We start from the raw sequence: 57,671 nt of genomic DNA, 5'->3' as shown, positions 1-57,671 counted from the left end.
GCAGAGCCTGCCGAAGCATTACTTAAGTTAGCCAAGCAACACTCCAACGAAAAAGTGAGTTGGTGCAACGCCGCCCTACCCGCGCTGGCAAATTTAGCTACCGTTCACAAGTACAAACACCAACACCAACACTTCGACCTTATTTTGCTTTCCGCCGTATGGATGCACCTACCACTAGATGACAGGCCAACGGCTATAAAGCGCCTCGCCGAATTACTTTCTGCAAAAGGGCGAATGTACATAAGCCTGCGCTTTGGCCCAAGCGACCCAAAGCGGCCTATGTACCCAGTAAGCTATGAGGAACTGCAAGCATTGGCAGCAGAAAGTGGTTTAACGGCGCGCAATTTGAACCCCGTGCCCAGTGAAGATGGGTTGAAGCGAAGTGATGTTGAGTGGGTGACGGTTGAGTTGGTAAATTGAAAAGGCGAGGCTTAATTAATATGAAGCTACCCAATAGGAAATCTAGAGAAATATTTAAAATTTTAGAAAAAAATTCCGAACAGCACCGCGAAGAGGTACCTGGCCTAGCCTCTTACACTTTAACCAAAGAACGTTCTTCACTATTCAACTCAATCAGCTACGAAATGCTAAGTTGGCATATTTCAAGGCACTCCTTCTCTAAACCAAACATTCCAGCAGCGCAAGACTCAGTAACAGCAATAGAACACTTAATTATCGAAATATTAATTCCTGTGACTAGGGCATTAGGCACACCGATAATAACTTATGGATTTACCTCATTTGCACTTAAAAGCTTTATTCAAAAAAACTCACCTAGCGGCACAGCTCCGTCTCTGGATCAGCATTCGGCTTATGAAGTGAACAGTAAAGGCAACCAAATTTGCAGCAGAGGCGGCGCTGCTTGCGACTTCTATATTGAAGGGGTCGCTGCATCAGATATTGTACGTTATATTGTAAATAACCTTAGTTACGACCGTATCTACTTTTACGGTAACGACAGGCCAATTCACGTGAGTTTCCACCTTGAAAGCTTGCAGCACCATTTACAAGTAATGGGAATAAGTGACAGCGGTAGGCGCTACCCTGCATCAAAAGCCTTTGGCGAAGATGCAAAGCATTTAGCAGAGAAATTGTAATGGACGCAACACTATTTAAATCACTTGTTTCAGATTTGGCTGTTGGTAAAAAACTTCCTGATGCGATATATATCCACGAAAGTGGATTAACAGCTCTTCCAGCTAAACTCCAAAACGTTATTTTAGCCATAGGCAAAGCACTTAAGATACCGCGTGAGCAATGGAACTTAGTGAAATTATCCCGAAAGCAGTTTTCATTAAGCTTGCTTCACTACCCTACTTTTACTGAAGACTCTTACCCTGCGCTAAAGCAAAGCGTAACCGTTGACCTAGAAAAGTTAGCACATAAAGTTACTGACTATAGCAATTACGACAACCCGCCTATTTTGCATCGTAAAGAGACTATGGTTTTACCAAACCACCCTAATTATGAAGAATTCAAACAAATAACCGAAGAGGGTGAACAGGCAGGCCTCTACGAAAACTCTCGTCATATTGGATTTAAAGCATCATGGGAAGCACTCATTAATTCCCACGGCTATGAGTTAGTTGATGGCAGGCTATTTCGTAATTCAGCACTTGTGCTGAATGAAGATAAAAAGCAGATTCAACGAGACAAAACCGCAATTGTTAGATACGAATTGTCAGCCCCTATGAAAGTACTGGCAAAGCACGGTCTCTTAGAGGGTCAGTACTCTATTTTTGACTATGGCTGCGGGAGAGGTGACGACCTGCGAGAACTTGAAGCTCACGGTTTAGACGTGCTTGGGTGGGACCCTAACTTTTTGCCCGATGCGGAAAAAGTTAACGCAGACCTCGTTAATATTGGTTTTGTTATAAACGTTATTGAAGAACGCAATGAGCGCATGGAAGCAATTCAGGGTGCATGGGAGCTTACCGACAAGTTATTAGTAGTCTCAGCCATGCTGGCCAATGAAAGTTACCTTGCACGCTTCACGCCTTATAAAGACGGCATAATCACAAGCCGCAAAACCTTTCAAAAATATTACACGCAAAGCGAGCTGAAAATGTTTATTGAGCTTACGCTCGATGAATCAGCCATAGCTGTAGCCCCCGGCATTTATTTTGTTTTTAAAGATAAATACCTGGAACAAGACTTTCTTCAAAACAGACACAAACGACAGCGAACCTGGGAACGTAAATCCAAACCCATTGATATTAAAGAAGCCAATACTCAGCTGTTATTTACTAAGCACGATGAGCTGTTCGAAGATTATTGGAAAGTATGCCTTCTATTAGGCAGGGCACCCGTCAAAGAAGAGTATCAGCGCGCAGATGAACTGATCGAAATAGTAGGCACTCTTAAAAAAGCGTTTAGGCTTTGCCAAGGCTTTTACGGTAGCGACGAGTTAAACATTGCCCGGCAAATGAGAGTAGAAGATTTATTAGTGTATTTTGCGGTAGGATATTTTGGTAAGCGCAAGCCATATAGGTATCAGCCTGAGCAAACGAAGCGAGATATAAAAACATTCTTCGACACAAATAAAAACGCTCAAGAACAAGCAAAAGACTTACTATTCAAAATAGCAGACGTAGAATTGATTGAGGAAGAGTGTATTGAGGCTAACAAAGACTTACCCAAGAGTGTTTTAGCAGAGGAGTTCGGCCACCCGCATTCGCTGACATTCCACAAAAAATATCTTGATCTATTGTCCCCCTTACTTCGGGTTTACGTTAGCTCTGCGCTGCAGTTATATGGAGAGCTAGAAGATATTCAGCTTATTAAAATTCATATAACATCAGGTAAACTAACGCTATTAGGTTATGAAGCCTTCGACAAACAAGATACTCCGTTGTTGAAAGAACGTGTAAAAATCAAAATGGCAGATCAAGATGTGGATTTCTTTGATTATCACCTCAACGAAGAGAGTGGACCTAGATTGGAAAACAAAAATGATTTTATCTGACACAAGAATATATGGAGCAGTATGCAATGATTTACTTTGACTCTGCAGGCTCTTTTCCAGTTCTAGATGAAGCTAGAGATGCGTTTATCAATTCTGTAAGTAAGTATTCAGCTAATCCGTCTTCTGATCATGCAGCTGGAGTTGAAGCATTTGAAGAGATAGAAAAAGTGCGTGAACTTATCGCGGATATGATTGGCGCAAGTCCTAGTGAAATTGTTTTTACTAGTGGAGCAACTGAGTCCAACAATTTAGCGCTTAAAGGGCTTCTTAATTCAAAATTGCTCGAAAATAAAAAACACATAATAACGAGCCAAGCTGAGCATAAGTGTATTCTCAGTATATGCGGTTACCTAGAGACCATTGGCTACTCAGTTACTTATCTTAAACCTAACGCTGATGGAATAATTACTGCAGACGAGGTAATTAAAGCGTTTCGAGCCGATACAGCAATAGTCAGCATAATGCATGTAAATAATGAATTAGGCACAATCAACCCTATCGCTGAAATTGGCGAAGCATGTTTCGAACATAATATTTATTTTCACACTGATGCAGCACAAAGCTTTGCAAAACTAGCCATTGATGTAGACGGCTTAAATGTTGATTTACTCTCGTTATCTGCACATAAGATTGGTGGCATCAAAGGTATAGGGGCTCTCTACATCAGAGAAGCTCGAGAACTCGATATTACACCTGTCATTCACGGTGCTGGACAAGAAATTGGATTAAGGGGCGGAACGGTTGCGACCCCGCTTGTTGCTAGCTTAGGTAAAGCATGTGAAATATTTCCAGAACGGTTTAAATCAGCGCAATTTTCCAAATTGAGAAATAAGTTAACAAGCGAACTAGTTGATAAGGCTATAAAGTACGAAGTTAACGGTGTGAGTGGGCTTCCACAAATAGTGTCACTAACATTACCTGAAATAGATGTTATGACTTTTTTGTTAAGCCACAGAGAGAAATTTGCACTAGCACAGGGTTCTGCTTGCTCATCGAAAGACATTGAAGCTTCGCATGTATTAAAGTCATTAGGCTTTGATAGAGACAAAGCTGAGCGAACAATTAGGCTCAGCTTTGACTTTAGTACATCGGAAAACTCAATTGTGGAGTTAGTGAAAGCGCTCCATTGTTTTGTAAATCAAGACTAAGCTACTTGTAGCAAGTAACACAAGCACCGCCGCCTTCCGCTTGATCATAGATTTCATCCATTACATCTACATCTGAGAAGTAAATAATTTTTTGTAGCGGGTTTCTAGCTCGCTGGCGTTCTTGCTTTTTGACAAAGCGATCGTAACGTTTTTTATGGTTATCCACTATCAACTGCTTTCGCTCTTCGTCTTCAAGAACAGAAAGAGGTGTTCCTTTACCTAACCAATAAAACGTCCCGTCTGGCCTCTCGTCTTCAGCTGCTTTCTCATATTGTTTGGCTTCTTCATAGGCATCAGGGTAAATTTCCATGAGGCGAAGCCATTCGATTTTTTGCTGATAAAAGCAAAAAGTGCAGCCGCTTCTTGAGCGCCAGCCATAATAGCCCGGCTTACCTTGGTCCATTGCACTTACAACCTTAGCAAGGGTTGTAATACTTATATTAGAGCGAAAATATGGATGATTCGGATCGGTTTTAATATGTTCCAAACGCTGCTCGAAATGCTGCTCTAAAAGCTCTTCCGGAAGCGTTTGCTCAACACCATTGCAGCCCAGCTTTAGTTCTCTAAAAGCTTGGACTTCCTCATCGTCACTGTACAAGTCGGCTTGCTGGAGAATAGACAAAATATCCTGCCGATTAAGGCCATCTTCCCTAAAGGGCATTTTAATCGTGATGTATTCTTCTGTAACGTTGTTAGTAAGAAAGCCGTCACGCGCTGGCTCATCAGCCCTTATCCCCACATAGGATACAATCTCTTCGTACCCCTCTTCTTCTATTTTCTTTTTTACCCACTGCTCAAATGGCACTAGCTTCATTTGAATTGTGCACCAGCGCGCTTGCGGGGATGGTAAGTAATTTTTATGCTGCTCTAAGTGGTAGTCGAAATCTTTCTTTTTACGGTTAGACGTAAACACTTCTTCATAGGGATCTATTATCTCTTTGCCTAGATACCCTCTCAGCTTATCGATAAAAATGTTTACCTCAGGTAACTCTTTACCCGTATCCGTGAAGTAATACTGAATATCGAGTTCAGGATAATTATCACGCATATACATCGCTAACGCTGCACTATCTTTGCCACCGGAAAGTCCCAGAACGTGAAGCGTTTTCTTAGAATTCAATTTTTAATATCTCCTTATTTAAACTCTTCAAGCAAGGCAACCAATAGCGCCTTTTTCTTATTACTGTCCAGGCCGTCCAGTGATTTAGTAATGGCGTTTACCTGAACTTTAAAGTCCTTTTTAATTGTTTCAGCGCTCAAGTCTTTAAACTCTGCCCTATGCGCCGATATCTTAAATTTTTCGACTAATTCGGGCAATTCAGCCTGTGCTTTAGTAATGGCAAGATCGTCCCAGTTCTTCTCAGACTTCGATGACAGTAAAGAGATAACGTTCGAAACCCACTTAGTACTATTTTCCGTTTGCTCACTCAAACGTTGAGCAAATGATTTTAACTTGTGGTCTGCTGTGAAATTTATAACGGCCGTACATGTCTCTACTGAAATTCTTTCCTCCCCAAGGGCCTTTTTAATTGAGGATTCAAAGTTAGCGAGCATCTCAGTGTGAGCATTTTTTAGATTGCTCAACAAGTCGGTCATTTGAGTAGCATCAACACTATCTAACTCGGTATTTAATAGTTTTGGAATGGCCTTGAACAGATACTCATGGGGATCTGAGGCTTTCTTGGTGACCTCTAGGAACTTACGCCCTTTTTTAGTCATATTCTTCGTCATCACCGTGTAATTCGACAACTTTGAATAGAATGTAACTAGCCCTTCGGCAATTCTAAGGGGCGTTACTTCATTCGAATAGTTAAACTCTTTGCCAGTTACTGAGTCGAGTGCTTCTGCTAACTTGTTAAGATAGGCGGTTTTTTCTTGGTCAATTTGAATAGCCTGAACAGCAACGTTCTGTGGCTTTTGAATTAGTTTTAGAGCAAATTCTTCATCAGGTTGCGTAATGAAAATTACCTCCCCCGTCGCTTCGTTTTTATCGTAGAAAGCATAGTCTTTTAAATGCGAAAGTACGAAAGCCATCAACCAGATCGACCGGATTCCTTTAGTCATTCCATAAGGAGGCGCAGCCCAAAAATCATCAATATCAGAAAGCCAAACCGGCGATTGAGCCTTTAATACAACATTTTCGTGAGTATCACTAAACAACGTGTTGACTAGCTCATTTCTTACTTCAGCAGGAAATATCCACTCAGAGTCAGCCTCGCTATGAAGTCCAAAGTTTCTGAGGCAAGAAAAATACAACCCTTTTTCAGCAGGGAAGGTGTCTTCAGGAAGACCCAGCAACTCCTCAGCATAGTTTTCAGCCATAGCAAACACTAGCTTTTTAATCGCGGCATTTGCGCTACCCGAGGGTTTATTTCTATTTACTAGCTCATTGACTATCGTTGGCGCTTTACAATAGATATCATCAGCAAAAGTTGAAATTAATGAACTTAAGTTTTCTGCGTTGTATGAGCGGCCGCAATATACCCATTTAGATTTACTAAATATGCCTTCTAACTCACTTTCTAAAGCACGCTCATTAGCCTGAAGTCGGCCGTTAACTTCCTCTTTTGCAATTTTATCATGCACTAATGCTTTATTTGTTTTTAAGATACTTTTGAGCGCCAGCTGCTCTATTGCAAGTGACTTTAAACTTTCCGAAGTGCAAGTTTCACCATATACAATGCGCTTATGAGAACCCACTAAATCGCTAAGCGCATTTAATGCAGCTGGCGATGATGGAATGTAAAAGTATAAAAAGGGCTCGTTATCTTGGGGAATTTCAGGAAGTCCTTTGATAGCACCTACACTACTTTCGTTTATCAGTTTTATGTCAGCCCAACGCATTGTGCCTTTTCTATGATAGTGCGCAGAAGCTAAAATATGCTTGGTAGACTGAACCTCTGAGACCCAATCAACACCATCCTTAATTGCCTCAACGGTAGTTGCAACCAACTCATTTACATCTATATCGCTTCCCTGAAAAATGGTAAGAGCCTGATGCGTATCGCGGTAAATTAGAACCTTCCACTTCTCAAGTTCTTCAATTGCATTTGAGACCTTGGTTTTCGAATAACCTAATTGTTCAAAATAGCTTAAAAGAAAATCGCGAGAAGCAAAAAGTTGATGTTGATATCCAAACATTGTTATTAACGCAACGGTCTTCGTTATTGCTTCGTGAAGTTCGCTACCATCTAAAGATGCCCTATATAAAGCATCTTTTGCTTCTAACCAAATCTTGCCATCTCTACTCGCAGAGATAATATGATCTAGGTTTACTGTTAAGTATTGCCAGAATAGATTAGCGCTATATAAATGAAGTTTGCTAACGCTTTTTGCGTTGTTGTAGAAATTGTTTACGAATTGATTGAAACTCAGCTTTTCATTTGATGCAAGAAACCCAAAAAGGCTTCTCTCGTTTTGCGAAAAAGAACGCTTTGATATTGGACCTAAAAGTAAGCTAACTACGGGGTCTATCGGCAATGCCCTTTCAAGCGAATGTAATATATTTCGCTCTTTACCGAGATGGGTAGCTACTACCTTAACCAAATCCGAATATTTGTTTGTTATTTTCTTACTCACCTCTGGCGCAGCAGTCACTGTTTCGCCAATTAAAATCAGAGATTCATCAATTGAAGGTGAATAGGCAATGTCTCTGTAACGCCCTTGTACCTTACCCCATTCGCGCTGAATGTGGGAGGTCATGGAACGTGCATACTCTGCAAACGACTGATGTAAAAAGCCAACTAGCACAACAGGTGTTTTACTTTTCTCTATAGCGTCAGCTAACTCTTGAAAAAAGTGTAAGTCTTTTTGCTCCCGAGATTGATAGTCGAGTGCTTTGCCCATTTCATCTAGTAGAATTAATACTCCGTCTGTTCGCTTTGCAGCTGAAGCTAAAGCGGTTTTGATTAGCTCAACATACTGATGGTCTGAACAACCAACAACCGCTGGTGCTTCTCCGAGTGCACTTAAGACACTATTAGCTAAACCCTCTGCAGGAGAGCCTAGCCCACAAACATACTTTACAACCTTCCACCCTTTTCTAACATTAAGGTCTTCTGAAAAAGTACTGGACGGCGACACCTCAGCTAGCTTTTGCTTTGCTAACGCTCTATCTTTTTTATTTTCTGAAAGCAAAAGTGACATGTAAAGGGCAAATGTCGACTTCCCCGTGCCATAAGTACCAGTAAGAGTGAAACACCTTTGACTAGTATTTTTTACTTCCTTCCCTAACGTGTCTAACGTACTGAGCGCGGTACCGTGTAAAACAATGTTATTGATGAACTGTTTACTATCAACCGCCCCATCTATCCTTGTTGAGCTTTTATAGTTTTGTTTTATTGATATCACTTGGTGCCTCGGTAGTACTCGTCAAGAATGAAATGAAAGTTTTCGTTTTCTTCAAACGACGCCATCAATCTTATTTGACGCATCCCTTGGGTATCTGTCTCACTAAATAAATTTGGATATTTCTTAACTGCACCATCTAGCAATACACCTAACCCACGCTCAGATAAACGAAATATTTTTCCAGGTGAGCATTGGTCGGAAAGTATCGAATCAAAGCCAGCAGTTACCGCGCCTTTTATTTCAAAGATGAAACGCAGCATTGCATAAGCAAAAATTTCGATAGGCAAATTAGGCCTTTCATCTAATAAGGATGAATAACTCCCCTTTCCAAGGTCTCTTATAAGGCCAAGCTCTATAAGGGGTGATGCAAAATGCTCTTCCCCTCCGCCGGTACTTTTTTTACCAACTGATGAAGATTTACTAGCGTAAGAATGTAAAAAGCAATCTAAGTCTTTTTTTATAGTGCTCGCGTTAACGCTCTTACTACACAAGGTATTAACATCATTAGCAATATCGAAAATTAACTTATCTTTTTCAAATACTTGCATCGAGCAAAGATTAAAAAAGTAGCGATAAGATGTAAGAATATTTTCGTCAAAATTCAAGAGAAAATGAATTAACCAAACACTTCCTATTTTTTCTAAGAAAGGATCGCTAGCGCCTTTCTTATCTTTTATACCAATATCACTTCCAGCTGCCTTCGCTGAGAGAAAAAGATATTTTCCGATATCTGTGAGACTCTGAGTAGCATCGTTCTTCTGAGTTCTTATTACAGAGCAAGCTTCACTCCAGTAGCGGATAGCACTGACCATGTTCTTGCCAACGCCTAGCTCAACGATAGCGTCTTGAACATCTTCACTATTAGAGGTACTTAATTTTGTTTTTTCATTCAAAAGGTTAGCGGATTTATAAAGCCACCCGTATCTAAGAGGGAATGTCTCGTGCCCTGAGAATTTAGGTTCCATAGTTCATTACCTACTGGAGAGTTTATCCAAAAAAAGATTGTAACGATAAGAGTCTTGTAAGCAAATACAATTTATAAAAATATCAGAACACTATTTCTGAAAATTTGAAGCTACAGAAATAAAAGCTCACTTGACTAGTGAGCCCGACAGGGTTTAGATTTACTACTTTAGTATATAACTAACGCTATATAAAGGGATTTTGATTGCCAACTAAAGACTTAAAAGAATTAGAGCTAAAATCAACTTACCGTTCAGGAACTGATGATCTCTTAAATGATTTCTACATCCCAGCATTATCTACTGCCAAATATTATGACCGTGCCGTTGGCTATTTCTCAACGGCATTGATCGCATATGCTTTAAAGGGGATTTCATCGATTATTAAGAATGATGGCCAGATGCGATTAATAGTGGGTTTTCCACTTTCAGAAGATGAATTTGAAGCACTAAAGCATGGGAAATCAAAAGAGCATATCGACAAAAAAGTAACTAATTCCCTCATAGAACTATATGGCGCTGCGGATTTAAAACTTGAAAAAGAAAGGCTAGCACTCTTCTCATTATTAGTGGCTACAGGGAAACTAAAACTAAAATTCGCGTTTAAAAGACAGGGAATGTACCACGAAAAAGTAGGTATTATTACAGATACTAAAGGGAATAAGGTATTGTTCCATGGTTCTGCAAATGAAACGACTAATGCCATCCACCCCGGTTTCAATTTTGAGTCCTTTGCAGTCTATAAAAATTGGAAAAAAGAAATCTATGAAGAATTTGCTCAAAATTTTCAGCAAGGTTTTGAAAAGCTATGGTGTAACGAAGAAAAAGATATCTTTTGTTTAGATATGCCCTCCGAACTATATGAAAAAATATCAAGAGACTACATTGCAAACAGCAGCATAGACTTGTACGACATTGATGAGTGCGCATGGGAAGAAGAGCTATCAGAACTTGCAAAACATAACTATCCTTTCGTACCAACCGAAATACAAGGAAACCCCTTCCGGGTTTATCAGCATCAAAAAGACGCGCTTGCTAATTGGTACAATAATGGTTTACACGGCCTATTCAAGTTAGCTACTGGCGCGGGCAAAACTATCACCGCGATGTATGGAATTGCCAAAATTTTTGAAGCAGCAAAGAAACCAAGAAAAATGTGCGTGATTGTAGCCGTACCTTACGTCGCACTCGCTGAGCAATGGTGTAAAGAACTCAAAATCTTTGGAATGCAGCCTACTCGCTGCTTTGGCTCCACAAACAAATGGCAAAATGAATTATCAAACAAAATTTCTAATCTTCTACTAGGCAACATTGAATTTTTATCGATAGTTGTTGTAAATAAAACACTCAGAGAAAGTAAAGTTTTTAAACAGCATATCGATAGAATTAGTCCAAACGCGATTTTTTTCATAGGCGACGAATGCCACAGGCATGGAACAGAAAGCATGGCACGAGCCCTCCCTCAAGCAGAATATAAAATGGGCCTTTCAGCAACACCATACATAGAAGATGAAGACTATTTAGAGCGCGATACAGAGAAGTCTTACTTGCTCTCTTATTACGGCCCAGTAATTGCCGAATATACACTAGAAGACGCTCTAGATGATAAAGTTTTGACTCCGTATAGATATCATATCGTAGAAGTTTACCTCACTTCGTACGAGCACGCAGAATACTTAAAGTTAACAAAGGAAATTGGTCGGCAAATGAGTATTGATAGCTCATCCAGGAATACGCAACTGGCAAATGCAATCAGAGAAAGAAACAAGGTTGTTCAAAACGCAAGTAATAAAGAGAATGCACTAGAGAAGCAATTAATTGCCAATAAAAATGATGATAAATCTCATACCCTTTTTTACACTGGTGAAGGAAAAGCGAACTCAGAAGATGATGAGCAAGTTATCCAATCAGAACTAGAAAGAATAGCTGCAGTGCTGCGGAGAAATGGATGGAAAGTTTCTAAATTTACTTCCAAAGAGAGTAGTAAAGCTAGATTAGAGATAATGAATAGCTTTGTTGAAAAAAACATTGACGCACTTGTGTCCATGAGAGTGCTAGATGAAGGAATAGATATACCTCAATGTAATACGGCTTATATCATGGCTAGTAGCACTAATAGTAGGCAGTTTATTCAAAGAAGGGGACGGATACTCAGAAAGTATTCTGGAAAAAAAGAAGCAACTATTTACGACTTCGTGGTTTTGCCGGATAGAAATTCAGAAATAGGTAGCACTAAAGATCTAGTTAAAAAAGAATTAAAAAGAGTGATGGACTTTGTAAGGCCATCACTTAATAGGCCTGAATGCCAAAAAGAAGCGGAAAGAATTGCGGGCCAATTTGATATTGATATAAAAGAGGTTTGATTATGGATGATATAATTAGCGAGTTAAAAAGGTTAAAGGAAGAGCATATGCAGGAGAAAAAAGATGACATATATTTCAGAACTATTGAAAAACTGTTAGTTATTGAACGACAGGCGATATATGGAACATTATCTCAAAAAAATAAAAAAATTGAATTAGAGATAGATAAGGAAATGAAAAACTATCGTGAGCTAAAAAATGTTAATTAAAAGAGTAAAAATAAAAAACTTTAGGCAATATTACGGTGAGGTGGAATTAAATTTCGCCACAGAGAAAGAAAAAAATGTAACAGTCATACGCGGTGAAAATGGAGTCGGAAAAACTGCTATACTTAATGCTGTGAAATGGGCATTCTTTGAAACATTTACAAATAACTTTTTAAATAAAAAAGATTTAGTAAATAATACTGCATTAAAGCAAGGTAAATCGCGCTGTAGCGTAGAAATAGAATTTGAAGAAAATGAAAAGCATTATCTTCTCCTAAGGGACTACGATCAAAAGACCCGTAAATCAAAACTAGTTATATACCCATATTCTGGTGATACTCTTGGTTCTTCACTGCCTGACCCTACTATTGTTATTAATACTCTCCTTCCCAAAGAGATGGCCGAATATTTCTTTTTTCAAGGTGAGGGCAGTAACGCAGTTAATGTAGGGAACAATGGTAGTGACCTGGCCAAATCTATCCGAGATATATTGGGCTTTGAGGTAGCGAATCGTCTTATTACTGACCTAAAGAGCCTCAGCAAGAATCTAAGAAGTAAAATCGCGGAGTTAGATACAAGCGGGGAAGCAAAAAAACTTCGCCAGAAATTAGATGACATTGAAGATAGCCTTAGTATTGATATAGAAGCTCTAAGTGGGAAAAATGAACTACTTCCTAAGTTAAAAAAACAACTCCAAGACGTTGAAACTCAGCTCGATCAAATTAATAACCATGACTTACAAAATTTAAAACAAAAAGAACGTTCATTAGAACGAGAAATTATAGAATTGAAGAAAAATATTCGTTCGGCGAATATCAAAAAGGTTTCAAATATAGCTAGGTATGGGTGGGCAGTTTTTGGCTATGACTTCGCCTCTACCTCTCAGGACTTTATTGACGAGTCGGAACTGAAAGGGCGGCTCCCTGAGCCATATAACGAAACATTTATTAAAGATATCCTAGAAGCAAAAGAGTGTATTTGTGGCAACGACCTAGCTAGTCAAAAAGACGCTTATGAAAAAATCGCAGGTATGTTGTCACAAGCTGCAAACCCGGTTTTGCTGCAACGCCTTTCTGGTATAAGAGCTCAAATTCAGGATATTAAAACGCTCCATGAATTAGCGGCCGACAATATTAAAGAAAACATCGAAACACTTCAACAAACGCATGAACGATTAGCGGTTAAGAAAAAAGAATTAGCGGAGATTGTTGAAAAAATCGGACTCATACCAGAGGACAGAATTCAAAAACTTCAAAATAGTAAGAAAAAACTTCTAAACGACGTTAGCATTACTGATAAGTCGATCGGCAAATTAGAAGGTAGTATTGAGACTAATAGCGCGTTGAAAGCTGGGCTTGAAAGAAAGCTAAAAGATGCAACGCCTAACAATGATGCCCTCTCTGCCGTGCAACTTAAAAAGTTATTTGTAGAGGAACTTGCTGAGGTTATTGAAAGCCATCTCGGAAAAACGGAAAAGAATATACGGTTACATGTTTTAACCGAAGTGAATAAGTCGCTAGATAGATTTTCCCGTCACGACTTCAAGATTAAAGTCGAGCCATCTAATTTTTCGTTCCAATTACTTGATAAATATGACAACAAGGTAAGCCAAGGTGATGGCTTAAATTTATTGCTCAATTTGACAATAACATCTTCTCTAATAAATTTTGCTGCAAGCAGAAGAGATGTTAAGGACCCTATTTTGTCGTCTGCTACAGTAGCACCATTGCTTATTGATGCGCCATTCGGCGTTCTTGACAATAAATATCGGAATGTCGTGGTAAGCGAGTTACCGAAGCAAGCGAGACAAGTAATTTTTCTTGTATCGTCAAGCCAGTGGTCAAAGGCTATGGACAAGGAAATTAGATCAAAGGTTGGAAAAGAGTATCTACTGATACTTGAAGAAACAAGTGACAAAAGAGATAAAGAAATAGACTACTTGAGCGTAAAAGGAGAAAAAAGAGCTGTCTCTAGATATAACTGTGATGTCGATAGGACCGTCGTGGAGGATGTAACGTGAAGGGATTAACTAGTGATCTATATAATAAACAGGTCAGAAGAAACAATAAATATAAAAACGTTGTAGATTTATTATGTTACGGTAGCCTGGATGGTAAGAAATCTACAGAGCATAAGGTTTTTGATAATATTAAGGACCTGATAGTTTTTGCCGCAATGGTTGGCAAAAAGCTCGAGAAAACAGAGGCTGTAGACACAAAAAATAGTACTTCAATAGTGCTAGGCACGTTTTCAGGATCGGGCAGTACAAAAAACTCACGGATTGACCAACACAATATAATATTCATGTTTGGCTTGTTAACAAACAAAGACATGAATTACTTAAGAGATGAGAATGTTGCTGAATGCATCCATCTCTTCGAAAATTATTCAAACGGTGGTTTGAGTGTTATAAATGAATGGCTAATTCAATCTACTTGGGATATCGACGTGCTGATAGAAAAAATAAGTGATCATTTACCAAATGACCAAGCCGGAATAGATTTGGCTGACAATCCTTTTTAGTTTTAAAATACTCATTTGGAAAGTCAGCATTACGGCTTTCCAACTCATTTATCTGAGTATCAACTCATGCTTTCAAAATTCATCTAAAATTTTTTTGAGTTTGCTTTAAACGTCTATTTTACGATTCACTAACTGATAATCTGAAATTAAAATAGACTTAATGTTTTGTTTATTGGCTAGTATTGAAGCAAAATCTCTAATCAACATTCGTTCAATAGCTAACCTGTATTTGCTTAGTTCAGGAGGTATTACATTGTACTTATAATAGTTCCATTCCTTTATATCAGGGTGGCCGCTATTGAACCTAGGGATTAATTGATTTGCTTCACCGACGTAAATAAGCTGGTTCTTAGTATCTAATAACATATAAATCACATTACTAGCACCAATTTCCAGTTTATACTCAGAACGCGGCTTCCAATCTTGTTTGTGAATCCGAGCGTATTCGCCTGATAAAAGGCTCGTAGCAACAGCCTTTAACGGTGCTGAGTCTATTAAACGATTAAATAGCTGAGGAAATTGAGGTTCCACGGTAAAGCTGGGTGTAAAAATAAAAAGCCTATTTGCAATGTCGAATTCAATGTCTAAAAACTCCCAAAAACTTATATCTTTTTCAACTTGCCTATGACTGACACCTTCAGTAAGCTCTGCTTCGATAGCTCTCATAAAAGTCATTAAATATATATCTTGTAACTTGCGGCCTAGGCCACGCTCAAAACTGAGACGGTAACGGTAGCCGTCTTGGCTTTTTCGCTTTACTACATTCCCTTCAAAAATGTGCTTTTTAAACTGAATGTGTACTTTACTCATTTCATCACTTTTAGACCTGACAGCGCTGTAGTTTTCTTTTATTTGCCATATTTTTTGCACCCACTGTGGGATTGGTGTGGCAAACTCTTTTAAAAAAGTACCATCTACTTTTTTCCGCCATAGCGGCCATTCAACATCACTTCTCTCGAGCACAAAAATTCCTTTTATACTAAAAAAACTAACTTTGTGACTTTACAATATTATATGCTTTGCGCCGCTTACTACTTTTTTAAATAACCAACCAAAGCATTTATTTAACTGACCATTGAGCCAGCTGTTTTTTATAAATAATAATATTAGTCTTATGAAAATCAGGGGAGATAATGAATGATAACACTAACACCTAATGCTTCACTAACTGAGCTAAAATCGTTGATTCATCAAGAAAACTTAAAAGCAGAAAGAGTCGAAGTAATTTTATCTAACCTGCTCGCCTTGACCGACGAAAACAACGCAGCTTTCAACATTCCTTTTGACGATGTAACTGTCACAATTCAGACTGCCATCAGTCTTTTAAAATGCTAGATTAAAATGGTGAGTGCCGCGACGTTGGTAACATTGACTGAGGAAATGTAACTGGACCTTCTTAACGGCAGCTGCTTTTTCATGAACCGTAGATGTAATCTTATAAAAAACGAAGGCAAAACTGATGATAACACCTAATCTTAATACTTCGCTAGCTGAGCTAAAATCGTTAATCCATCAAGAAAACTTAAAGGAGGAAAGTGTTGAAGTCCTTTTATCTAACTTGCTCGCGTTAAACGATGAGCAAACCGAAGCTTTCAGCATTCCTTTTCACGATGTAATTGTTACAATTCAGACGGCGATAAAACTTTTAAAAAGCTAGGTGCGAGTACCGAGTAACAAAACGTTGAAGGTATATACGGGGAAATGCTAATGAAGTCCTTAAGCGCATTGCACCATTGTTACGTTGCCGATTACGAAGTTCTAATAGCTTATCTATGAGTTACTGACTTTAGCACTACTTAGCTTCTATGGAAGAGAAATTTTGTTGTTCGATTGAGGAGCTTCCATTTTTTTAAAGAAATCACTAACTATAATTCGTAGCTCCGCGTTCATAGCATCAACTTTCTGAGTGTCTTTACGACAATAGTTCAAGACGCTTGAAAATATCCCTAATGGAAGATACTTTTTTTTAGTTCTATCGACAGACGTTATAAACGTACTGAACACTTGTTTTATTTTCGCCTCTTGCAACAATATCGTGTGGTAGTCTCGATGAGCCATGTCATATTTTTTTTTAATAGATGGAATTTGTTGTTCAATCGCTTTTCTTTTGCGCTCCAGTTTAAGTGCACTGCGATACGTGAAATAGCCAGCCAATAAGGCCATTGGAGCCATTACAATCAAGGCCAAAATTACAGTTCCGCCCACCATTCCTGAACCACCAGCAACAATTGCTCCACCGCCAAACCAGGCTAATGTTGCATTGAAAGCAGCCACCCCTGATAAACCGCCAATTGCAGTGCCTGTAGAAGCAGTACCTAACGCAGCCACAACAACCCAGCCAGCACCAGCCAAAGTGCCACCGCCTACTGCGCCAACGCTACCTAATGAAACCGTTTTTAAAGCAAACAATTTGTATTCGGTTAGTCCCCTTAAACCTTCTAGTTTTTGTTTCTTATCCACTTCGAGTTTTAAAAGCGCTACGTTCTCACCTTTCACTATGCCCTGAAAACAAAAGTTAAGCCTAGATGATACGGCCTCCAGTTGAGCTTTGAACCTTTTTATAATTAGGTTACGCTTCTTAATAAACGTGTTCGTTTCTCCTATGAGGCTTTGATACCGCTTCTCGACTTCCTTCAGTTTTGAACGCTCCAAGTCGTAATGGGCGTAATTAAAAAACGTGAGGCACTCCAACAGCAGTCTCCCTGTCACTTTAAACAGAATCCAAATGATTTTTAACATCGACCTACTCCTTTAGGTAATCGTCTTTTCGAAGAAATCGGTAAATTGCGAAGACTTGCAATTTAAAATGATCAGGTTCGTTTTAGCCCGCGTAATTCCCGTATAAACAACTTCTGGGGTATCTTGCGGTTGAATTATTAAAAAAACAGTTTCGGCCTCCAAGCCTTTAAAGCTGTGAATGGTAGAGATTTTTATAAGGCCCGAATTTTGAAAGAAGAAGGTTTTCTTTCTTCTTCTCAGTTTCTCAATGGATTTATTGTTGTATCTATTCTGTTGTTTTAGCGATTCTATTTCCTCTTCGGTCTCAAACATGATTTTTGTTTTTTCACGAGTCAATATCTCATTGTTTATTTTGAAAAGGGGATCAACTTGAGAAGCTACGATAGCAACATCATTTGGATGAAATTTTTCTTGTCGTATTAACGAGTTAATAACCTTTGCTATTTCTTTCGAATCAAACTGATCAGGAATAGTTTTAGTGATTAAAACTTCAGAATTAAAATCCAAACCACTTTGCTCCATAGAGCATTCAAAAATTTCTGAATCTTTGTATTTATCAACTAGAAACGTCGTTTGAAACTTTGAAAAGAGTCTTACTAAAGGCGTATTAATATCTGAACGATAAGACTTTTTTAGTTTTTCCCATGTTCCAAAGCCATTTACTAAAGATGACTCTCGCTTACTATCGTCTCTTTCATAGATATTCTGCGACTGATCGCCAAACAAGACCATTTCACCCTCTACTTCAAGAAAGTTATTACGAATAACTTTTATCCAATCAGGTTCGTAGTCTTGCACTTCATCGAGCAAAATAGTCTCGTACTTTGTTACATCAACGTCTTCAAATAATGTTGAACTTTTGAAGACCTTGCTTATTTTCTCCTCTTCAGTTCCTTTAAAACGTTTCATCTCTTCAGAAAAACTAATATTGTGTTCATTCATTTGTGATTTTATAAAGGCATGGTAATGAATAATTTCTATTTCTTGAGCAACTTTTTTACCGTATAACCTGCTTATTGCATCCCTTATATAATGTCTGATAGTGATATTGTAGGTTAGTATTAGCACCTGCTCGCCATGTCTTGATAATGCATTGATGGCTCGTTGCGCTAGTATGGTAGTTTTTCCGCACCCAGCAACCCCCTTAACTTTGCTCAGCGCAGCTTTGCTATATGTCAGCGGCAGCTGTTTCTTATCAAAGTTAATTTTCTCAGCTTGGCTTTTAATAAACTCTGGTGGCATAAGCCGCCGTTTTAAATCATCATAAATGTCATCGGTAAATAGGATATGGCTAGATATCTTTTTAAGTTTATTTACAAGCTTGTCTATCATGTCGAAGCCAATCGACATGTTGAGATCTCGATTCAATCGCTTTTGTTGCTTTGACCAATGGTCAACCCGCTTTTCATATTCAAAGGTCGTAAGTTCGGAACGAGCATGGTTAGTTTGATTTATTTGGCCTGACGCTACGCTGATAGCTTCGTGATAAAAGCCGCTAAGGCTTTCACGATTCGCTTTGTGAAAATAAACGTAGACCCCGATAAGGTTGTAAAAGTTACTATTGATTACTTCGCGTAAACCTAAAAGTGGAATATGTAAGTCATACATATTTTTTTTATAGGTGAATACTTGCTGATGCGGGGAACTTTTTACTGTGCTTTCTATTCTCCATGTATTGTTTGCGTCTACACTAAAATTAGATAAATTCCAATCTTTAACCTCTACAATGAATGCGCCAGCGCCCTTTTTTAAGATGACTATGTCTGGTCTGTCACCATCTAAAAAGGAGTTAAAGAATATCTCGTAATTATCATCTAATTTTTCTTCCAGCGCTTTAAGAAGATGCATTTCACCTTCTTCTGGCTTTACCCGAAGACAGTTAATTACCTGCCATTCTGGATATAATACAGCCATACTACGTCCCTTTTTAATTATTTCCCTAACACTGATTGCTAACTTAACGCAATCATTCCCTACCGCTCTAATCTCGATTCCTTTCAACTTATCGCTGATACTTATTGCTTCTACTAAAGAAAAACACCAATAATACCCTCATAATAAATATCACTGAACGGAGGTTGAGCTAGTTGCCTAACACTCTTCCTAAATTCAGATAATAAGTGCACCACTATTGGTTAAATGATGAGAAAAGATCAAATTCCTGATGACGGTACTCTGTATCCACAAAAAAAACAAATTTAATTACAATGAGTTATAAGAATTTATTCGAAGAATAACGAAAACTTCTCTGATATTTTCGAAGCAGTAGATAATGGTAAATGGGCAGAGTTTGTAAAACTTATGGGGTGCGTATTTTGTAAGCGCAGAGACCAAGCTATTCGCCCTCTTTACAAAGAAAAGCTTGATACCGAAACAGGGGAACTTAAACAAAGTTACTTTGACGAAGTAGTTTCGATCTCGCTTCGAGGAATAAAGCTAGGTGAAAAAGAAGTGATTACTAGAGTTCACGAATGGCGCTTAGAAAATCGTGGCACTAGAGCCGCATAGCGGCTCAGATGCTTTTACTTGGAGTTCTGTAAATAAGTGTACTACTAGTGTCTTTTTAATTCAGATATCCTTTCTTTACTTATTCTTGAGAGGCTAAGAGTATAATCAACTCCTGAAAACATTACCTTCATAAGCGTCCATAATTGACTGTAAGTCAATATAGTGACGAACATGAACGAGAACTGGCGTAAATACTTAGCAGTAGCGCTCTCAAGCTGAAAATCTTTCATAACGTAATAGCAAAATGTGAAAAACAAACTAGCTACTATTATCATTGCTGAATAAGTCATAGGCTCAATAAATTCTCTTGATTTTTTAACGGCTGCGGCCGCATCTTCGACACTTTTTGCATTTTTGGCTTGAGATTCTAGCTCAACCTTCAAAAGTGACAACCAAGCTCCCATTACAGCGAAAACTAGAGCTGCTACTGTGACCAGCATTTTATAGATTTCAAGCTGATTAGATGCCGATACACTATCTCCGTATTTAAAGGCGAAACCGCCAGAAAATAATAGGCCGATTAAGGATATAAGTTTAAGCATTTTTAAGCAGGCCTCTTGGCATCTGACTTAGGCTTCTCTTCATCTACTTTGATATGAGCATCTAAATCTATTTTAGATTGAAGGTTATTTAAAAGATGGAATAAGTCGGGCTGTTGGTTCTTAACTTTCCATAAAGGCTCGTATTGGAAATCTTCCTTTTTATTAGCTCCATCAAGCCAGACAATATGATTTGAATCGCCTTTAAAAACAAACCCTACATTATAAGCCTCTGAGAAATCGCTTTCTTCGTACTTCCTTATCAATCCTTTCACTTCATTAGAGTTAATTGTTACAGGCATCTGTACACGCATTGTTCGTTCTTTGGAAGGCGGCAGATCATTAAAAAAGGTTCGAATTTTCTCAACAACAGAAGCATCATCGTCTACGAGACTATTATAGACGCTTACGTCTTTCACCAGCTTCCTAATTGAATCAGCTCTTTCAGTTATTTCTTCATGTTTAGTCGGAGCATGTCTGGGCGAAATCATGAACCGAGGATATAGGCTGGTATTTGGGACTCTAGAGTCAGCTCCTTTCACTGGTTTCGGAAACTCGCTCAACCCCTGAATTACATCTTTACCCTCTGTTCTTTGAACCGTGTGAGGTGTGTAGTGAGTAAGAAAACCTTTCATATATTCGGTAAACTGAGAAATGCCGAGGGTAGGTATATCAAACCGCAACGCAATAATTACATGATGTTTAGGACAAACCCAGAAGTATGAGGGGTAACCTGGGATGTCTTTTTGACTTATTCTTCTGTTGGAAACCTCTACAGCACCTGAGTTTTTAGAGCCATTAACAACACCCACGCCATACTTGGAAGAGGGAAGCTTGTTCCACAGTGATATTAAAAACTGTCCGTTTGACTCGGCAACGTCGAGGCAAAAAGCTTCTAGAAAGTTTTTATTTCCAGAGTATGTGGATGTTTCTATGAGTGGTTTCTTAGAGTCAATAGCCCACTTTTTAAGCTCAGCAAACAATTTTGACGGCCCGAGCATCTTAAGCTCATGACCTTTCCTTGTGTATATTCCACACGTCTTAATATTGTAAAAATTTAACTGCAGTTTAGTCATCGAGCTTCCATTTCTCAAAAAGTAAGCTCAGTATAATGCAATGAGCATCGCATATTAAGCTAAATATCTGCTACACATTTGCTACTTATTTTGAAAAGAGAATTTTTACAGAAGAGAGGCTAGGCTACAGCCCTTTAAAAATGGCGCACCCGATAGGATTCGAACCTATGACCTTTGCCTCCGGAGGGCCGCATTCTATCCAGCTGAGCTAGGGCTGAATACTTTTTTCACTTCGTTCCGAGAAAGCACACAAGAACTTTTCAGTGATATCTCACCCTATCCTTTGCCTCACATAACACATCAGCCTTTTCGTGGCCGTATTGCTTTTTACATCTAGGCTAACGCTTTGTTTACTGTATGCATCGGGCTGCTCTTTATACAGGAAGAGGCAAACCGCCAAAAAGTTGAAATCGATATCGTTATTTATTAGGGAATTTAGCAGAGCTAGTTGCTCCAGTAATATTTGCTCACTAGGCGATAATCCATTGGTTCGCTTACTTTTCATTATTTCAAAATCTTCTGCAAGCATGGCTTCTGTATACCCGGCAGATGAAAGCGCGTGGCCTAAAATCTGCTTAGCCATTGAGTCGATGCTCTCTGTATTGCGCTCACTGCCTGTTGATTTTTGAGCCACATTATTTTCGCTGCATGCCATCATAAATAGCACCGCAGGGTCGACTGCATTGAGTCGAGTAGCAATATCTTTAATAGACTGATAAAAGCGTGGATTGGATATGTTGTCGATGAAGGCGTTAATAATTGCGTGGTATACCACGTTGGCTCTCCAATTATTCTGTTGTTCACTGTAACCAGATAATATTGGATGGTACGGATTTTCACCGCTAGCGTGTAATTAAAATCTAGCAATATGCAATTGACTGGCGTTATTGGTTTTCAAACTCAAAATAGTAAACATAAACCAAGTTACTGCCAACTATGGCAAAGTGGAGTGTTCAGTGTGCAGCAAAGCGTTGTGCAGTTTTAAGGCTGCTAAACAAGTGGCTCAAACAATAGTTCACTATAGTGAACTATTTTACTCATAATTACACTTTTAGTTTACTTTCTTCTCTTTTTCCGCGTTAAAGTTCACTTAACCAAACAAAAATGATATTTTTCAAGCTAAAGTTCGCCATACATAACTTAGCACTGGTGGAATGCATGAAAAGTAATATCACAGAAATTAAGCTGCGTGTTAACGCACTCTTAAAAGAGCTTGAACGTCTAGAAGCTAGCGAGCTTGAAAACAGAGAGATGTTTCCGCTTTCTGAGTTAAAACAGCGCGTAACCCGTTATGTAAAAGACAACGATATTACTATCGACACATTTTGCGAACTTGCGATGATAAGCAAAACCACGCTATATGCTGCATTTAACTCGCCAGGTTCAACTAAGCGCGCCACTATAGAAGCTATTATCTCTGTTTTTGGAAACTACCGGTTATACGTAGGCCGTGTAGATGCAAATTAACCGTGTAGCTACCGTTTTTGTTAATGCAAATAAGGCGGGAACGCTTGCAGAGTATCGCGACGTGAATAACTTAGCTGCTCGCGAGTCTTATGTTTTTACCTATGCAGAAGAGTATCTAACCTATGGTGCTCCCATTGGCCATCACTTTCCACTAACAAAAACACGATACGAGTTTGATGCACTCCCCCCTTTCTTTTCTAATGTGCTTTCTGAGGGTTGGTTAAGAGCGCATCAGGCTGCAAAGGCAAGACTCGATAAAAGTGATGAGTTTGGTTTATTGTGCGCCAATGGAGAAGAGCTTATAGGCGCGGTTTCGGTAGTGGCTGGAGAGGTTGATACATTGCCAACAGACCGTTTTATTCAGCTTCCCATACCTAAATCACGCACTTTGAAAGACAAAGGTGTTGTTATTGTTGGCACGTCGAGAACGTTTAATGACTACGCAGTAGATCATGCGAACGGCCAATCCATTTCAGGTGTGCAGCGAAAGCTTATGATGAAGTTGCAAGGCAATCAACTTGTGCCTACTTCTCGTGGGGGTCAGTACATTGTTAAGCCCGCGCCAGAAGGGGTACCGTATTGCCCTGAAAATGAGTTTTTTATTATGAGCTTGGCCAACAAGGTGGGGTTTAATACCGCGGAATGTGGCCTTGTGCCTTTTGAAGACGGAGAGCTTGCTTACGTAACAAAGCGTTTCGACATTCTTAATGAAGATGAGCGCTACTTAATTGAAGACGGTGCATCCTTATGCTTAGTGCATCCCAAACATAAAGACAGCGAAGCATTAAGTTATGAAACCGTGTTAAAACGGTTAAGCCAAGTAGCAGGGAATAGCAAAGCGGTAACACTAACATTGTTCTTACACGTTGTGTTTTCTTACATTGTGGGTAACAACGACTTACATCTAAAAAACTTCTCTTTGATGCGCAAACCTCGCGGGCAAAGCACGACTATGGACATGTTAACGCCAGTGTATGACGTACTTAGTCTGGCGCCCTACCCTCAATTTGATCGCGCTTGCTTTATGTCTATTGGCGTTCTCGCAATAGAAGAAGGAGATGATGGATATTTTAGTGATGCATACAACTCGTTTGGTTACTATACCAAGCACGATTTTGTGCAGTTAGGTGTAAATATAGGGCTACCTAAAGCACTTGTTGAAAAACAGCTTAAACAACTCACCGGCAAAGTGTTAAAAGCGCTGGAAAGCGATGATAAAACACCCATGCCCAATGACGTATATCAACAAATAGTAACTCGTATTAGTGAACGATGTAATGTGTTAGGGCGAAGTCTCGACAAATAGCCGATGTTATAGCAACACCTTAACTATCCCTAAACCCAACACATTCAAACAATCGAGGCTGTTATCAAAAAAGGTCTGATATTTTTCTTACTGTTTGCCGCAATTGCACTGGCTGGCGCTATTTGGTTTTTTCAAGCCCAGCACAGTGAACCTAAGCCAAGTTATACCGAGCCATGGCGTAGTAGCGTGTGGAACAATGCCTTGTGCAGCTTTTTTGCAGTAAGCAGCGATAAGCGGAGCGTGGCATTACTGAACGAGGGGCTATCGAAGGCCTTAGGTAATGAAGAGGTAAGCACTGTAGTTGAGCCCTGCCCTGCACTCTCACCATTGTCTGATAACTTGCCTACTAACTTACCTGATAAGTTATCTGAGCGGGAAACTCGCTTATTCGAAATGCTACAGGCGGTAACGGTATTACCTAGCCCGCCATTAAACACAATGAGTACCGAGGTACTAACGCTTACCTCTTTTATTGAGCAATACGGCCAACTTGATAGTGCCGATATGCACATTTATGAGTTAGATTTAGCTAACCAGCTTTTCGCCTACGAACTGCGCTTTGAAGACGCTCGCGCATACGTAATGTACAACTTCTCTTTTGATACCCACCCATTGCCGTTACCCCTTGGCTTTATGGCGTCAACCAAAGTTACGCTGTATAGAACCGACAACCCAACATTCGAGCGCTTTGTTACTAGCGGCCCGTTAAGTATTACCTATCACTCTGCTGTTGTTGTTATAGTCGACTGAGTTTAAGCATCTACCTTATATAGTCTGATATACTGTTAAACACGAAGTGTAATTGTTTAAGTGTTACTAATTCGTTGGAGCAGGTATGTGGTGTAAAGCGACAATGTTTTTCTTTTTAGCTTTAGTGAGCTTTGGGCTTGCTAGTGAAACACACATAAATGCTGAGCCTGCGCATTCAACTAAAACAAATAACGCGCAGTGGCTTGAAACCCAACCCGTTTTACGCTTTGCAATAAATCATTTCCCTCCCTATTCCATATTGTCAGAAGGTAAGCCACCAGCGGGTATAAACGTTATTGCCATGAAGCTTATTGCCGAGCGGCTGAATATGCGTTTGAAATTTGTTGAATGCCCATTTGCACGCTGTATTGTGTTGCTTGAAATGGGTGCAGTGGATGTCTTTATTGGGTTAACCTATAGCGACGCTAGAGCAGAGTTTTTGCACTTTATCGAACCCTCTGTGGCAGATGGCAGCGTTCAAACCTTTTACGCTAGAAAAGGGTCAGAAACGTCCATTAATTCATTTGCCGACCTGAACGGGCAAATTATTGGTCTTACTCGCTTTAGTTTGTACTTTCCAGAATTTGATGACGCCACCAGTTTTACAAAAGTGCCTGCCAACTCTCACCTGCAGCTTATCAATTTGTTACTCAATGAACGTATAGATGCTTTCATTGGCTCTGAACAACGGCTTAACTATTTGCTGCAAGAACAAGGCTTAACAGACACAATTTTACAGCAAAACTACACAGTAAGAGACGACAGAAAGGTGTACCTCGCACTGTCTAAGCGCTCTGAACACTCAGGGTTGGAAGAATCATTCAGTAAAGCGCTGCGCTTGATTAAAAGCAAAGGCGTTTTTGAAACGCCTTATACAGCTAACCATAGCGAGTAAATGAAGAGGATTGTTTTACCCGCCTCCGCTTAAACCTAAATACTACTCCGCAATTTCAATACTAAACTCTGGCATTGCCTGAATCACTTTTTTCACTGTGCAGCTGTTGGCAGACGCTAAAAGTGGCTTTTTATATTTCTCTGGGAAATCGTCAGGCAACGTTACTTTAATGGCAAATGCCTTTTTAAATTTATCTTCATCACTGCTGCTGTGGTCTTGGCTAATACTAATTCCGTCTGCGCTGATGTCTCTTGCGTCACAAAATTTGCGAATAAAAAACGCTGCACATAACGGCATGCTCGCTAAGAAGTAATCGAACGGCTCGGGATAAGACTCATCACCTCCGGCTGATACGCTTTGGTCACTAATTATTTGATGCTTGCCAAAACTGGCCTGTAGTTTCTGCCCTTCCAAAAGTGCGATATCTATTTTCATTGCTGTGCCCTTATATTCACTTAACTTAATAAACGTTTTGCTTATCCTGAAAGGAGTTGTATGCGGCGTCAAGGTTATATTGTGCGCTTTGACGTTAACAATAGTGAAGCACCGTTTCTAAACGGCATTTATCAACACAGTGCCGCGCAAATTAATGAACAACGTATCGCATTAACGGGGAGTTAAACAAAAAAACAAATTCAACTTTTTGCATTATCTACCTTCGTTTCATTACCCACCTTCGTTTCATTACCAAAATACAGCTTTGCGAGCTTACGCTTACTTCTACTAATGGGCAGTTTTGCGCCATAAGGCATTTCACACCACGCTTCGCTGCCTGAAATATGCACCCTAATAACGTGATCTTTATGCACCCAGTGAGAACGATGAATTAATATACCTTCATCGTCTAACACCTGTGCTATTTGGTTTAGCGCGCCGAGTATGAGTGTATTCCCTTTTGTAGTTTTCACGTTTACATAATGAAGTTCGGAGCTTATGGAAATTATATCTCGGCCAAGCACTTTCGGAAGCCTTTCGTAAAATTCAGCCTTTAGCTTTTTCCGCTTTTCTAGTTCTAGTTCTTTTTCGGTTTTAGGCCGGCTATGTCGTTCAGGCGTATTATCTTTCTCGTTAGGGAGCTTGTAAGTAACCTTTAGAAGTAACGGAATGTTTATTAAAAACCATAGCGTAATGATGCCCGGTGTCACTTCAAGAAATTCTGATACTACCCGAAAGAAAGGGCCTTTCTGATCGAGCATATCAACCCAACTGTCCGGCTCATCTTCTAAGCCCGGAAACCAATAATCGATTGATGCAAAAATAGGAGAAACCAGCACGGCCCCTAAAAGCCCAGATATGAGTAGTAATAAGTACAGTGGAAATTGCTTGGGTGGCATCTTAGTGGTTACGTAGCTAGCAAACATTAACCCCAGTAAAGCAGCCGAAATTTGCAGAAACCAGAAAAGCAGTCGTTGGAAAAAGTTTAGGCCGTAAGAAGACTCCGGCTCCATTAACGTAAACAACAGGGTGAGGCCAAATGCTGTAAGAGCAAAACCACTCTTTATCGGTGCCCTGCCTAAAACTGTATCGCTAACTAACACTTACTGCACTCCTAGGTTCGTATCACATGTATTTATACAGTGAACACACAACGAATTACCCTTTTTTTGTATTAACGGTTAGTTTTTTTCACAAGTTGCTAGTGGGTGTAGTCTAATAATCATTGGCCATTCATACATAAAATCAACAGCTTCTACATTTTCGATATGCACCCCTGAACGGTCGTCTATACTCATGCCCATGTTAAACCAAATATCGGTGTTACTAACGTAGTCTGTTATTTAGCGTATCGACTTATTCAAAAACACTGATTAACTGTGGCGCGAAACTCAATAGCAAACTCGGCTGTTTGATGTGTTACGCAACTGAGAACTTACAATTAAAAATAACAATGTGGAGTTACTGTTACATGAAAAAGGCTATCTCATTTGTATTGTGTATTTACTGCCTCACTTTTCAATTGGCTTCGGCACAAGAGAATAATGCTGCACTGGTTCCTTTGCCATCGCTAGACGACTTTACTAAGGGGGAAGACGGTTGGAGCTTCGGCCTAGGCTTCGGTATTGAATACGAAACTGCATACGAAGGCTCGGATGAGTTTGGGTTAGAACTTCAACCTGCAGGAGCCGTGCAGTGGCGCAGCGGTGATAATATTTTTTATTTTGCCGGAGAGGCATTTGGCTGGCGAGGACTTCAAGGTGAAAAATGGCTGTTAGAAGCCTTATTAGGTTTTGAGGAGGGCCGCGAAGAAGGTGATTCTGACGATGGAAATCTCGATGGCTTAGGTGAACAAGATGAAGGGTTTGAATTGGTACTTCAAGCACGACGGTCATTTACTGACGACTGGCGTTACTGGTTGGTTAGCCGGGTAGTAACAGGCGGAGATGGAAATTTAGGGTTATTTGGCATAGGCCGCCGCTTTGGCGACCAAACTGACGGTACCGGCCATGAAATTAACTTAGTCGCAGTGTTCCACGATAGTGAATATGCCAATAGAGGTTTCGGCATAAACGCCGAGCAAGCGCAAGCCTCCGGGTTAGCGGCGACAACACTTAGCGGCGGCCTGCGTTCCATTGGCGTTGACTATAGTTTTCGACACTATATCAATGACAATTGGCAGCTTTATGGCGAGGCGCTTTTCGAATATTACAGTAGTGACGTGCAAGATAGCCCTATCGCGCGAAGCGATTACGAAACTGAAGTGGGCATAGGCTTGATTTATATTTTCTAATTAAAGAATCGCTTCATTAATTCACCATTAACGGTTAATAAACTTGTTATTCATTAATATCTATAATCACTGTTACTAAAGAATATTAATATCAACATTGGTGCATGTAGATGGCGAAGAAAGTGACTTCCTCAAAAATGCCTCAGGCACAGTTTATAAATGATGCGCATGTGCTGGGGCAACTCATTAAAGCGAAGCGCACGGCGATGGGTATGAAACTCGCTGATTGCGCTGCACTATGTAATGTGGGTATTAATACCTTATCTCGAATTGAAAATGGCAATGAAAATTGCACTCTAGCTGCCACATTTGCGGTGCTACAAGAATTAGGTATCAAGCTTACCTCGCCGTCACTTTCACCGAATTCAATTGAAAAGCGAAGCAACTCTAATGTAAGTAGTGACGAGTGGGTATAACAGCAATGCCAGCGGATAATGTCAACAAGCCCTCGGCATACGCCTTGCTCATTTATTTAGCAGAACAACGAATTGGCACGTTAGCTTTGGATAAAAACACCAACCTGCTCACACTAGAATATGAGTCGGATTGGCAGCAAATGGGCTTCCCACTCTCTCCGGCTCTATCATTGGACAACGCTCACTCTCGTGAAGTTGCCTACAACTATATCGACAACGCCCTGCCAGAAGGGGAAGCGCGAAAGCTTTTAGCCGATCATCTAGGTGTCTCTGAAAGAAATGTCTATTCTCAAGTCAGAGCCGTTGGCAATGATCTGGCGGGGGCCGTTACATTTAAGGCGAGTGAAGATAAGTCAGAGGTTTCACCAGAGGCAAATGAACCACAATTTAGGGTGATCGAACCTGGTGAGCTAAATAAGTGGCTTGCCAGTAAGGAAGACATAGGTCTGTTGACGTGGGACGACAAACCAAGACTGAGTGTGGCCGGAGTGCAAGACAAGCTCAATGTACTCATCAATGAGGAAGGGCAAATCGGGTTTGGGGATGGAACCTTGTATTCAACGCATATTCTCAAGTTTGAGAAGCACAATTGTCCCAACCTCGTGCTCAATGAATACTTCTGTATGAAGCTGTCACAGGCAGTGGAACTGCCTACCGCTAAAGTAGCGTTCACGCGTTTTGAGCAATATCCAGCACTGATTGTGGAGCGCTTTGATCGTAAGTATGCGCCTGAACAGTTCAAAGTTTTTCGCAGACATGTGATTGATGGCTGCCAAGCACTTAATCTTCCACGGGACTACAAATACGAACGAAACTTAGGGGATGGCAAAGGTGTACAACATATTCGGGATGGCGCAAGCTTATCTCGACTCTTTGACTTGGCAAGAAATATGGCGTCGCCTGTTGAGAGTCTTCAATGGCTTATCAACTGGCAGCTATTTAATTTGATGATCAGCAATTACGACAGTCATGGAAAAAACGTCTCCCTGTTTTTTGATAAGCGCAATAATCGATTCACGCCAGCTTATGATTTAGTGAATGTGGCCATGCTCCCGCAGTTTAAGCATGTACTGGCTATGGCGATGGGCGATGAATTTGCCCCCGACAGCATAAATGCCTATCAAATGGCTGATTTCGCTGAAACCTGCGGGTTGAATAAAAAGCTCTTGTCTCGCCAGTTAAGTAATTTAGCTGATAAAGTCATAACCATTCTTACGCAGCAGTCATTTATCGAAAAAATAACTCAAGAACCTCATTTTACCGAAGAAGACCGACATTACATGGCTGAGGTGCAAGCGCATATCTTGGCACGAACACAGCACCTAAAGTCGCAAGCGCCAGTTATACCGAATATAGAAGTATGAGGGTATTTGCTAGTTTGCTGATATTTGACTTGTTAGTTTTTGCGCTTCTCTTTCACCCTCAACAAATAGAACTTATCCAGCGCCTCTTTTACGGTAAGGTTTTCATCGGCTCGTAGGTATTTTTTTACCTCGCGAATAACCAAGTTTCTGTTTTGATTGTGCTGTGCTGCAAACGCTTCGCAGGGCTTTTCAATGGCGTCTAATAATCTGCGTGCTTCTAGTGAGCGATGAAACGCCTCTATCGCGCTATCGAAATTCTCGCCGTTCTCAAAGTACAACTCGCTTAAACGGCTTTTTTTGATTTGATAGGTATGGCTTGCGTATTCCAATGCCTGTTTGAAGTTTTCAAAGGTTTCGTCGAATACCTTGTAGCGCTTATCTCGCGCTTTGCCCACTCTGGTAATGCTGCCGTCTACTTCATAGTCGAAGCCATTAAAGCGAAGTCGTGATACGGTTTCTTTGCCTAAATTTATGCCTGCACTTAAGCTAATTTGAAATGCGGTGTCCATTTCCTCCAACTCTTCTGGGCTCCACATGTTGTACACCCTTACCGCTTTTTCGTACTTTTTTGCCAATAGCTTTTTAAGCACATCGAAGCGTTCGCCTAGCGTACCAGTATTGTGCTTTTTCAATAAATCGACGCATTCGTTGCACGCAGGCACGGCAATAAACTCAGCATCTCTGCTGCCATCGCGCCAATCGTGAATAAACGAGATAGGAGGAATGTAATCGGGCGTTGAGGCCTCGCAACCACAGTAGAAGCACTTGTTGAAGTCGACAGAATGCACCGCCACTAGGGGCTCGTAATACTTTTTGTAATCCATTGCGCCCTCGTTTTGGTGTGTTTGAGTTAGTTGTCATTTAAAGCCAGCTGCTTGTTGTAAAGCGTACTCTCTGCATTTTTATCTGCAACCTGGCTAGCAATAGAATAAACTATATTATAGTTTGCCTACTCCTGTATTATTGAACAGAGAGTGTTCTTGTAAAGCACTAGTTCAGGCATAGGTGCGCATTCTTATATGCGAAACAACGCATATACATAACGTAATTATATAAATTCGAGATGCATCAACTTATTTTTGGTACAGCAGGAAAGGAGAGATAATTGGAAAACTGGATCACTACCCCTTTTGAGCCTCTGAGCGGCTTAACAGGAGGCATTCTTATTGGGCTATCAGTGGTATTGCTATTGCTCACTCTTGGTCGCATTGCCGGCATATCAGGAATTGCTGCTGGCGCGCTAACTCAAAGGGGATCTGAACAATATTGGCGGTTAGCATTTTTAATTGGAATGTTGTTAGCTGCGATAATTTATAAGGTGTTTTTAGGCGGCTTTGAAGTACAGACTCAGTTGGGTTCTGGCTGGATGATAATAGCGGGGCTGCTAGTAGGGTTTGGAACCCGCCTTGGCAGCGGATGCACCTCTGGTCACGGTGTAACGGGTCTTTCTCGGTTATCGCCACGCTCAATAGTGGCCACACTCACCTTTATGGCTGCGGCTGTTGTTACCACAAACATTATAAGACACGTCTTATAAACGGAGGAATTCATTCATGAAAGTCATTATAGCCTCATTATTTAGCGGCCTTTTGTTCGGTTTCGGACTTATTATTTCGGGCATGAGCAACCCTGCTCGCGTACTTAACTTTCTTGATTTTAGCTCGAATTGGGACGCCACCTTGGCCTTTGTAATGGGCGGCGCCATAGCAGTGGCAGCGCCTTGTATTTATTGGGTACGCAAAAGAAGCAAACCATTGTTTGCTGATAAGTTCGACATTCCCACAAGTACCACTATCGATACTAAGTTGGTTTTAGGGTCTGCATGTTTTGGTATTGGTTGGGGTATAAGCGGTTTTTGTCCAGGCCCCGTTGTTGTCGCTGCCGCCTCACTTCAATCAGACGTGCTACTATTTATCGTCGCAATGGTTGTAGGCATGCTAGCGCAACATTGGTTGAAACCAACAACGGCATAAGCAAAGCAAAAGATGAATAGATAACTCTTTAAAAAGGTACTCACCATGTTAAAAATAAAAAACGTAAACCTGATGGCTTGTTGTTTAGTCGCTCTCTTTAGCTTTCACTCTGCTGTTAATGCTCAGATGTCCACATTTAAAGAGGGAACAGCCATATCAGGGTTTGGAAAAAGCGCGCCGGTTCCCTCTCACTCTTTGCCTGAAAACAGTAGGTTTACTGTTGCATTTGACGTTGCTAGCACCGGCGGTGAAGGCGTGGTAAACCGAAAGTTTGATAGCCTAGCGCGCTTTATTAACATGCATGTTGCTGCGGGTGTGAAAAAAGAAAACATACACCTTGCGCTTGTTGTGCACGGAAATGCAGTTTTTGATTTATTAAATGATGTGTCTTATCAAGAAAAGTACGACACACCAAACCCTAATAAACCGCTACTAAAAGCACTTTTAGAGAACAATGTGCGCGTCATTTTATGTGGTCAGAGCGCCGCTTCAAAAGCTTTAGAAAGCGGTCATCTGATTGAGGGTGTAGAGATTCAATTATCAGCCATGACTGCTCATGCTTTGCTGCAGCAAGAGGGCTATACGGTAAATCCGTTTTAGATTCAAAAGAGTCATGGGGCGCTGCTTAAAAACTGATACCGCAATTGCCAGACGCTGGGAATGTAAGGGGCTATCGATTTTTGCTGAACACCTAAGCTCAATAGCTTCTGATTAACTTATAGTTGAGTAATCAAATTTATGATGGAAATTCCTCAAAAATAGCCACAAATAAAAGGCGTTTCACTTTATAGTTAATAAGGTATTTAGGTGCAGATTGGCGCTGACGCATGATGTCTATTAGGTGAATACAAGCCGTTGGTCATGCCACCAATCGCTATATCTAAATCGCTGTGACTAGCTCGCGATAAAGGAACAATATGAAGGAACTGCCGGCAACGTATTGGTTAACCGAACTGCTAGATGTAAAGGTGTTAGATGTTGATGCATCAGAAAATGATGAGTTTTTAGGGCATAGATTAGCGTCGTCTACGGGCCGAGTATTTGGCGGCCAAGTATTAGCTCAGGCATTAATGGCTGCATCGAAAACCGTGTCCGCCGACAAGCTTGTGCACTCTTGCCATAACTACTTTATCCGTCCGGGTGACTGCGATCACGATATAACGTACAAAGTACATCGCGACCTAGACGGCCGCAATTTTAGCAACCGCAGAGTAGTTGCCCTGCAAAACAACAAGCCAATTTTTAATTTAATCGCCTCGTTTCAAGGTGAAAGCGATGGATATCAACATCAAATTGACATGCCAGCTGATATTCCTCCACCCGATAATCTGCTTAACGAAAATGCATTGGCTGAAAAACATAAAGTCTCATTACCAGAGCATGTGTATTCCATGCTTAACCGGTATCGCTCTATTGAGGTGAGGCCCATCAACGAAGAAGCCCACTTTCTAAGAAGCGATAAAAAACTGAGTCAGGCTACCTGGTTTAAAGCAAAAGAAACGCTGCCAAATACGGCCTCGCTGCATCGGGCGATTTTGGCTTACGCTACCGACTTAACATTACTAAGTACAAGTGGCCGTCCACACGGCATGTTGTGGATGGATGAGAATGTAGCCACTGCCAGCATAGACCATACCGTATGGTTCCACGCCAATGACATTAAAACCGACCAGTGGTTACTCTATTTAATGGATACGCCTTGGTCGGGCAATGGTCGTGGTCTTAACCGAGGAAGCATTTTCACACAATCTGGAGAGCTGGTGGCGTCGGTCGCACAAGAAGGGTTAATTCGTATTAAGTAATGTTTTATAAGGACAAAATATGTATCAAGATTTAGAGGGCAAAGTAGCATTAGTCACCGGCGGTAGCTTTGGTATTGGCCGCACCACTATTTTAGAATACGCCAAAAATAAGGCCAAAGTGGCTATTGCTGATATAGACGAAGCAGGAGCGCAAGCGGTAGCTGAAGAGGTGCATTCTCTTGGTGGCGAGGCAATAGTTATTAAAACAGACGTTTCTAAGTCTGCAGATGTCAAAGCCATGGTTGATGTGGTAGTAGCGCATTATGGCTGTTTAGACATTGCCTTTAACAATGCAGGTATCGACTTAGATCACACCTACCTAGCAGACGCCGAAGAAGATATGTTCGATAAGCTAATGGCGGTCAACGTCAAAGGCGTATGGCTTTGTTTGAAATACGAAATTGCACAAATGATGAAGCAAGGTGGCGGCGTAATTGTGAATACCGCCTCTATAGGCGGAGTGGTATCGGCGCCTAAAATGGGAATATATGGCGCTACAAAGCACGCTGTAGTTGGTTTAACGAAAACCGCCGCCGTAGAGTATGGCAGAAAAGGCATTCGCGTGAACTCTGTATGCCCCGGTGTTATTAATACTGACATGACAACACGAGCTTTTGAAAAAGATCCTAAAACTGCTCAGCTAGCAACACGTGCGCACCCCATTGGCCGTCTAGGCGAAGCGCAGGATATCGCCAACGGCGTAATGTACTTAAGCTCTAATCAATCGTCGTTTTTGTTGGGTCATCAGTTGATGATAGAAGGTGGTTTTACTGCGCTTTAGCAGCAGTGAGAGTTAGTTCTCTCGCCTGTATACCACCTGCCCATTAACGACCGTCATCACATTTTCAGCGGTTAATATATCTTGCTCGGGTACAGTCATAATGTCGCGATTAAATATTGTAAAATCGGCGTATTTACCCACCTCTATTGAGCCGCGCAGATGCTCTTGAAATGCGCCGTAGGCAGGCCAAATAGTCAGCATTTTAAGGGCGGTCTCTCTTGATACCGCCTGTTCTGGGTGCCAACCTTCGCCCGAGGTACCATCCAGTCGCTTTCGGGCAACGGCTGCGTAAAACTCTATACGCGGGTCGCCTACTTCTACCGGTGCGTCTGAGCCTGCTACCACTTTTAAGCCTTTATCAACTAACGACTTCCATGGATAAGCATAGGCAAGCCGTGCTTGGCCTAATCTAGCCCCAGCAAAGTTTAAATCGCCACTGCCGTGACTAGGCTGCATTGAGGGAATAACGTTTAAATCTACAAACCGCTGCTGATCGCGTGGCGTTATTACTTGAGCGTGCTCCATACGCCAGCGCAAATCTTGCTGTGCCCACTCTTCTTTAGGCACTGTGTTATACGCCTCTTCGTACCAATTTAGCAGCGAGCGTACCGCTCTATCGCCAATAACGTGGGTTTGTACTTGCGCGCCATGTTGCAGTGCTTTGTGCAATATGGGCACTAGGGCCTCTTGAGTAATGCGGTTCATAAACCCGTTGTGCGGTGCATCAGAATAGTTTTCTAATAGTGCAGCACCTCGCGAGCCCAGTGTGCCGTCGATAAATACCTTGATGCCTCTTACATCAAACATATCATCGGCGGTTTTTTCACGCCCCCTTGTGAATAGCTGCTCGGCCTGTAACACGGGAATTGACGCGTACACTCTATGCAACATGTCGCCTTGTTGATGAATTTGCTGCATTAAATCGACTAAGCGATACGGCATGCCGGCGTCTTGGGTTTGTGTCCAGCCCATAGCCACATTGGCCTGTAACCCTCTTAATAAGTTGTCTTTTAAATAGGCATCGGTGTCTTTAGGAATAATATCGCGAAATACATTCATGGCGTTGGCAAGCACGTAGCCCGTTAGCTCGCCTGACTCGTCGCGCTCAAATTTGCCGCCTTCAGGGTCTGGCGTGTGGCGAGTTACGCCAGCTAATTCCAACGCTTTGCTGTTTACCAGCGCAGACACACCGTCGGCCCGAGGCATAAATAATGGCTTATTTGCGGTAAAACCATCTACATCATGACGACTTAAAAAACGCTGTTCATCGGTCCATTCGCGCTCTATCCACCCGCGACCTAATACCCAATTATTGTCAGGTACGCTGCTTGCCCAATTTTCTATTTCTTTTACGGTTTGTTTTAGCGTGGGCAACCCGAATAAGCTTAAGGTTTTGGTACGTTTACCCACGCCTTCTAAATGTTGGTGACTGTCGGTAAAGCCTGCAAATACCGTTTTACCTGCCATATCGATAACATTAGCGTTGCCGCACATATACTTTTTGGCCGCTTCGTTTGAGCCTACGAACACTATTTTATTAGCTAAGCTCGCTACCGCTTGCGCCTTCCACTGTGAATCATTTGCTGTATAGATAGTAGTATTATGCAGCACTAAATCGGCTTTTTCGCATGCAGATGTTGAAGTGAGAGTAGCTGTAGCGGGTGAAGTAACCGTTGCGTAAGAAGGAGTTTCAGCAACGCTTGATTGCGCCACGGCCAACCCCGCTGTAAACAATAAAATAGATAGTGTAGACATTCCTTTCTCTCTGTTTTTCAGCGCCTTAAAGCTTCACTCATTCGCAGTGAAACAATGGAATTTATACTAGTGCTCCCGTCTCAAAGAAGATAGCTGTGCAAGCAATATAATAGGTGTTAAAAAATCACTCACAGCAGAAACCTCATTTTCAACAATAATCAGCAATAAAATGTATAACACCATTGTTTGGTAAGACTAACAATAGTTTCTTGCTTACCTCGCTAACTTAGCTAACACACAGGAACTAGCACAAGCAGCATTATCTATAGATATAAAAACGCTACTGTTGAATTACGCTCTTTTTTTGAGTGTTGTGCTATGTTTTGTAAGAGGAATGTGTGGGAGTTTTTTATGTACGGCATGGTAAACAAATTCATATCTACCACGGTAATAAACCGCTACAGCGAGTAGGACTGGAAAGACATTAATCAGTCTCTTGAAGACTATGAATAGTCGTTCATTGAAATGCAGCCTTACAGCGATGACGTAACCTTTAACGTGGTGGGTGCCTGTGTAACTCATTTAAATGTTGATGCAGCAACGTTTTTACGTCAGATGGATGAGGATTGGGTGAAAGAGACCTCTCAAGGTAGTTACCGCTCTATGTATGCCCTTGTGTCTGGCGGTGCATTTGAATTTCTATCTAATTTGAACAACATGCATCAAGTGATTTCTGCACAGCTCAAAGAGCTAGTGCCACCATCGTTTCTCTGCACTAAAAATGATGACGACAGTATTACTATTCATTATTACTCTACACGGGACGGATTAGAGCCGTTTGTAGAGGGGCTGCTGTTAGGTGTTTGCAACTACTTTAACGAGCCCGCCGCTCGTTTATAGCGCCTCGTTGATAAGTACGTTGTAGCAAATGTTAGCGCTAGCCCCTAAGAAGTGCTCATAGAGATACGGGGCCAACGCCGACGCTTTAGTATTTACGCATCGTGTCTACAAAAACCTAAATTACAGAGTAGCCACACAAACGCTATGATTGCTCTACCCCAGACATTGCTATATCTACCGCGCTTTTTCCCATGGTTTGATTGCCAACATATTGTGGGTCGAATGCAGTGCGAGTAAAAATACGACGAACTAAAGGCTCGAAATGCGACAGTGGCTTGGTGGGATAATCTGGGTCAAAAGACGCCTGATCCCATTTCTCACAAAAATCGACGCACGACTGATACCACGGGTGGTCTTTTAAATAGTCACGTTCATTTCTGTCGCCACCTAAATGATGGGCGTAATAGAAATTTTGAAACAAGCCGTGCTGATTAATGACCCACGTCACTTCAGGGCGCACGTAAGGACGTAAAATAGATGCCGCAAACTGAGAGTGATTGTGCGGCGCTAAATCATCGCCTAAATCGTGAATAAGGGCAGCAAGGATCATCTCATCATCTGCCCCGTCTTCTTCTGCTCGTGTAGCCGATTGCAGCGAGTGCTCTAATCGCGACACCTGATAGCCAGAGAGCGTATGCTCTAATTGCGCTAGCGCCTTTAAAATTCTATCTGGCAGCCCTTTGGCAAAGTCATCTTCGTGCTTATCAAGAAATTGGAACTCTTCTTTTGTGCCGTCTTTCATTTGTTTGAATGCTACGGTTTCCATACTGCTCCCCTTATTGACCACTCATTTTTTGCTTTAACAACTTATAACGCCCTTTCGGTGCATCGTAGTCGATATAAGCGCCGTGCAGGTGACGCAAACCTTTGTTTGGATCGAAACCTGTTCTGCCGTGTAACACGCGGGTATTGTGAAACATCTGCAGCTGACCTGGCTGCAAACAGAATTTCCATTCAAACTCTGGCGAACTCAGCAGCTGACCTAAGCGCTTACGGGCATTGTGAAACGTAATAAGGTCGTCATCGCTCAACAACGGTAAGTTGTCTAAACGCGGGCTGTAGGCAATGCCGGTTACTTTTCCGGTCGCATCAGATTCAATAATGGTGCGCCGTTCAACCAAATCGACTTCACTATCGAAATGACGAAAACGCACCGGCACTTCGCTAAGCATTTTGTAGCCCTCTGGCTGCTCTTTCTTTAGCTGCTCTAATACAGATAAACTGTCCACCAGCGTTGATAAGCCCTCACCCGCCTGGTTTTGTAAGCAATGCAGTAGTTGAATTCCTGGCATTGGGTCGCGATATGGGTTGTCGGTGTGCGGCCCAAGTGGCACCGAGCGATACGCTAAGTCACTTGAATTAGGGCGCGAATAAACTTCAAAAGATTTACCAAAATTGGTTTCTCTAACGTGGCCAAAAATTTCGGCAACCTCAATGGTGGCCTCAAGATTCTGCGGCACGTTATCAACAATGATCACGCCATAGGTGAGAAACTGTTCAATACCTGCAATAAGCCCTTTATCTGAATGCAGCGAATGATAGTCCACATGGAAAACCGACTTATCGATATCGCTTTTCCAAGGGCGAGGGGCTGGAGCGCCATCAAGATGATCGAAATCGGCGTTAAACTCGCTGAGGTCGTACTCGCCACTGTACCCATCGCTGAAAGTTAAGCTGGCGCACAGCTCACTTCTCTTTTCCACCCGTGTGAGTGCTAAATTTGTATCTAGCTGATGCGGATCGAACAGGCGATGTTTGGTTGTCTTATCCACGTTTTCCGTATCCTGACAACGCTCTCTTAGCCACAGCGCGGGTAATGAAATTTCTTTGCCATCAATAAAGGCCAGTACGCGAGCTTGTTGTTCATCTATGCGGTAATTGAGTGTTTGCACCTGTTGCACTTTTGATTTTTCCTCTGTGAAATGTCAGGCTGCGAGTATCAAGCAAAACTACCTAGCAACACAGTAGCTACGACTTATAGGAAACATGCAAATTCATTATGAAACAGCGCAACGAACCACCAACATTAAATAGCCTTATTGCGTTTGATGCTACAGTAAAGCACGGCTCGATGACCCTTGCTGCTGAAGAATTAGGCATAAGCCAGCCCCTAGTGTCGCAGCGAATACGGGCATTGGAAGAGGTACTTGGCGGTGTGTTAGTTAATAGGGAACACAAGCCTACCTCTCCCACCATGGCCGGCATGAAATACTATAATGAAATAGAAAAGGCCCTTGCCACAATTCAGCGGGCCACCGATAGCGCAAAAACTGACTTTAATGATTTCAGAACCAAAATTTCTATTAGCGCCTATTTTGGGTTTGCGTTTCATTGGTTAATGCCACGGCTGCAGCGTTTGCAGCAAGCCTTTCCCGATTACCTATTTGAAATTCAGCCAACAAATAGCTTATCTGATCTTCTCGCTTCCCAAGCAGACATTGTTTTTCACTATTCAAGCTTGGCGGGTAAGTATGAATACGAACATATGATGATTGAGGAAGAGGTGTTTCCAGTGTGCTCGCCTGAGCTTGCCGACAAGCTGGGCCTAAAAGCTGGGCAAAACCTGACTGATTTGAGCAATATACCCTTGCTTCACAAGGATGTTGATGACCCTCGCTGGCCTAATTGGAAAAGCTGGTCGAAGGGCGTAAAACTAAAGCCTTCCACCAACCCTATTGTGTTTCGTTATAACAATTTTCCATTAATTGTTGAGGCCGCTGTGGCTGGGCAAGGTTTATGCCTTGGCTGGAAAGGCTTAATCACCTCGTTTATTGAAGAAGGAAAGCTCATTCCACTTGGCCCAAGCTTAACGTCGCCAGGCCGTGGCTATACCATTTGCTCTAACTATCACTCTACCTTCGCTATTGGTAACGTTATTAAATGGCTGGTGAACGATGCTTAGGAGGTAAGAAATGCAACGTCTTTTTTTAGACCCAACTCTTAAAAAGGCGATAACGCTTAAGTCAACATACCTACAAGAACATGTTTAACTTACAGGTATTAGCACTTCAGCTAATTCCGCTGGACTATTTATATTGGCAAATTCTTTTTCATCGCCTCTGTATTTTGCGGCGCTAGCATTAACAGCATCTATAACATTGCGCACCGACGGTGAAGGCTTTTGCATGACTAGTTCACTCAGTATTATTGCGTTGCTGAACGTTATTGGTACCACCAACGGTAAGTAATATTGCTCATAAAAATAAGCACGTTGATGTTGTTGTGATAGTTTGATGAGCGTAGTTACGGTGTTGGGCTGTAAAAAAGGCATATCGACGGGAATGAATAAAGCATACCCCTTTATAGCTTGGGTTTGCGCTAAATAGTCCTCGCTTTCAAGACAATGCGAATATGAGTGCGTTACTAACTCACAAATAGCGCGACCAGGCCCTAAACCTTGAGTATTTTCATGAACATCAGCAAAACGACCACCCACTACAACATGGTGGTGTACTTGCGTATGGCTCATTAGATCGTGGGCCGTTTGCAGCATGCTACGTCCGGCAACGGTGACCGTTGCCTTGTCTTTACCCATTCTCGAAGAACGCCCACCAGCCAGTATAAAGCCAGTGCATTGCTGCGCCTGCGATATAGCTAAATTTTTGTCATCCGTTACTACCGGCATAGCGAATACGTAATCCTCAAAACTTAGTTGAAACCCACACCCATACTCGGTCGGTATCTACGCTAAAGTCATCTGCTGAATAGTTTGCGTACTTCACGCCTAAGTTAAATCTTTCGGCAACTTTAGTAGTGTATAAAAGGTTGATTTCGCTGCCTAAATCATCAATAGCTAACGATGCCTCATCGGCATCGAACTGATGATAAATTGCCGTCCATTTACCGCCTGCGAATTTAGCTGAAATAGTTGCCGACAAGTCTTTTAACCCTTGTGCAGGTGTGCCTAAAAATTGATCTGACCAACCGTTGAATTTATGTAAAGTCGCTAAGGGAGTCGCAAACCCATAGTTACCATTATCAGAGCCTAGTACTTCGTAGCCCAGCTTTGCGGTTACACCTGACACTACCGCGCCGGCTTCTAATAATAGATAGTTGGCATCGAAGTCGTTAGTCGCATTTTCAGAGCTTTGCTTAGCAACTTCTGCGGTATACAACCATTTAGCAGAGTCAGTTGAATAAGAGCCGGCATAGCGGATCCCGTAGGTATCTAACGCGTTGTCGGTATCATTGTCTATTTCGAGTAAATACGCATAGGCCGTTAATTTACCTATATTGTTGCTATAACTTACATTTAGAAAATGATCCTTTGAATCAAAATCTGCGGCTTCTGCAAAAATACGATTGCGCTGATTAACATAAGCATAAAAGGCGTTGATGTTATCGCTCACTTTATAATTTACCGATATGCCATCAAAGGTTTGACGGTCTTGACGCCATGCAACGCTACCAATAAAGCGGTGAGTGTCTAGTGCGATAACTTGCCGCCCTGCCTTTATCTTTATATTGTCGCTTCTGTATTGAATATAGGCTTGATCAAGCTCAGTAGTTTCGGGGTCTGCAATCACAGAATATTCACCAACATTATAACCTGTTGGCCCCACGGTATAGTCACCTTGGCCCAGCACTATTCTGCTGTCTTCCATTTCTACTTTAAATGAAAAGCCATTGTACTCACCCGATTCAATACCGGCAAAAGTACGCAGCGTTAGTGCATTAGCATCGCTTAGCGCATTATCTTGAGAGGCGCCCTCATAACGTAAGTAAAAGTCTGCGCTTGCTTTGATGTCTGATAGCGCCTCGTACCAATCGGCCGCTTGAGCAATCGGCGCTAACGCCATTGCGATGCCAATTGAGAGTATCGCCCGTGTACTTATTTTTGCTGCCATTTTCATAGTGAGTTCCTAAATTTTGTGTGAGAAAACCTGACTCGGTCTCAGAGAGTCGAGCTAACCTATTGTTTTTATTGTTTGTTGTATTTAAGTGCTATGCAGCGTCGCTATCTTTTGACGCGTTCTTTTGCTTTGTTTTTTTATAGTTTGAAACTGGCTCAACTTTTTTTTGCTTTTCGTACAAAAAGGTAAGCACCTCATGCCGGTAATGATTGTATTCTGGGTTATCCGCCAGTACTAAACGGTCTCGAGGGCGAGGTAGATTGACCTCAAGAACTTCACCAATAGTAGCCGATGGCCCATTTGTCATCATTACGATGCGGTCTGACAGTAACACCGCCTCATCCACATCATGTGTGATCATAATAACCGTGTTACCAAGTTCGGCATGAATATCCATTAATGAGTCTTGTAAGTGCGCGCGGGTGAGTGCATCTAACGCGCCAAAAGGCTCGTCCATCAGCAATACTTTTGGTTCCATGGCTAGGGCTCGAGCAATGCCTACCCGTTGCTTCATACCGCCCGAAATCTCTGACGGTAGCTTATCAAGTGCATGGGTCATATGAACGAGTTCAAGGTTATGCAAAATCCAATCGCGAGTATCCTTTTTCGATTTACCCTTCTGCGTTTGTTTAACCGCGAGTTCCACGTTTTTATACACAGATAGCCACGGCAGTAGCGAATGATTTTGAAACACGACAGCGCGTTCTGGACCGGGCTCTTTTACCTCGCAGCCATCTAAAATAACACCACCATTCGTAGCTTGATGTAGGCCTGCAACAATATTTAATACTGTCGACTTACCGCAGCCTGAATGACCAATTAGCGAAATAAATTCCCCCTTCTTTATTTTCAGATTTACGTCGGTAAGGGCGGTAAAAGGCCCTTTGGGCGTGGGAAAATCAATACCTACTTGTGATAGCTCTAAATGTCTGTTTTGCATAGTTTATTCCTCTTATAAGCGTTGCTTAATTATCGCAACACCGAGTTTTTATCCCAGCTTGCGAAGCGCTGAACGGCTAACATCAAACGATCGAGCATGAAGCCAATAATACCGATGGTAATAACTGCCACCATAATTCTGGCTAACGACTCAGAGCTACCATTTTGAAATTCATCCCATACAAACTTACCCAATCCAGGGTTTTGAGCCAGCATTTCAGCAGCGATAAGCACCATCCAACCGATGCCTAGGGACAAACGTAGACCTGTGAATATCATGGGAATAGAAGCCGGCAACACAATTTTTTGTACATGTTTTAAAGGTGTTAATCGCAATACTTTACTCACGTTAACTAGGTCTGAATCGATATTGGATACACCTACCGCCGTATTGACCAACGTTGGCCATAAGCAACACAAAGACACGGTGACTGCCGAGGTGATAAACGATTTTGAAAACATGGGGTCGTTGCTAACATAAAGGGCACTAACTACCATCGTTACCAACGGCAGCCAGGCCAAGGGAGAAACAGGTTTAAATATTTGAATGAGCGGATTCATCGCAGCATAAGCAGACTTACTGAGTCCGCACAAAATACCTGCCGGCACTGCTATTACGCTAGCAATAAAAAAGCCCACCATGACCGTGTACAAGCTAGTCCAAATTTGGTCAAAAAAGGTTGGAGCACCGGTAAACTCGCGAATTTTAGGCACGTAGCTTTCGTCTTGCGCCAAACGCTTGGCATTTCGTACCTCTTGACGTTCATAGAAGGCTTCGGCTTTCTCTCGCTGCGTGTTGTGCTCGCTAACAAGCACAATACTCTGTTCCCATACCTGTGCAGGCCCTGGAAATTGCCCTAACGACGTATCAATAGATTTTGAAACACCATTCCAAACGGCTAAAAATAACAGTATACCGACCAATGGCATGAGCAATTTAGGTAGCATTGAAACAAGTTGAGTTATCTTGCTTTTGCCGTCTAGCTGGCCAATTTGGCTTATTGCCTGTACCGATTTACTCATGGTTATGCCTCTTTGTGTATAGGTCAACACGGTTAAAGTACCGTGTCACCTTTAAGTCCAATTGAAAATTGCTCGAGATATCCATTTGGCTTCGTTCCATCAAACGTCACATTATCGATAAATTCAGTTTGCGGCGGTTTAAAACCAGTCTCAGAGGCAAAGTCGGGAAAGTCTGACGCTTTTGCTAAGCCATCCTTGATAAGCGCTTTTGCAGCCCTGGTGTAGATATCAGGTCGGTAGACATTTTTGGCCGTCTCTAAATACCAGTTATCAGATTTAGGCTCAGAAATTTGGCCCCAGCGACGCATTTGTGTGAGATACCAGATAGCATCGCTATAGTAGGGATACGTAGCGTTATGACGGAAAAATACGTTGAAGTCGGGTATGTCTCGCTTATCGCCTTTTTCATATTCGAAAGTGCCGGTCATACTGTTGGCGATAACTTCTTCGTCGGCACCTACATAGCTACTTTTCGCAAGCATTTTTACGGCTTCCGGCCTGTTGGCGTTATTATTGGCATCAAGCCACATAGCAGCACGGATCATCGCCTTTACCACGCGAATGTGAGTGTTTGGGTTTTCTTCTGCCCACTGACTGCTTACACCGAATACTTTTTCTGGGTTGTTTTTCCAGATTTCATAGTCGGTGATCACCGGCACACCGATGTCTTTAAATACCGCCTGCTGATTCCATGGTTCGCCCACGCAGTACCCATTAATTGTGCCAGCTTCCATTGTGGCAGGCATCTGAGGTGGTGGTGTTACAGATAGAAGTGCTTGGGCATCGATTTGACCTGAGGTATCTCCTTTATGCGGTGCGTAATAACCGGGATGAATTCCTCCTGCCGCTAACCAATAACGAAGTTCGTAATTGTGCGTAGAAACCGGAAACACCATACCCATTTTAAAAGGTTTGCCCGCTTCTTTATAACTGTCTACAACGGGTTTTAGGTAATCAGCTTTAATAGGGTGAACCGGCTTTCCATCTTCATGAGGAATCGCCTTTTTCATATCAGCCCACACATCGTTCGACACAGTAATGCCGTTGCCGTTTAAGTCCATGCTAAAAGCAGTAACAATATGAGACTGCGTACCATAACCAATAGTGGCGCCTAGTGGTTGCCCGGCTAACATATGCGCGCCATCAAGCTGACCATCTATTACTCTGTCTAACAGGACCTTCCAGTTTGCTTGCGCTTCCAATGTGACATACAGCCCTTCGTCTTCGAAGTATCCTTTCTCGTAAGCTACTGCCAGTGGTGCCATATCAGTCAACTTAATAAATCCGAATTTAAGCTCTTCTTTTTCTGGCCATCCAAGTTCTTGCGCGTTCACAGTAGTAACCGATGCCAACAGCGATACTGAAAATAATGCAGCTACTAAAGAGAGTGCACCGGCTGGTTTTCTGCGTTTTCTATTTACAATAATTGATAACATTTACTTTCCTTTAGCCAAAAAAAAACCCACCCGCTATGGATAACCGTGTTATCAATAGCGGGTAGGCTTCGTTGCCGAATGTTTCGTTACTAAGATGAAGTAACAAAACACTAAATTTTGTTTAAAAGCTCGCCCTAATAAAAAACAAGCATTATGGCGGAGCTTTCTGTGTGTGCGAAAAGTGAATTAAACACTTTTAATACTACCACCTACTTTGTACTATTCACGTTTAGTGCCAAAAATATAAAGATATATTTTTCAAACACTTAGATTGTGCACCTCTTTTTACACTCATTGGTTTGACTGAATTTAGTGCATTTGCTGCACAATAATCATCCGTTGCTTTTCTTTTCTCTAAGTCAGTTCATTCAACTTCCAGCTATAAATATCTCTACTGACTTATTGTGCTCTCGTTCATTAATTCTGCCGACACCGGTTGTCGCGCGGTTACCACCTCACCAATAATCACCAGTGCAGGACCGGCTACTACCGCATCAAGAACTCGTTGGTAAATCGTTGTTATTGTCCCCGTTACCACCTGCTGTTCAGGGCAACATGCATTTTCTATTACCGCAACAGGTAATCCACTATCAATACCTTCGTCGATAAGCTTTTCAGAAAGTTGCTGTAACCGTTTAAGCCCCATGTAAATAACAGTTGTTTCATGTTTTGCACTGTTAGCAATAGCAGTCCAATCGGCCTGCTTTTCTGGGTTTTGAAATTGCGCGGTCATAAATTTTACCGACTGGGCAAATCGTCTATCGGTAAGGGGAATACCCGTATAGGCAGAAGCGCCAGAGGCCGCCGTAATGCCCGGCACAATGGCAAACTTTATGCCTGCACTGTGAAGCGCCATTGTTTCTTCACTAGTACGCGCAAAAATGGCAGGGTCGCCTCCTTTTAGTCGTACCACTCGCTTGCCTTCAAGGCCTAGTTCAACCAAGCGCTGACAAATCATAGTTTGTGGCATGCTGTGTTTACCGCACCGCTTACCCACAAACTCTTTACTTATATGACGTGGTATACAGTCTAATACTGACTGGCTAACCAACCAATCAAACAGTACCACATCAGCGGTTTGTAAAAGGCGGTGTGCTTTAAGGGTTAAAAGCTCGGCGTCACCGGGTCCGGCACCAACGATAAACACCTCGCCCCTGTGTTTTCTATTGCTGTGTATAGCAGAAGGCGTAGTAGTATCAATGCCCGTATCGCGATTGATAAACGCGCTTTGAATACGAAATAAGGCGCTATGCAAAGCACCAGAGAAGGCATGTAATCGAGCGTTCATAATAGGGTTTCCTCTGTCACCGGCGTATTGGCCGATGTGTCATCATTGTTCGGTTTAGGTAATGTACTGGCTTTGTGATTAGCAGAAAGTAATGAAGCCAACTCCGTTTTACATGAACCGCAGTTAGTTCCACATTTAAGTGCAGTACCTAACCCGCTTACACTGTTAGTGCCCTGTTCAATCGCTGTAGTAATGGTTTTTTCGCGCACGCTGAAGCAACTGCACACAATCTTACCTAGCATAAAAGCTTCGTCGGGTTGCTGATGCAATAGGCTGTTTATTTGTGCCTGCGTTAGCGCATCGTCACTATTGAACATACTTTCTAGCCAATCGGTAGGTATAGACAATGAAGATGCATTGAGCATGATACTCAACACCACTTTTCCTTTCTGTGTGGCGACTAATGAACATTGATTTGCACATTGAAAGGTATACCACTGGGTATTGTGTGGTAACAGCGGTACAACATTATTTAACAGCTGCATTGGGGGAACTATGTCGGCGATTTGGGTGCACGATATACTGCCCGAGGTAGTATCAAGCCAGTAATAGCATGACGTTTTTATAACATCGATGAGCGCGCTTTCGCCAAACAAAACTCCCAATGTGGCGGCATCAAAAGGGGTAGCGCTGACCGCGCCGTGTTTCAACTCAGGCTGGCCCGATAGCGCATCGTTTGCCCCGTTAAGAAGCGCACCCACTTTGCAATGCGATCCCCATGTAGCCGACCAATGAAAAGGGGCAAACAGCTCGCCCTTTCGCTGCCTATCGTCAAGTTTAGCAGGCAATATAACCTTGATATCACCACTGCAAGCCGCATGGAGCGCTACTAGCGAACCATCGCTAATACCTTTTCGTTTTGCGTCATCTGGATGAATGCTAAGCCAGGGTCGATCGATATGTTTAAGCAAACGCGACGCGTTGCCAGTGCGCGTCATGGTATGCCACTGATCGCGCACTCGCCCTGTATTAAGAATATAAGGGTACTGCGTGCAGGTTTTTTGTTCAGGCTTTTGAGGCGTTATAGCTATAAAACGGGCTTTACCGTCTTTGGTGTAATACTCACCATTTGCAAATAATCGTTCACGGCCTATGCGATGTGCAGATTCAAGAGGCCATTGTTGGGGCCGTAATGCGTCATACTCAGCTATCGTTAGCGTAGCTAGTGGACCTAAATCAAGCGCACGAGCGCCATTGTTATTTGCAGAGGTTAGCGCGCAGTGCTCATTAAATATTTGCTGAGGATGATGATAATTAAAGGCATCTTCAAACCCCATAGCGCGCGCCACCATGCTGATGATTTGCCAGTCGTGTTTTGCCTCGCCAATAGGGGCTAGCAAACCGCGCTGCCTGGAGATGCGTCGCTCAGAATTAGTTACGGTGCCGTTTTTCTCTGACCACCCCGTGGCGGGCAATACAATATCAGCAAAGCGCAGCGTATCATTTTTAGCCGCAGTCTCAGACACAATCACTAATTCGCAATGGGTCAGCGCCTTTTCTACTAAAGCTCTGTTTGGCATGCTTGCAACGGGGTTAGTTGCCATTATCCACAAGCATTTAAGCTTGCCATCGGCAGCAGCCTGAAACATATCGACGGCTTTTAAACCCGGTTTGGTAATTAAATTTGGCGCCTGCCAAAACGTACTTACTGTTTGGTGATGCTCAGGGTCTTCAATATCCATATGCGCCGCTAGCATAGTCGATAAACCACCTACTTCTCGCCCGCCCATAGCGTTGGGTTGGCCGGTAATTGAAAACGGACCACACCCCTCTCGGCCTATTTTCCCACTGGCTAAGTGGCAGTTTATAATAGCGTTTCCTTTATCAACACCAGTGGTAGACTGATTAATTCCCATCGAAAAGAAGCTAATGACGCGCGGTAATTCAACAAACCAATTGTACAGAGTATTTAAATAATCTTGTGGCACATCGCAAGCTTCAGATACGGCTTCCAGAGACCAGGATGACGCTGCTTTTAGTGCATCATCAAACCCATTTGTAGATGCCTCAATAAATGGGTTATCTAAGGCGTTATTGTCTGCTAAGAAATTAAGCAAACCGCAAAATAAGGCACTGTCTGAGCCTGGTCGAAGGGCTATATGTAAGTCTGCTAGCGTGTTGCTGTCGGTGCGACGAGGGTCGATAATTACCACCTTCATTGCAGGGTTTCTAAGTTTAGCGCGCTCAATACGCTGATAAAGCACGGGGTGAGTCCACGCCGCATTACTGCCTATCAAAATCAGTAAGTCAGTGTGCTCTAAATCGTCGTAGTTACAGGGCACAATATCTTCGCCAAAGGCGCGCTTATAGGCCACTACCGCCGATGACATACACAATCTCGAATTCGTATCGATATTAGCCGTGCCAATAAAGCCTTTCATCAACTTATTGGCCACGTAGTAATCTTCTGTCAGTAACTGACCCGAACCATATAATCCAATAGCATCAGGCCCATGCTGCTCAATAATTTGTGTTAAACGCCCAGCAATCTCCTTGGTTGCCGTGTCCCAAGTCGCTACTTGACCAAAAACAAGAGGTTGAGTTAAGCGCTTATGCTTATCAAGGGTTTCTAATAAGTGGGTGCCTTTAATACACAGTCGACCGTAATTTGCAGGGTGTTCAGGACTTCCCGTAAGTTGGCTTAATTGCCCTTGCATGCCACCACGCTGAATAACATCGACGCCACAACCAACGCCACAGTACGGACAGGTAGTTTGCAGCAACCTGTCGTCTTGACAAGCGTGGTTGGGTGGCGTTGGTGTAGGTGTTGTAGTCATAATCAATCTGATTGGCTAATGTGCTATAACGATGCGACTAAAACACGGTTTTGCTCTACCCGTATTTCATATGATTGTATGCCGACATCGTCCCGTTCTAGGCATTTCCCCGTGGCAAGTACGTAATGCTCTTTGTAAAGCGGTGATGCCACTACAATGTTGCCTTGTAAAGTGCCCACAATACCGCGATACAAAACATTAGCTTGCCCAACCGGATCCCAATTACTAACACCGAAATACTGAGTATTGCCTTCTATGTGAATTTTAAAAAGAGCGATTTGCTTGCCCTCAAGCAACACACACACACCACTATTTGTGACAAGATCGTCGGTATGACACACATCGTTCCACGTTGTTACTACCTCAGCCTGAGCCTGCATAAATTTCTCCTAAATGATATCTACTGGAATGGCTTGTTGACCTGCGTATTTTTCGGCGCTGGTGGCAGGACGAATTTGATCTCTTTCGGTAACAAACTGAATGTTTGAGTCGGTTTCGTCGCTGTTTACAAACTGGCGGAACCGTTTAAGCGCCTCAGGCGATTCAATGGTGGTTTTCCATTCGCACTGATAGCTGTCGGTAATATGTTGCATTTGAGCCTCAAGGTCGTCACAAATACCAAGCGAATCGTCGATAACCACCGACTTGAGGTAGTCCAACCCACCTTCAAGGTTCTCCATCCACACCGAGGTGCGCTGAAGCCGATCGGCAGTTTTTGTGTAAAACATCAGCACGCGGTCGATGTATTTCACCAGTGTTGCGTCATCTAAATCGGTGGCGAATAGGTCGGCATGGCGTGGCTTCATGCCACCATTACCGCAGACGTAAAGGTTCCAACCGTTTTCCGTTGCAATAATGCCAATGTCTTTCCCTTGAGCCTCTGCGCATTCACGTGTGCATCCCGATACTCCAAATTTAATTTTATGCGGTGCACGTAGGCCCTTATAGCGGTTTTCTAAATCGATAGCTTGGCCAACTGAGTCTTGCACACCAAACCTACACCACGTGCTGCCCACACAAGATTTAACTGTACGTAACGACTTCGCATAGGCATGTCCGGTCTCAAAACCACCGGCCACTAATTTTTGCCAAATTGCAGGGAGTTGCTCTACGCGTGCGCCAAATAAGTCAACGCGCTGACCGCCTGTAATTTTGGTGTAAAGGTTGTATTCTTTTGCAACTTCGCCCAATAAAATGAGCTTATCTGGAGTAATTTCACCACCAGCTACCCGCGGCACAACAGAGTAAGTGCCGTCTTTTTGCATGTTGCCCAAATAAGTATCGTTAGTGTCTTGAAGTGGCTGGTGCGCCTGACGAAGAATATAATCGTTCCATACCGACGCAAATATCGATGCTGCGGCCGGTTTACAAATTTCGCAGCCCAACCCTTTACCATGCTTCTCAAGCAGCTCGTCAAACGTCTCAATATTTTCTACTTGAATAAGGTGATAGAGCTCTTGGCGAGTGTGATTGAAATGTTCGCAAATGGCTTTAGATACTTCTACGCCCCGTTTCTCTAGTTCGGCATCGACAACGTTTTTCAGTAATGCCGAACATCCTCCGCAGCCCGTACTCGCTTTTGTGCACGACTTTATATCGCCTAAAGAGCAACTGCCGCTTTCGATAGCCTCGACAATATCGCCTTTAGATACGTTGTGACATGAACAAATAGTGGCGCTATCGCCAAGGGCATCGGCCCCTAACAAGGGCTTTTCCCCTGAGGAAGGTAATATCAGTGCCTCTGGCGCGTCGGGCAGCGCAATGTTGTTTAGGGCATATTGCAACAAGGTATCGTAATCGCTGGTATCGCCGATGAGCACCGCACCTATTACTTGGGTTTTGGTTTCATCTACAACAAGCTTTTTGTACACGCCTGCAGGTTGGTCGTGGTAGGTGTATACCAACGCCCCTGGAGTTTTGCCGTGAGCATCGCCAATAGACCCCACTTCAACACCCATTAGCTTGAGCTTGGTGCTCATATCCGCACCTGCAAATTCGCCCTCACTGTTGGTAAGACTTGCAACGGCGGCGCGAGCCATGGCGTACCCTGGCGCTACTAAGCCGTAAATACGATTTTCCCACAATGCGCATTCACCAATCGCGTACACGTTAGGATCGGAGGTTATACATTGATTATCGATAACGATACCGCCGCGTTCACCTACTACTAAATCAAATTCGCGGGCTAGCTGATCACTAGGTCGTATACCTGCAGAAAATAACACCATATCGGTTTCAAGGTGTGAACCATCAGAAAATTTCATTCGGTAGCGGCACTGCTCGCCAGCCTCGATAACTTCCGTGGCTTTTTGTGTATGTACTTGTACGCCGAGCGCTTCAATTTTATCTTTAAGCAGTGCCCCTCCCATTGCATCAAGCTGCACCGCCATTAACTGTGGTGCAAATTCAACCACATGTGTTTCTAGACCTGCTGATTTAAGCGCGTTTGCTGCTTCAAGCCCAAGTAAACCACCGCCCACAACAACGCCTATTTTACTTTGTGCTGCAGAGGCACTGATAGATTCAAGATCTTCAATGGTGCGATACACCAAACAATGTTCCTGCTCGTTGCCGGGAATAGGGGGCACAAAAGGGTAAGAACCTGTCGCCAGCACGAGTTTATCGTAGGGGTATGAAGTACCGTCTTTAGTTGTCACGACTTGATGGGTACGATCAATATTAGTTACCCACGCACCGGTAACTGCATTTACACCCCACTGCTGATACGTTTTTTCGTCGGTAAGCGCTAAATCGGCTGCAGTTTTACCCGTAAAGTACGACGATAGATAAACGCGGTCGTAAGCTAAGCGGCCCTCTCCACTTAACACGGTAATATGATAGTCAGCTTTGCTGTTAATAAGTTGCTCAACAAAGTGATGGCCAACCATACCGTTGCCAATTATCACTATGCGTTGTTGCTGCTGTGAGGAAAGCGTCATCTCGTTCACCTTTATTTAAAGCAAAAAAAAGCCCGCAACCATTCCTGGTTGCGGGCTTCATTGCCTGATTAAGTACAGTATTAATTGTGTTGTTACTCGATGATACCTAGGTACCTAGTCGAGACTATGAAAATAATAATACAAGTATAGTGCCAATGCTTTTCATCACTATATTACAAAGACTTAGCAGTATAGCTTTGACGTAAACCAGTGGTATCGCACCATAACCAAGCAAAAAAGATAATTTATGGTGCATTAGCGTAGTACTGAATAACTCACTGACTTTACGTAGCTGGAGCCGCTCGCTAAGTATAATGAACAACGAACATAACGATGAGCAATACCAGCAATACGCCAGACACGGTTTGCCATGCACGCACTGGATGTTGCTCCATCAGGGGCAAACTTTTACGGTAAGACGGATTAGGGTGATTTAAGTCGTACAGAAATTCAGACAAGCTCGGATAGCGTTTCGACGCTTTAGGGTGACAAGCCCGTTTCAGCGCTTCGTCAACCCACATAGGGACAGCAACGTTTCGTTGTAGCAAGCTGATATAGCGCAATTTAAGTAACCCTGCGTAATTGCTCTTCTTGGCAACGTTACTGTTAAAGGGGTACTCGCCACTTAATAAAAAATATAAAACCACTGCTAGAGAAAATTGATCTGCGCTTTCATCAGGCCACAGCCCTACAAAGTATTCCGGAGCGGTGAACAATAGATCGCCAGGAACGGCATGCTGCACATCACTTTGCGAAACATGATAACCCGCTATGCTCGCGGCACCAAAGTCTACCAGTGTAATTTTACCGTTTTCATCAACCATGATGTTATCCGGTTTAATATCTTGATGAAGCACGTCTTGCCGATGCAGTGCCGTTAGCGCGCTAACGATTTGCGCACTCCAGTCTCGAACCTCAGAAAGAGAGACACTACCAACGTCGTCTCGATATTGGCGTAAACTTATTCCAGGTGTGTACGCCATGGCAATATAAAAGTAATGTCGTAAAAAAGGGGACGTGTAATTTTTAAGGACATTGTCATGTTGTACCCGCGCACCAATCCACTCTTCTTTCACCATTTCATCTAAAAAGCTTTCGTTATCGTGCATCGACTTTGCAGGAATTTTTAACACTGCCTGATGATTGTGGAGGTTATGCTTAGCAAGAAAAACCAGGCTGCGTTCACTGGTATATAACTGCCGCTGTATTGTCCAATCGTCTATGGCATCGTTTGATTTGGGTGTATCTAAAAAAGGAAGGAAGCCATTTGAGGCATAATGTACTTTCTCTTCCTTAGCAATGGATAGTACCTCAAGCAGCACTACAGTGACGTTATCATCACAATCTGCATTCAGTGCTGCTTGCGCTATATGCTGTGCGCTCAAGTCGATACTAGGCGTATTATGCTGATGTATTGAGTACCATGTTTTTGGTGACAAGGTATCCGCTATGCCATCTGTCATTAATACAAATATATCGCTAGGCGCAAGCGTTCGGATAGCCATATCAATGCTTAAGTTAGGCCGAATACCGAGGGCATTGCTTAAATAAGTATTGTTACTCTCGCCGGCTTCTCGATGTTGGCGGGTGCAGAGCGTTACTTCACCGCGGTGTACGTGATAGATGCTGCTATCACCACAATGCAGTAACACCGCAGACTGTCCTTTCAAAATAACTGCGCTAAAGGTACAGACATAGCCTTTATCAAGATTTTCAAAATAAGGGCTTTGTTGGTTTTTTATGTAAAGCTCGGTGTTTATGGTACGCAGTACATGTTGTGCCGCCCTCGACAAAGACCACACACTGCTTGTTCGTGAAAATTCACGAGCGAACGTTTCAACGGCGAAGTTACTTGCATACTGACTAACCTGACTACTACTTATTCCATCAGACACAACAGCGATAGCATCGAAATTTGCCGATGGCGAAAAATCAGGCACCACCACACAATGGTGGTCCTGATTAATCGGTTTTGTGCCTTTATTCGAAAAGGCACCATGACGAAAGGTGATCACGGCTTATACTTTGTCATTCACTTTTGCTGCAAGCACCGTTTTGTTGCTAGCACCTGTAGCAATAACGCGTTTAGGGGCAGTACGCACATGGGTAGAATAAATAGTCAAACCAGTAAACGCTAAGCCTCCCACTAAATTACCCAGCGCGGTAGGAATTTCATTCCAAATAAAGTAATCCATAACAGAGAACTCGCCGCCCATAATTAAGCCGAACGGAAACAAGAACATGTTGACCACTGAATGCTCAAACCCCATAAAGAAGAACAGCATGATAGGCATCCACATAGCCAACACTTTACCGCTTACGTGAGTAGATATCATCGCACCAACAACACCAAGCGATACCATCCAGTTACACAACATGCCGCGAATAAAAATAGAAAACCAGCCAGCAACGCCATGCTCTGCATATCCTAGCGTTCTCGCCTCTCCGATACCCGCCACCTTTGCCGCTATAGCTCCGCCATCAATGTTGTAACCCATGGTGAAAACAAACGACATCATAAATGCCACGCTCAGCGCACCTGCAAAATTCCCTAAAAACACTAAGCCCCAATTGCGGAGAATTTGCGGCCATGTCACGCCAGGTCGTTTTGCCAACCAGGCTAGTGGAGTAAGCACAAAAACACCGGTAAGTAGGTCAAACCCCATGAGGTACAGCATACAAAAACCAACAGGAAAGAGTATTGCACCAATTAAAAACACCCCTGTTTGAACCGCGATGGTTATTGCAAAAACCGCGGCCAACGCCAAAATGGCCCCCGCCATAAAAGCGCGAATTAATGTGTCGCGAGTAGACATATATATTTTGGATTCGCCAGCATCAACCATCTTGGTTGCAAATTCAGAAGGAAGTAAATACGCCATGTTTGATCACCTTTTCTATTGATATTAATTCCTTAGAAACATTCTTTACCTAAATTTCAGGCACAAAAAAGCGCCCGCTCTTATTTCCTAAAAAAATAAGTTGCGGACGCCTTTATCCGAATATTGTTCTTAAACAATCTGCATTGTTCATAAAAAGTAAAACAATATTGATGCCAATATTGAGGCGCAAAACTTTAAATGAAATTCTCTTCTATAACAAATAATTACTTAATGGTAAGAATAACCGTGTTCGATATACCCCCCATCGTTTGCACCTGTCTCGAGAAAAAGTGCACTAATTTGGAGCATGATGTAGTGCAATCCGTTTGCGTGCTTTTGTGATCAGTCCATTATTTTTAAGCAAGATAGTAAATAGTGGCGCCCAGCTGCTTACATCGGGTATATCGATGTGAATCCCTTGCAGTTTGATTGAAGGGAACAACATTTGCTTATCCTATGTATCTCTTTTCTGGATACTTCACGATGGGCCATCATAGCGATATCACAAAGCGGTTTTTTTTATTAGCCAAGCATCAAGAAATACAGGCACTGCGACACTTATCATCAAATTGCAAAATAGTGAAAGCGGTAACGGAGATGATTCATCAACTGCAGCGCGAGCGCGGTATGAGCAATGTATTTCTATGTTCTCGAGGCGAACGTTTTGCCACTCAAAGGGCACAACAAGAAACCGCAAGTGAGATGAGTGAGAAAACACTTCGTAGCTTGCTTAACGCTTTATACCTATCTAATTCTGATAATGGACTTACCATGCGATTGGTTACTACCATTACATTTGCGTTGCAAGGTATGGACAACCTTAAGGATTTGCGCAGCAAAGTGGCTCTGCAACAACTAACACCAACCGAATCGACCAATGCATTTTGCCGCCTAATTGCCGCGTTGATTGATGTGATTTTTGAAGCCGCCGACGTTGCAAACGATCCTGCTATTACTCGACTTTTAGTAGCGCTATTTAATTTTATTCAAGGTAAAGAGTATGCGGGACAAGAGCGCGCTTGTGGCGCAATTGGGTTCTCTTCGAGCCACTTCCAGCAATCTTTGTGCGATCGAATTACAGCACTGACAGACTCACAAAATCACTTGTTTGAGACGTTTAGTAAATTTGCCGATGACACAGAACTCTCTATGTGGCAGCAACAATTAGAAAGTGACCACGCCCAGCACCTGAGTCGACTACGCAAAATGATTTGCGAGCTTGGCGAGACAGACACTTGCACCGCTGAGCTCAGCGAAATTTGGTATGACATAGCCACTTTGCGAATTGACGCGATGCAAGACATAGAGGAACACATTACCGATAGGCTGATAGAAAAAGCGACACTTAGAATTGCTCAAGCCGAGGAGGAACTGCGCAACAACGAACTGTTGATTGCTTCTTTAAACAGTAGCCCTCCAACTGGCGATACACCTATTTCGATGATTTACGATAAAACCGTTAAAGGACTTTCAATGGAAGGCACTCATAGTGAGATGGGGATTACCTCAACATCACTTTCTGCACACAAATCGTTTTACGACTTAATTCGTCAACAAGCGCAACATATTCAGGATATTGCTAACGAGCTAAATGGGGCCAAACAAGCCCTTAATGAGCAAAAAGCGATTGATAGAGTAAAGTTGCTATTGATGCAGCAGGGAAAGCTAAGCGAGAGCCAGGCTTACAAAAAGTTGCAATCTGCGGCAATGGAACAAAATATACGGATAGCTGAGCTAGCACAACGCATGCTCGAAAGCCTAATTTAATTAGCACTTACAGCAATCGAACCTATGGCATTTACGTAACCTAAGGAACCCAGCGGTAAGCCAGCTTTGTTTCAGCCGATAACAATAAGAAGATATAACAGCGAGGAAGTAAAAAAATGAATTGAGTCCAACGGACCCAATTCATCAAGTGGGAGGGCAAACTTTTAATTTGATTTTATTTAATCGCGAATTCAAGTTCGAAGTGCACCACTCACTAAATTAGGCCGCTCCGCGTAATTGATTAAATACAACTTCAGGTTGTTTGTAACCAAGGCACTTCCTTGGTCTCAAATTCAGAGCACGTTGTGCTT

The 57,671-nt window shown here is 42.3% G+C and carries 53 protein-coding genes and 2 pseudogenes (1 of these 55 running past the window's edge); 27 read left to right on the top strand and 28 right to left on the bottom strand.

Annotation, left to right across the window (positions count from 1 at the left end):
• The 4 genes in view from GTQ48_RS09775 to GTQ48_RS09760 are tightly spaced (at most 26 nt apart) and all read left to right on the top strand, a layout consistent with a single transcriptional unit that may run on beyond the window.
• Nucleotides 1–420: the 3' portion of a class I SAM-dependent methyltransferase gene (locus GTQ48_RS09775; protein ID WP_163106523.1), read on the top strand. It extends 198 nt beyond the left edge of the window; the window shows 420 of its 618 coding nt (coding positions 199–618); its start codon lies off the left edge, out of view; it ends in the stop codon at nucleotides 418–420.
• Nucleotides 421–440: 20 nt separating this feature from the next.
• On the top strand, nucleotides 441–1,097 hold the full coding sequence (locus GTQ48_RS09770; RefSeq protein WP_163106522.1) for a hypothetical protein: 657 nt from the start codon (nucleotides 441–443) through the stop codon (nucleotides 1,095–1,097).
• Entirely contained in the window at nucleotides 1,097–2,965 is a 1,869-nt protein-coding gene (locus GTQ48_RS09765; RefSeq protein ID WP_163106521.1) for a DNA phosphorothioation-associated putative methyltransferase, read from the top strand. Before GTQ48_RS09770 ends, GTQ48_RS09765 begins: the two co-directional genes overlap by 1 nt.
• Before the next feature lie 26 nt (nucleotides 2,966–2,991).
• Nucleotides 2,992–4,113, top strand: coding sequence for a cysteine desulfurase family protein (locus GTQ48_RS09760; RefSeq protein WP_163106520.1), 1,122 nt, complete (start codon nucleotides 2,992–2,994; stop codon nucleotides 4,111–4,113).
• A 1-nt stretch (nucleotide 4,114) separates the two neighbouring features.
• Here the strand turns inward: GTQ48_RS09760 and GTQ48_RS17535 are convergent, their stop codons facing one another.
• Genes GTQ48_RS17535 through GTQ48_RS09745 form a run of 3 tightly spaced genes read right to left on the bottom strand, consistent with a single transcriptional unit; the run spans nucleotide 4,115 to nucleotide 9,428 of the window.
• Complete coding sequence (locus GTQ48_RS17535) at nucleotides 4,115–5,233, bottom strand: phosphoadenosine phosphosulfate reductase domain-containing protein (RefSeq protein ID WP_203565181.1); 1,119 nt, start codon at nucleotides 5,231–5,233, stop codon at nucleotides 4,115–4,117.
• Between the two features lie 14 nt (nucleotides 5,234–5,247).
• A complete protein-coding gene (locus tag GTQ48_RS09750; protein WP_163106519.1) occupies nucleotides 5,248–8,463 on the bottom strand; it encodes an AAA family ATPase in 3,216 nt (1,071 codons plus the stop codon).
• Nucleotides 8,460–9,428, bottom strand: coding sequence for a DUF4007 family protein (locus GTQ48_RS09745; RefSeq protein WP_163106518.1), 969 nt, complete (start codon nucleotides 9,426–9,428; stop codon nucleotides 8,460–8,462). The genes GTQ48_RS09750 and GTQ48_RS09745 overlap by 4 nt, the downstream gene beginning before the upstream one ends.
• Nucleotides 9,429–9,631: 203 nt before the next feature.
• On the opposite strand from GTQ48_RS09745, the gene GTQ48_RS09740 reads away from it, so the two are divergent.
• The 4 genes from GTQ48_RS09740 to GTQ48_RS09725 are packed head-to-tail and all read left to right on the top strand — an operon-like array spanning nucleotide 9,632 to nucleotide 14,517.
• Nucleotides 9,632–11,788: a DEAD/DEAH box helicase family protein gene (locus GTQ48_RS09740; protein WP_163106517.1), complete on the top strand. Its 2,157-nt coding sequence runs from the start codon at nucleotides 9,632–9,634 to the stop codon at nucleotides 11,786–11,788.
• A gap of 2 nt (nucleotides 11,789–11,790) precedes the next feature.
• Nucleotides 11,791–11,997: a hypothetical protein gene (locus GTQ48_RS09735; protein WP_163106516.1), complete on the top strand. Its 207-nt coding sequence runs from the start codon at nucleotides 11,791–11,793 to the stop codon at nucleotides 11,995–11,997.
• Entirely contained in the window at nucleotides 11,987–14,014 is a 2,028-nt protein-coding gene (locus tag GTQ48_RS09730) for an AAA family ATPase (RefSeq protein WP_163106515.1), read from the top strand. Before GTQ48_RS09735 ends, GTQ48_RS09730 begins: the two co-directional genes overlap by 11 nt.
• Nucleotides 14,011–14,517, top strand: a complete 507-nt coding sequence (locus GTQ48_RS09725) for a hypothetical protein (RefSeq protein ID WP_163106514.1) — start codon at nucleotides 14,011–14,013, stop codon at nucleotides 14,515–14,517. Before GTQ48_RS09730 ends, GTQ48_RS09725 begins: the two co-directional genes overlap by 4 nt.
• A 105-nt stretch (nucleotides 14,518–14,622) precedes the next feature.
• On the opposite strand, the gene GTQ48_RS09720 is transcribed toward GTQ48_RS09725, so the two are convergent.
• Nucleotides 14,623–15,480, bottom strand: coding sequence for a hypothetical protein (locus tag GTQ48_RS09720; RefSeq protein ID WP_163106513.1), 858 nt, complete (start codon nucleotides 15,478–15,480; stop codon nucleotides 14,623–14,625).
• A gap of 174 nt (nucleotides 15,481–15,654) precedes the next feature.
• Between GTQ48_RS09720 and GTQ48_RS09715 the strand changes: the two genes are divergently transcribed.
• Complete coding sequence (locus GTQ48_RS09715) at nucleotides 15,655–15,852, top strand: hypothetical protein (protein WP_163106512.1); 198 nt, start codon at nucleotides 15,655–15,657, stop codon at nucleotides 15,850–15,852.
• A gap of 124 nt (nucleotides 15,853–15,976) precedes the next feature.
• On the top strand, nucleotides 15,977–16,174 hold the full coding sequence (locus GTQ48_RS09710; protein ID WP_163106511.1) for a hypothetical protein: 198 nt from the start codon (nucleotides 15,977–15,979) through the stop codon (nucleotides 16,172–16,174).
• Between the two features lie 146 nt (nucleotides 16,175–16,320).
• Here the strand turns inward: GTQ48_RS09710 and GTQ48_RS09705 are convergent, their stop codons facing one another.
• Together GTQ48_RS09705 and GTQ48_RS09700 are read right to left on the bottom strand one after the other, a co-directional pair.
• Nucleotides 16,321–17,256 (bottom strand): hypothetical protein, encoded by a 936-nt coding sequence (locus GTQ48_RS09705; RefSeq protein ID WP_163106479.1) that lies wholly within the window; start codon nucleotides 17,254–17,256, stop codon nucleotides 16,321–16,323.
• 12 nt (nucleotides 17,257–17,268) lie between these two features.
• Entirely contained in the window at nucleotides 17,269–19,170 is a 1,902-nt protein-coding gene (locus GTQ48_RS09700; RefSeq protein WP_163106510.1) for a nuclease-related domain-containing DEAD/DEAH box helicase, read from the bottom strand.
• 387 nt (nucleotides 19,171–19,557) lie between these two features.
• Between GTQ48_RS09700 and GTQ48_RS09695 the strand changes: the two genes are divergently transcribed.
• Nucleotides 19,558–19,764, top strand: a complete 207-nt coding sequence (locus GTQ48_RS09695) for a hypothetical protein (protein WP_163106509.1) — start codon at nucleotides 19,558–19,560, stop codon at nucleotides 19,762–19,764.
• A 44-nt stretch (nucleotides 19,765–19,808) separates the two neighbouring features.
• Here the strand turns inward: GTQ48_RS09695 and GTQ48_RS09690 are convergent, their stop codons facing one another.
• The 3 genes from GTQ48_RS09690 to GTQ48_RS09680 all read right to left on the bottom strand — a co-directional run bounded on the left by GTQ48_RS09690 (nucleotide 19,809) and on the right by GTQ48_RS09680 (nucleotide 22,154).
• Nucleotides 19,809–20,306 (bottom strand): hypothetical protein, encoded by a 498-nt coding sequence (locus tag GTQ48_RS09690; RefSeq protein WP_163106508.1) that lies wholly within the window; start codon nucleotides 20,304–20,306, stop codon nucleotides 19,809–19,811.
• A gap of 2 nt (nucleotides 20,307–20,308) precedes the next feature.
• Entirely contained in the window at nucleotides 20,309–21,379 is a 1,071-nt protein-coding gene (locus GTQ48_RS09685) for a hypothetical protein (protein WP_163106507.1), read from the bottom strand.
• A gap of 271 nt (nucleotides 21,380–21,650) precedes the next feature.
• A complete protein-coding gene (locus tag GTQ48_RS09680; protein ID WP_163106506.1) occupies nucleotides 21,651–22,154 on the bottom strand; it encodes a hypothetical protein in 504 nt (167 codons plus the stop codon).
• 383 nt (nucleotides 22,155–22,537) lie between these two features.
• Between GTQ48_RS09680 and GTQ48_RS09675 the strand changes: the two genes are divergently transcribed.
• From GTQ48_RS09675 to GTQ48_RS09660, 4 genes are all read left to right on the top strand, one after another.
• Nucleotides 22,538–22,846 carry a hypothetical protein gene (locus tag GTQ48_RS09675; protein ID WP_163106505.1) on the top strand — a complete coding sequence of 103 codons (309 nt, stop codon included), beginning with the start codon at nucleotides 22,538–22,540 and terminating at the stop codon, nucleotides 22,844–22,846.
• Nucleotides 22,836–24,152: a type II toxin-antitoxin system HipA family toxin gene (locus tag GTQ48_RS09670; RefSeq protein WP_163106504.1), complete on the top strand. Its 1,317-nt coding sequence runs from the start codon at nucleotides 22,836–22,838 to the stop codon at nucleotides 24,150–24,152. Before GTQ48_RS09675 ends, GTQ48_RS09670 begins: the two co-directional genes overlap by 11 nt.
• A 186-nt stretch (nucleotides 24,153–24,338) precedes the next feature.
• The gene (locus tag GTQ48_RS09665; RefSeq protein WP_163106503.1) at nucleotides 24,339–24,902 is read left to right on the top strand and encodes a hypothetical protein; all 564 of its coding nucleotides are present in this window, start codon (nucleotides 24,339–24,341) and stop codon (nucleotides 24,900–24,902) included.
• Between the two features lie 85 nt (nucleotides 24,903–24,987).
• Nucleotides 24,988–25,797 (top strand): substrate-binding periplasmic protein, encoded by an 810-nt coding sequence (locus GTQ48_RS09660; RefSeq protein ID WP_163106502.1) that lies wholly within the window; start codon nucleotides 24,988–24,990, stop codon nucleotides 25,795–25,797.
• Nucleotides 25,798–25,839: 42 nt separating this feature from the next.
• On the opposite strand, the gene GTQ48_RS09655 is transcribed toward GTQ48_RS09660, so the two are convergent.
• Nucleotides 25,840–26,232 (bottom strand): OsmC family protein, encoded by a 393-nt coding sequence (locus GTQ48_RS09655; RefSeq protein WP_163106501.1) that lies wholly within the window; start codon nucleotides 26,230–26,232, stop codon nucleotides 25,840–25,842.
• Nucleotides 26,233–26,292: 60 nt separating this feature from the next.
• Between GTQ48_RS09655 and GTQ48_RS17820 the strand changes: the two genes are divergently transcribed.
• On the top strand, nucleotides 26,293–26,418 hold the full coding sequence (locus tag GTQ48_RS17820; RefSeq protein ID WP_275405629.1) for a hypothetical protein: 126 nt from the start codon (nucleotides 26,293–26,295) through the stop codon (nucleotides 26,416–26,418).
• 14 nt (nucleotides 26,419–26,432) lie between these two features.
• Here GTQ48_RS17820 and GTQ48_RS17905 read toward each other — a convergent pair whose 3' ends face one another.
• Nucleotides 26,433–27,335 (bottom strand): LytTR family transcriptional regulator DNA-binding domain-containing protein, encoded by a 903-nt coding sequence (locus GTQ48_RS17905; RefSeq protein ID WP_163106500.1) that lies wholly within the window; start codon nucleotides 27,333–27,335, stop codon nucleotides 26,433–26,435.
• Between the two features lie 368 nt (nucleotides 27,336–27,703).
• Between GTQ48_RS17905 and GTQ48_RS09645 the strand changes: the two genes are divergently transcribed.
• The 3 genes from GTQ48_RS09645 (at nucleotide 27,704) to GTQ48_RS09635 (ending at nucleotide 30,305) form a co-directional block, all read left to right on the top strand.
• Nucleotides 27,704–28,525 carry a MipA/OmpV family protein gene (locus GTQ48_RS09645; protein WP_163106499.1) on the top strand — a complete coding sequence of 274 codons (822 nt, stop codon included), beginning with the start codon at nucleotides 27,704–27,706 and terminating at the stop codon, nucleotides 28,523–28,525.
• Nucleotides 28,526–28,635: 110 nt separating this feature from the next.
• Nucleotides 28,636–28,941: a helix-turn-helix domain-containing protein gene (locus GTQ48_RS09640; protein ID WP_163106498.1), complete on the top strand. Its 306-nt coding sequence runs from the start codon at nucleotides 28,636–28,638 to the stop codon at nucleotides 28,939–28,941.
• Entirely contained in the window at nucleotides 28,932–30,305 is a 1,374-nt protein-coding gene (locus GTQ48_RS09635) for a HipA domain-containing protein (RefSeq protein ID WP_338023308.1), read from the top strand. Before GTQ48_RS09640 ends, GTQ48_RS09635 begins: the two co-directional genes overlap by 10 nt.
• A gap of 32 nt (nucleotides 30,306–30,337) precedes the next feature.
• Here GTQ48_RS09635 and GTQ48_RS09630 read toward each other — a convergent pair whose 3' ends face one another.
• Nucleotides 30,338–31,129, bottom strand: a complete 792-nt coding sequence (locus GTQ48_RS09630) for a hypothetical protein (RefSeq protein ID WP_338023307.1) — start codon at nucleotides 31,127–31,129, stop codon at nucleotides 30,338–30,340.
• Between the two features lie 281 nt (nucleotides 31,130–31,410).
• Between GTQ48_RS09630 and GTQ48_RS09625 the strand changes: the two genes are divergently transcribed.
• The 5 genes from GTQ48_RS09625 to GTQ48_RS09605 all read left to right on the top strand — a co-directional run bounded on the left by GTQ48_RS09625 (nucleotide 31,411) and on the right by GTQ48_RS09605 (nucleotide 34,861).
• Nucleotides 31,411–31,842, top strand: coding sequence for a YeeE/YedE family protein (locus GTQ48_RS09625; RefSeq protein WP_163106497.1), 432 nt, complete (start codon nucleotides 31,411–31,413; stop codon nucleotides 31,840–31,842).
• 16 nt (nucleotides 31,843–31,858) lie between these two features.
• Nucleotides 31,859–32,278 (top strand): YeeE/YedE family protein, encoded by a 420-nt coding sequence (locus GTQ48_RS09620; protein ID WP_163106496.1) that lies wholly within the window; start codon nucleotides 31,859–31,861, stop codon nucleotides 32,276–32,278.
• A 45-nt stretch (nucleotides 32,279–32,323) separates the two neighbouring features.
• Nucleotides 32,324–32,878, top strand: a complete 555-nt coding sequence (locus tag GTQ48_RS09615) for a DsrE family protein (RefSeq protein WP_239060068.1) — start codon at nucleotides 32,324–32,326, stop codon at nucleotides 32,876–32,878.
• 317 nt (nucleotides 32,879–33,195) lie between these two features.
• A complete protein-coding gene (locus GTQ48_RS09610; RefSeq protein ID WP_163106495.1) occupies nucleotides 33,196–34,080 on the top strand; it encodes an acyl-CoA thioesterase in 885 nt (294 codons plus the stop codon).
• Nucleotides 34,081–34,099: 19 nt separating this feature from the next.
• On the top strand, nucleotides 34,100–34,861 hold the full coding sequence (locus tag GTQ48_RS09605; RefSeq protein WP_163106494.1) for an SDR family oxidoreductase: 762 nt from the start codon (nucleotides 34,100–34,102) through the stop codon (nucleotides 34,859–34,861).
• A gap of 12 nt (nucleotides 34,862–34,873) precedes the next feature.
• Here the strand turns inward: GTQ48_RS09605 and GTQ48_RS09600 are convergent, their stop codons facing one another.
• Complete coding sequence (locus tag GTQ48_RS09600) at nucleotides 34,874–36,616, bottom strand: amidohydrolase (protein ID WP_163106493.1); 1,743 nt, start codon at nucleotides 36,614–36,616, stop codon at nucleotides 34,874–34,876.
• 465 nt (nucleotides 36,617–37,081) lie between these two features.
• Here GTQ48_RS09600 and GTQ48_RS09595 point away from each other — a divergent pair, with 465 nt between their 5' ends.
• The gene (locus GTQ48_RS09595) at nucleotides 37,082–37,456 is read left to right on the top strand and encodes a heme NO-binding domain-containing protein (RefSeq protein ID WP_163106492.1); all 375 of its coding nucleotides are present in this window, start codon (nucleotides 37,082–37,084) and stop codon (nucleotides 37,454–37,456) included.
• A gap of 142 nt (nucleotides 37,457–37,598) precedes the next feature.
• Here the strand turns inward: GTQ48_RS09595 and GTQ48_RS09590 are convergent, their stop codons facing one another.
• Both GTQ48_RS09590 and GTQ48_RS09585 read right to left on the bottom strand, forming a co-directional pair.
• Nucleotides 37,599–38,222: an HD domain-containing protein gene (locus GTQ48_RS09590; RefSeq protein WP_163106491.1), complete on the bottom strand. Its 624-nt coding sequence runs from the start codon at nucleotides 38,220–38,222 to the stop codon at nucleotides 37,599–37,601.
• A 10-nt stretch (nucleotides 38,223–38,232) separates the two neighbouring features.
• The gene (locus tag GTQ48_RS09585) at nucleotides 38,233–39,357 is read right to left on the bottom strand and encodes a TauD/TfdA family dioxygenase (protein WP_338023306.1); all 1,125 of its coding nucleotides are present in this window, start codon (nucleotides 39,355–39,357) and stop codon (nucleotides 38,233–38,235) included.
• 98 nt (nucleotides 39,358–39,455) lie between these two features.
• Between GTQ48_RS09585 and GTQ48_RS09580 the strand changes: the two genes are divergently transcribed.
• On the top strand, nucleotides 39,456–40,358 hold the full coding sequence (locus tag GTQ48_RS09580) for a LysR substrate-binding domain-containing protein (protein ID WP_163106490.1): 903 nt from the start codon (nucleotides 39,456–39,458) through the stop codon (nucleotides 40,356–40,358).
• 84 nt (nucleotides 40,359–40,442) lie between these two features.
• Here GTQ48_RS09580 and mobA read toward each other — a convergent pair whose 3' ends face one another.
• The 13 genes and pseudogenes from mobA to GTQ48_RS09525 form a co-directional block, all read right to left on the bottom strand.
• Entirely contained in the window at nucleotides 40,443–41,081 is a 639-nt protein-coding gene (gene mobA / locus GTQ48_RS09575) for a molybdenum cofactor guanylyltransferase (protein ID WP_163106489.1), read from the bottom strand.
• A 16-nt stretch (nucleotides 41,082–41,097) separates the two neighbouring features.
• A complete protein-coding gene (locus GTQ48_RS09570) occupies nucleotides 41,098–42,309 on the bottom strand; it encodes an alginate export family protein (protein WP_420837601.1) in 1,212 nt (403 codons plus the stop codon).
• 91 nt (nucleotides 42,310–42,400) lie between these two features.
• Nucleotides 42,401–43,249 carry an ABC transporter ATP-binding protein gene (locus GTQ48_RS09565; RefSeq protein WP_163106488.1) on the bottom strand — a complete coding sequence of 283 codons (849 nt, stop codon included), beginning with the start codon at nucleotides 43,247–43,249 and terminating at the stop codon, nucleotides 42,401–42,403.
• A 29-nt stretch (nucleotides 43,250–43,278) separates the two neighbouring features.
• Complete coding sequence (locus tag GTQ48_RS09560; RefSeq protein WP_232230626.1) at nucleotides 43,279–44,196, bottom strand: ABC transporter permease; 918 nt, start codon at nucleotides 44,194–44,196, stop codon at nucleotides 43,279–43,281.
• A gap of 107 nt (nucleotides 44,197–44,303) precedes the next feature.
• The gene (locus GTQ48_RS09555; protein WP_071978472.1) at nucleotides 44,304–45,707 is read right to left on the bottom strand and encodes a CmpA/NrtA family ABC transporter substrate-binding protein; all 1,404 of its coding nucleotides are present in this window, start codon (nucleotides 45,705–45,707) and stop codon (nucleotides 44,304–44,306) included.
• Between the two features lie 391 nt (nucleotides 45,708–46,098).
• Nucleotides 46,099–46,995 carry a uroporphyrinogen-III C-methyltransferase gene (gene cobA / locus GTQ48_RS09550; RefSeq protein ID WP_163106487.1) on the bottom strand — a complete coding sequence of 299 codons (897 nt, stop codon included), beginning with the start codon at nucleotides 46,993–46,995 and terminating at the stop codon, nucleotides 46,099–46,101.
• Nucleotides 46,992–47,237 carry a (2Fe-2S)-binding protein gene (locus tag GTQ48_RS17935; protein ID WP_420837602.1) on the bottom strand — a complete coding sequence of 82 codons (246 nt, stop codon included), beginning with the start codon at nucleotides 47,235–47,237 and terminating at the stop codon, nucleotides 46,992–46,994. Before GTQ48_RS17935 ends, cobA begins: the two co-directional genes overlap by 4 nt.
• Before the next feature lie 411 nt (nucleotides 47,238–47,648).
• Nucleotides 47,649–47,963 (bottom strand): annotated as a pseudogene (locus GTQ48_RS17930) (molybdopterin dinucleotide binding domain-containing protein); the annotation flags it as partial.
• A 327-nt stretch (nucleotides 47,964–48,290) separates the two neighbouring features.
• A pseudogene (locus GTQ48_RS17925) lies at nucleotides 48,291–49,772 on the bottom strand (molybdopterin-dependent oxidoreductase); the annotation flags it as partial.
• A gap of 23 nt (nucleotides 49,773–49,795) precedes the next feature.
• Nucleotides 49,796–50,152 (bottom strand): nitrite reductase small subunit NirD, encoded by a 357-nt coding sequence (gene nirD, locus GTQ48_RS09540; RefSeq protein ID WP_163106485.1) that lies wholly within the window; start codon nucleotides 50,150–50,152, stop codon nucleotides 49,796–49,798.
• Nucleotides 50,153–50,161: 9 nt separating this feature from the next.
• Nucleotides 50,162–52,711 (bottom strand): nitrite reductase large subunit NirB, encoded by a 2,550-nt coding sequence (nirB, locus tag GTQ48_RS09535; protein WP_163106484.1) that lies wholly within the window; start codon nucleotides 52,709–52,711, stop codon nucleotides 50,162–50,164.
• Nucleotides 52,712–53,016: 305 nt separating this feature from the next.
• The gene (locus GTQ48_RS17900) at nucleotides 53,017–54,726 is read right to left on the bottom strand and encodes a protein kinase domain-containing protein (RefSeq protein WP_163106483.1); all 1,710 of its coding nucleotides are present in this window, start codon (nucleotides 54,724–54,726) and stop codon (nucleotides 53,017–53,019) included.
• A 3-nt stretch (nucleotides 54,727–54,729) separates the two neighbouring features.
• Complete coding sequence (locus GTQ48_RS09525; RefSeq protein ID WP_100970827.1) at nucleotides 54,730–55,593, bottom strand: formate/nitrite transporter family protein; 864 nt, start codon at nucleotides 55,591–55,593, stop codon at nucleotides 54,730–54,732.
• Nucleotides 55,594–56,022: 429 nt separating this feature from the next.
• Between GTQ48_RS09525 and GTQ48_RS09520 the strand changes: the two genes are divergently transcribed.
• Nucleotides 56,023–57,360 carry a nitrate regulatory protein gene (locus GTQ48_RS09520; RefSeq protein ID WP_163106482.1) on the top strand — a complete coding sequence of 446 codons (1,338 nt, stop codon included), beginning with the start codon at nucleotides 56,023–56,025 and terminating at the stop codon, nucleotides 57,358–57,360.
• The last annotated feature ends 311 nt before the right edge of the window (nucleotides 57,361–57,671 follow it).

It is taken from the genome of Alteromonas genovensis (assembly GCF_010500895.1).
Lineage (GTDB): Bacteria > Pseudomonadota > Gammaproteobacteria > Enterobacterales > Alteromonadaceae > Alteromonas > Alteromonas genovensis.
The sequence above is the reverse complement of the archived record's forward strand: the minus strand, read 5'-3'. Positions and strand labels throughout refer to the sequence as shown.

Excerpts from the sequence above, each read along its gene's own strand:
- GTQ48_RS09770 (WP_163106522.1), top strand. The coding sequence starts at position 441 with ATGAAGCTACCCAATAGGAAATCTAGAGAAATATTTAAAATTTTAGAA.
- GTQ48_RS09765 (WP_163106521.1), top strand. The coding sequence starts at position 1,097 with ATGGACGCAACACTATTTAAATCACTTGTTTCAGATTTGGCTGTTGGT.
- GTQ48_RS09760 (WP_163106520.1), top strand. The coding sequence starts at position 2,992 with ATGATTTACTTTGACTCTGCAGGCTCTTTTCCAGTTCTAGATGAAGCT.
- GTQ48_RS09745 (WP_163106518.1), bottom strand. The coding sequence starts at position 9,428 with ATGGAACCTAAATTCTCAGGGCACGAGACATTCCCTCTTAGATACGGG.
- GTQ48_RS09735 (WP_163106516.1), top strand. The coding sequence starts at position 11,791 with ATGGATGATATAATTAGCGAGTTAAAAAGGTTAAAGGAAGAGCATATG.
- GTQ48_RS09730 (WP_163106515.1), top strand. The coding sequence starts at position 11,987 with ATGTTAATTAAAAGAGTAAAAATAAAAAACTTTAGGCAATATTACGGT.
- GTQ48_RS09715 (WP_163106512.1), top strand. The coding sequence starts at position 15,655 with ATGATAACACTAACACCTAATGCTTCACTAACTGAGCTAAAATCGTTG.
- GTQ48_RS09710 (WP_163106511.1), top strand. The coding sequence starts at position 15,977 with ATGATAACACCTAATCTTAATACTTCGCTAGCTGAGCTAAAATCGTTA.
- GTQ48_RS09705 (WP_163106479.1), bottom strand. The coding sequence starts at position 17,256 with ATGTTAAAAATCATTTGGATTCTGTTTAAAGTGACAGGGAGACTGCTG.
- GTQ48_RS09700 (WP_163106510.1), bottom strand. The coding sequence starts at position 19,170 with ATGGCTGTATTATATCCAGAATGGCAGGTAATTAACTGTCTTCGGGTA.
- GTQ48_RS09695 (WP_163106509.1), top strand. The coding sequence starts at position 19,558 with ATGGGGTGCGTATTTTGTAAGCGCAGAGACCAAGCTATTCGCCCTCTT.
- GTQ48_RS09690 (WP_163106508.1), bottom strand. The coding sequence starts at position 20,306 with ATGCTTAAACTTATATCCTTAATCGGCCTATTATTTTCTGGCGGTTTC.
- GTQ48_RS09685 (WP_163106507.1), bottom strand. The coding sequence starts at position 21,379 with ATGACTAAACTGCAGTTAAATTTTTACAATATTAAGACGTGTGGAATA.
- GTQ48_RS09675 (WP_163106505.1), top strand. The coding sequence starts at position 22,538 with ATGAAAAGTAATATCACAGAAATTAAGCTGCGTGTTAACGCACTCTTA.
- GTQ48_RS09670 (WP_163106504.1), top strand. The coding sequence starts at position 22,836 with ATGCAAATTAACCGTGTAGCTACCGTTTTTGTTAATGCAAATAAGGCG.
- GTQ48_RS09660 (WP_163106502.1), top strand. The coding sequence starts at position 24,988 with ATGTGGTGTAAAGCGACAATGTTTTTCTTTTTAGCTTTAGTGAGCTTT.
- GTQ48_RS09655 (WP_163106501.1), bottom strand. The coding sequence starts at position 26,232 with ATGAAAATAGATATCGCACTTTTGGAAGGGCAGAAACTACAGGCCAGT.
- GTQ48_RS17820 (WP_275405629.1), top strand. The coding sequence starts at position 26,293 with ATGCGGCGTCAAGGTTATATTGTGCGCTTTGACGTTAACAATAGTGAA.
- GTQ48_RS09645 (WP_163106499.1), top strand. The coding sequence starts at position 27,704 with ATGAAAAAGGCTATCTCATTTGTATTGTGTATTTACTGCCTCACTTTT.
- GTQ48_RS09640 (WP_163106498.1), top strand. The coding sequence starts at position 28,636 with ATGGCGAAGAAAGTGACTTCCTCAAAAATGCCTCAGGCACAGTTTATA.
- GTQ48_RS09630 (WP_338023307.1), bottom strand. The coding sequence starts at position 31,129 with ATGGATTACAAAAAGTATTACGAGCCCCTAGTGGCGGTGCATTCTGTC.
- GTQ48_RS09620 (WP_163106496.1), top strand. The coding sequence starts at position 31,859 with ATGAAAGTCATTATAGCCTCATTATTTAGCGGCCTTTTGTTCGGTTTC.
- GTQ48_RS09615 (WP_239060068.1), top strand. The coding sequence starts at position 32,324 with ATGTTAAAAATAAAAAACGTAAACCTGATGGCTTGTTGTTTAGTCGCT.
- GTQ48_RS09610 (WP_163106495.1), top strand. The coding sequence starts at position 33,196 with ATGAAGGAACTGCCGGCAACGTATTGGTTAACCGAACTGCTAGATGTA.
- GTQ48_RS09605 (WP_163106494.1), top strand. The coding sequence starts at position 34,100 with ATGTATCAAGATTTAGAGGGCAAAGTAGCATTAGTCACCGGCGGTAGC.
- GTQ48_RS09600 (WP_163106493.1), bottom strand. The coding sequence starts at position 36,616 with ATGTCTACACTATCTATTTTATTGTTTACAGCGGGGTTGGCCGTGGCG.
- GTQ48_RS09595 (WP_163106492.1), top strand. The coding sequence starts at position 37,082 with ATGCAGCCTTACAGCGATGACGTAACCTTTAACGTGGTGGGTGCCTGT.
- GTQ48_RS09590 (WP_163106491.1), bottom strand. The coding sequence starts at position 38,222 with ATGGAAACCGTAGCATTCAAACAAATGAAAGACGGCACAAAAGAAGAG.
- GTQ48_RS09580 (WP_163106490.1), top strand. The coding sequence starts at position 39,456 with ATGAAACAGCGCAACGAACCACCAACATTAAATAGCCTTATTGCGTTT.
- mobA (WP_163106489.1), bottom strand. The coding sequence starts at position 41,081 with ATGCCGGTAGTAACGGATGACAAAAATTTAGCTATATCGCAGGCGCAG.
- GTQ48_RS09570 (WP_420837601.1), bottom strand. The coding sequence starts at position 42,309 with ATGAAAATGGCAGCAAAAATAAGTACACGGGCGATACTCTCAATTGGC.
- GTQ48_RS09565 (WP_163106488.1), bottom strand. The coding sequence starts at position 43,249 with ATGCAAAACAGACATTTAGAGCTATCACAAGTAGGTATTGATTTTCCC.
- GTQ48_RS09560 (WP_232230626.1), bottom strand. The coding sequence starts at position 44,196 with ATGCTACCTAAATTGCTCATGCCATTGGTCGGTATACTGTTATTTTTA.
- GTQ48_RS09555 (WP_071978472.1), bottom strand. The coding sequence starts at position 45,707 with ATGTTATCAATTATTGTAAATAGAAAACGCAGAAAACCAGCCGGTGCA.
- cobA (WP_163106487.1), bottom strand. The coding sequence starts at position 46,995 with ATGAACGCTCGATTACATGCCTTCTCTGGTGCTTTGCATAGCGCCTTA.
- GTQ48_RS17935 (WP_420837602.1), bottom strand. The coding sequence starts at position 47,237 with ATGCTAGGTAAGATTGTGTGCAGTTGCTTCAGCGTGCGCGAAAAAACC.
- nirD (WP_163106485.1), bottom strand. The coding sequence starts at position 50,152 with ATGCAGGCTCAGGCTGAGGTAGTAACAACGTGGAACGATGTGTGTCAT.
- nirB (WP_163106484.1), bottom strand. The coding sequence starts at position 52,711 with ATGACGCTTTCCTCACAGCAGCAACAACGCATAGTGATAATTGGCAAC.
- GTQ48_RS09525 (WP_100970827.1), bottom strand. The coding sequence starts at position 55,593 with ATGGCGTATTTACTTCCTTCTGAATTTGCAACCAAGATGGTTGATGCT.